This window comes from Streptomyces sp. NPDC002676 (assembly GCF_053592455.1).
Window position 1 is genome coordinate 115,344 of the sequence record NZ_JBSFVT010000011.1, and the last position, 57,671, is coordinate 173,014.

47 protein-coding genes and 3 pseudogenes (2 of these 50 cut by a window edge) are annotated in these 57,671 nt (G+C 69.6%); 29 read left to right on the forward strand and 21 right to left on the reverse strand.

Going from position 1 to position 57,671, the window contains the following annotated elements; translation table 11 throughout:
- The 4 genes and pseudogenes from rfbB to ACWD3E_RS27460 form a co-directional block, all read left to right on the forward strand.
- A protein-coding gene (gene rfbB / locus ACWD3E_RS27445; RefSeq protein WP_451390236.1) for a dTDP-glucose 4,6-dehydratase crosses the window boundary here: on the forward strand, positions 1-272 show its 3' portion. The gene continues 706 nt to the left of window position 1, outside the view; 272 of the gene's 978 nt are visible here — the last part of the coding sequence; its start codon lies beyond the left edge, outside the window; it ends in the stop codon at positions 270-272.
- Positions 273-690: 418 nt separating this feature from the next.
- A complete protein-coding gene (locus ACWD3E_RS27450; protein WP_451390237.1) occupies positions 691-2,394 on the forward strand; it encodes a carbohydrate-binding module family 20 domain-containing protein in 1,704 nt (567 codons plus the stop codon).
- A 147-nt stretch (positions 2,395-2,541) separates the two neighbouring features.
- A pseudogene (locus tag ACWD3E_RS27455) lies at positions 2,542-5,640 on the forward strand (alpha-amylase family glycosyl hydrolase); the annotation flags it as partial.
- 197 nt (positions 5,641-5,837) lie between these two features.
- Positions 5,838-8,897: pseudogene (locus ACWD3E_RS27460) on the forward strand (alpha-amylase family glycosyl hydrolase); the annotation flags it as partial.
- A 104-nt stretch (positions 8,898-9,001) separates the two neighbouring features.
- Here the strand turns inward: ACWD3E_RS27460 and ACWD3E_RS27465 are convergent.
- A complete protein-coding gene (locus ACWD3E_RS27465; RefSeq protein ID WP_451390238.1) occupies positions 9,002-9,781 on the reverse strand; it encodes an NAD(P)H-dependent oxidoreductase in 780 nt (259 codons plus the stop codon).
- Positions 9,782-9,919: 138 nt separating this feature from the next.
- Here ACWD3E_RS27465 and ACWD3E_RS27470 point away from each other — a divergent pair, with 138 nt between their 5' ends.
- The 3 genes and pseudogenes from ACWD3E_RS27470 (at position 9,920) to ACWD3E_RS27480 (ending at position 13,651) form a co-directional block, all read left to right on the forward strand.
- Positions 9,920-10,768, forward strand: coding sequence for a helix-turn-helix transcriptional regulator (locus tag ACWD3E_RS27470; protein ID WP_451390239.1), 849 nt, complete (start codon positions 9,920-9,922; stop codon positions 10,766-10,768).
- A gap of 270 nt (positions 10,769-11,038) precedes the next feature.
- Positions 11,039-12,187, forward strand: a pseudogene (locus tag ACWD3E_RS27475) (S28 family serine protease); the annotation flags it as partial.
- 210 nt (positions 12,188-12,397) lie between these two features.
- Entirely contained in the window at positions 12,398-13,651 is a 1,254-nt protein-coding gene (locus tag ACWD3E_RS27480; RefSeq protein WP_451390240.1) for a cytochrome P450 family protein, read from the forward strand.
- Between the two features lie 232 nt (positions 13,652-13,883).
- Here ACWD3E_RS27480 and ACWD3E_RS27485 read toward each other — a convergent pair whose 3' ends face one another.
- Complete coding sequence (locus ACWD3E_RS27485; protein ID WP_451390241.1) at positions 13,884-14,786, reverse strand: aminoglycoside phosphotransferase family protein; 903 nt, start codon at positions 14,784-14,786, stop codon at positions 13,884-13,886.
- Between the two features lie 114 nt (positions 14,787-14,900).
- Here ACWD3E_RS27485 and ACWD3E_RS27490 point away from each other — a divergent pair, with 114 nt between their 5' ends.
- Entirely contained in the window at positions 14,901-15,146 is a 246-nt protein-coding gene (locus ACWD3E_RS27490; RefSeq protein WP_451390242.1) for a hypothetical protein, read from the forward strand.
- Here ACWD3E_RS27490 and ACWD3E_RS27495 read toward each other — a convergent pair.
- Positions 15,092-15,670 carry a TetR/AcrR family transcriptional regulator gene (locus ACWD3E_RS27495; RefSeq protein ID WP_451390243.1) on the reverse strand — a complete coding sequence of 193 codons (579 nt, stop codon included), beginning with the start codon at positions 15,668-15,670 and terminating at the stop codon, positions 15,092-15,094. The genes ACWD3E_RS27490 and ACWD3E_RS27495 overlap by 55 nt on opposite strands.
- Before the next feature lie 87 nt (positions 15,671-15,757).
- Between ACWD3E_RS27495 and ACWD3E_RS27500 the strand changes: the two genes are divergently transcribed.
- On the forward strand, positions 15,758-16,639 hold the full coding sequence (locus ACWD3E_RS27500; protein WP_451390244.1) for an SDR family oxidoreductase: 882 nt from the start codon (positions 15,758-15,760) through the stop codon (positions 16,637-16,639).
- Between the two features lie 21 nt (positions 16,640-16,660).
- Positions 16,661-17,068, forward strand: coding sequence for a hypothetical protein (locus ACWD3E_RS27505; RefSeq protein ID WP_451390245.1), 408 nt, complete (start codon positions 16,661-16,663; stop codon positions 17,066-17,068).
- Between the two features lie 106 nt (positions 17,069-17,174).
- On the opposite strand, the gene ACWD3E_RS27510 is transcribed toward ACWD3E_RS27505, so the two are convergent.
- Entirely contained in the window at positions 17,175-18,311 is a 1,137-nt protein-coding gene (locus tag ACWD3E_RS27510; protein ID WP_451390246.1) for an LUD domain-containing protein, read from the reverse strand.
- Between the two features lie 150 nt (positions 18,312-18,461).
- Here ACWD3E_RS27510 and sigJ point away from each other — a divergent pair, with 150 nt between their 5' ends.
- Entirely contained in the window at positions 18,462-19,406 is a 945-nt protein-coding gene (sigJ, locus tag ACWD3E_RS27515; protein ID WP_451390247.1) for an RNA polymerase sigma factor SigJ, read from the forward strand.
- Between the two features lie 325 nt (positions 19,407-19,731).
- Here sigJ and ACWD3E_RS27520 read toward each other — a convergent pair whose 3' ends face one another.
- From ACWD3E_RS27520 to ACWD3E_RS27530, 3 genes are all read right to left on the reverse strand, one after another.
- Entirely contained in the window at positions 19,732-20,604 is an 873-nt protein-coding gene (locus ACWD3E_RS27520; protein WP_451390248.1) for a DUF817 domain-containing protein, read from the reverse strand.
- 348 nt (positions 20,605-20,952) lie between these two features.
- The gene (locus ACWD3E_RS27525) at positions 20,953-21,774 is read right to left on the reverse strand and encodes an SCO6745 family protein (protein ID WP_451390249.1); all 822 of its coding nucleotides are present in this window, start codon (positions 21,772-21,774) and stop codon (positions 20,953-20,955) included.
- Between the two features lie 3 nt (positions 21,775-21,777).
- Entirely contained in the window at positions 21,778-22,662 is an 885-nt protein-coding gene (locus ACWD3E_RS27530) for an alpha/beta fold hydrolase (RefSeq protein WP_451390370.1), read from the reverse strand.
- A 209-nt stretch (positions 22,663-22,871) separates the two neighbouring features.
- Between ACWD3E_RS27530 and ACWD3E_RS27535 the strand changes: the two genes are divergently transcribed.
- From ACWD3E_RS27535 to ACWD3E_RS27550, 4 genes are all read left to right on the forward strand, one after another.
- The gene (locus ACWD3E_RS27535) at positions 22,872-23,273 is read left to right on the forward strand and encodes a thiolase family protein (RefSeq protein ID WP_451390250.1); all 402 of its coding nucleotides are present in this window, start codon (positions 22,872-22,874) and stop codon (positions 23,271-23,273) included.
- Between the two features lie 62 nt (positions 23,274-23,335).
- Positions 23,336-23,965: an HAD family hydrolase gene (locus ACWD3E_RS27540; RefSeq protein ID WP_451390251.1), complete on the forward strand. Its 630-nt coding sequence runs from the start codon at positions 23,336-23,338 to the stop codon at positions 23,963-23,965.
- 83 nt (positions 23,966-24,048) lie between these two features.
- A complete protein-coding gene (locus ACWD3E_RS27545; protein WP_451390252.1) occupies positions 24,049-25,572 on the forward strand; it encodes a class I adenylate-forming enzyme family protein in 1,524 nt (507 codons plus the stop codon).
- Positions 25,573-25,635: 63 nt separating this feature from the next.
- Positions 25,636-26,328 carry a TetR/AcrR family transcriptional regulator gene (locus ACWD3E_RS27550; protein WP_451390253.1) on the forward strand — a complete coding sequence of 231 codons (693 nt, stop codon included), beginning with the start codon at positions 25,636-25,638 and terminating at the stop codon, positions 26,326-26,328.
- Between the two features lie 216 nt (positions 26,329-26,544).
- Here the strand turns inward: ACWD3E_RS27550 and ACWD3E_RS27555 are convergent, their stop codons facing one another.
- Together ACWD3E_RS27555 and ACWD3E_RS27560 are read right to left on the reverse strand one after the other, a co-directional pair.
- Entirely contained in the window at positions 26,545-26,724 is a 180-nt protein-coding gene (locus ACWD3E_RS27555; protein ID WP_451390254.1) for a hypothetical protein, read from the reverse strand.
- Between the two features lie 31 nt (positions 26,725-26,755).
- Positions 26,756-26,932 (reverse strand): hypothetical protein, encoded by a 177-nt coding sequence (locus ACWD3E_RS27560; protein ID WP_451390255.1) that lies wholly within the window; start codon positions 26,930-26,932, stop codon positions 26,756-26,758.
- A gap of 159 nt (positions 26,933-27,091) precedes the next feature.
- Between ACWD3E_RS27560 and ACWD3E_RS27565 the strand changes: the two genes are divergently transcribed.
- Complete coding sequence (locus tag ACWD3E_RS27565; RefSeq protein ID WP_451390256.1) at positions 27,092-27,370, forward strand: hypothetical protein; 279 nt, start codon at positions 27,092-27,094, stop codon at positions 27,368-27,370.
- A gap of 5 nt (positions 27,371-27,375) precedes the next feature.
- Here the strand turns inward: ACWD3E_RS27565 and ACWD3E_RS27570 are convergent, their stop codons facing one another.
- Together ACWD3E_RS27570 and ACWD3E_RS27575 are read right to left on the reverse strand one after the other, a co-directional pair.
- The gene (locus tag ACWD3E_RS27570) at positions 27,376-28,992 is read right to left on the reverse strand and encodes a sodium/solute symporter (protein ID WP_451390257.1); all 1,617 of its coding nucleotides are present in this window, start codon (positions 28,990-28,992) and stop codon (positions 27,376-27,378) included.
- Positions 28,989-29,537, reverse strand: coding sequence for a DUF485 domain-containing protein (locus ACWD3E_RS27575; protein ID WP_451390258.1), 549 nt, complete (start codon positions 29,535-29,537; stop codon positions 28,989-28,991). The genes ACWD3E_RS27570 and ACWD3E_RS27575 overlap by 4 nt, the downstream gene beginning before the upstream one ends.
- A gap of 274 nt (positions 29,538-29,811) precedes the next feature.
- Here ACWD3E_RS27575 and ACWD3E_RS27580 point away from each other — a divergent pair, with 274 nt between their 5' ends.
- The 5 genes from ACWD3E_RS27580 to ACWD3E_RS27600 all read left to right on the forward strand — a co-directional run bounded on the left by ACWD3E_RS27580 (position 29,812) and on the right by ACWD3E_RS27600 (position 35,033).
- Positions 29,812-30,819, forward strand: coding sequence for an NADP-dependent oxidoreductase (locus ACWD3E_RS27580; RefSeq protein ID WP_451390259.1), 1,008 nt, complete (start codon positions 29,812-29,814; stop codon positions 30,817-30,819).
- Positions 30,816-31,622, forward strand: coding sequence for an SDR family oxidoreductase (locus ACWD3E_RS27585; RefSeq protein WP_451390260.1), 807 nt, complete (start codon positions 30,816-30,818; stop codon positions 31,620-31,622). The genes ACWD3E_RS27580 and ACWD3E_RS27585 overlap by 4 nt, the downstream gene beginning before the upstream one ends.
- Positions 31,623-32,001: 379 nt before the next feature.
- On the forward strand, positions 32,002-34,005 hold the full coding sequence (locus ACWD3E_RS27590; protein WP_451390261.1) for a sensor histidine kinase: 2,004 nt from the start codon (positions 32,002-32,004) through the stop codon (positions 34,003-34,005).
- Positions 34,002-34,421, forward strand: a complete 420-nt coding sequence (locus ACWD3E_RS27595; RefSeq protein ID WP_451390262.1) for a roadblock/LC7 domain-containing protein — start codon at positions 34,002-34,004, stop codon at positions 34,419-34,421. The genes ACWD3E_RS27590 and ACWD3E_RS27595 overlap by 4 nt, the downstream gene beginning before the upstream one ends.
- Before the next feature lie 315 nt (positions 34,422-34,736).
- Positions 34,737-35,033: a hypothetical protein gene (locus ACWD3E_RS27600; RefSeq protein ID WP_451390263.1), complete on the forward strand. Its 297-nt coding sequence runs from the start codon at positions 34,737-34,739 to the stop codon at positions 35,031-35,033.
- A gap of 85 nt (positions 35,034-35,118) precedes the next feature.
- Here ACWD3E_RS27600 and ACWD3E_RS27605 read toward each other — a convergent pair whose 3' ends face one another.
- Positions 35,119-37,248, reverse strand: a complete 2,130-nt coding sequence (locus ACWD3E_RS27605; RefSeq protein ID WP_451390264.1) for a SpoIIE family protein phosphatase — start codon at positions 37,246-37,248, stop codon at positions 35,119-35,121.
- Between the two features lie 784 nt (positions 37,249-38,032).
- Here ACWD3E_RS27605 and ACWD3E_RS27610 point away from each other — a divergent pair.
- Both ACWD3E_RS27610 and ACWD3E_RS27615 read left to right on the forward strand, forming a co-directional pair.
- Positions 38,033-38,344 carry a hypothetical protein gene (locus ACWD3E_RS27610; RefSeq protein WP_451390265.1) on the forward strand — a complete coding sequence of 104 codons (312 nt, stop codon included), beginning with the start codon at positions 38,033-38,035 and terminating at the stop codon, positions 38,342-38,344.
- 194 nt (positions 38,345-38,538) lie between these two features.
- On the forward strand, positions 38,539-39,075 hold the full coding sequence (locus ACWD3E_RS27615) for a hypothetical protein (protein ID WP_451390266.1): 537 nt from the start codon (positions 38,539-38,541) through the stop codon (positions 39,073-39,075).
- Positions 39,076-39,402: 327 nt separating this feature from the next.
- On the opposite strand, the gene ACWD3E_RS27620 is transcribed toward ACWD3E_RS27615, so the two are convergent.
- The 3 genes from ACWD3E_RS27620 to ACWD3E_RS27630 form a co-directional block, all read right to left on the reverse strand.
- Positions 39,403-39,732 (reverse strand): transposase, encoded by a 330-nt coding sequence (locus ACWD3E_RS27620; RefSeq protein ID WP_451390267.1) that lies wholly within the window; start codon positions 39,730-39,732, stop codon positions 39,403-39,405.
- A 78-nt stretch (positions 39,733-39,810) separates the two neighbouring features.
- Positions 39,811-40,068, reverse strand: a complete 258-nt coding sequence (locus ACWD3E_RS27625) for a hypothetical protein (RefSeq protein ID WP_451390268.1) — start codon at positions 40,066-40,068, stop codon at positions 39,811-39,813.
- 95 nt (positions 40,069-40,163) lie between these two features.
- A complete protein-coding gene (locus ACWD3E_RS27630) occupies positions 40,164-40,571 on the reverse strand; it encodes a hypothetical protein (protein ID WP_451390269.1) in 408 nt (135 codons plus the stop codon).
- 472 nt (positions 40,572-41,043) lie between these two features.
- On the opposite strand from ACWD3E_RS27630, the gene ACWD3E_RS27635 reads away from it, so the two are divergent.
- Positions 41,044-45,210, forward strand: a complete 4,167-nt coding sequence (locus ACWD3E_RS27635; RefSeq protein ID WP_451390270.1) for a Tc toxin subunit A-related protein — start codon at positions 41,044-41,046, stop codon at positions 45,208-45,210.
- Positions 45,211-45,259: 49 nt separating this feature from the next.
- The gene (locus ACWD3E_RS27640) at positions 45,260-45,436 is read left to right on the forward strand and encodes a hypothetical protein (RefSeq protein ID WP_451390271.1); all 177 of its coding nucleotides are present in this window, start codon (positions 45,260-45,262) and stop codon (positions 45,434-45,436) included.
- On the opposite strand, the gene ACWD3E_RS27645 is transcribed toward ACWD3E_RS27640, so the two are convergent.
- Genes ACWD3E_RS27645 through ACWD3E_RS27660 form a run of 4 tightly spaced genes read right to left on the reverse strand, consistent with a single transcriptional unit; the run spans position 45,414 to position 49,469 of the window.
- Positions 45,414-46,712 carry an FAD-dependent oxidoreductase gene (locus ACWD3E_RS27645; protein WP_451390272.1) on the reverse strand — a complete coding sequence of 433 codons (1,299 nt, stop codon included), beginning with the start codon at positions 46,710-46,712 and terminating at the stop codon, positions 45,414-45,416. The two genes, ACWD3E_RS27640 and ACWD3E_RS27645, sit on opposite strands and share 23 nt — an antisense overlap.
- A 32-nt stretch (positions 46,713-46,744) precedes the next feature.
- Positions 46,745-47,455: a maleylpyruvate isomerase family mycothiol-dependent enzyme gene (locus tag ACWD3E_RS27650; RefSeq protein WP_451390273.1), complete on the reverse strand. Its 711-nt coding sequence runs from the start codon at positions 47,453-47,455 to the stop codon at positions 46,745-46,747.
- The gene (locus tag ACWD3E_RS27655; protein ID WP_451390274.1) at positions 47,455-48,303 is read right to left on the reverse strand and encodes a fumarylacetoacetate hydrolase family protein; all 849 of its coding nucleotides are present in this window, start codon (positions 48,301-48,303) and stop codon (positions 47,455-47,457) included. The genes ACWD3E_RS27650 and ACWD3E_RS27655 overlap by 1 nt, the downstream gene beginning before the upstream one ends.
- Positions 48,300-49,469 carry a cupin domain-containing protein gene (locus ACWD3E_RS27660; RefSeq protein ID WP_451390275.1) on the reverse strand — a complete coding sequence of 390 codons (1,170 nt, stop codon included), beginning with the start codon at positions 49,467-49,469 and terminating at the stop codon, positions 48,300-48,302. The genes ACWD3E_RS27655 and ACWD3E_RS27660 overlap by 4 nt, the downstream gene beginning before the upstream one ends.
- 70 nt (positions 49,470-49,539) lie before the next feature.
- Between ACWD3E_RS27660 and ACWD3E_RS27665 the strand changes: the two genes are divergently transcribed.
- The 4 genes from ACWD3E_RS27665 to ACWD3E_RS27680 all read left to right on the forward strand — a co-directional run bounded on the left by ACWD3E_RS27665 (position 49,540) and on the right by ACWD3E_RS27680 (position 54,921).
- Positions 49,540-50,319, forward strand: a complete 780-nt coding sequence (locus ACWD3E_RS27665; protein ID WP_451390276.1) for an IclR family transcriptional regulator — start codon at positions 49,540-49,542, stop codon at positions 50,317-50,319.
- Positions 50,320-50,889: 570 nt separating this feature from the next.
- Positions 50,890-51,642, forward strand: coding sequence for an SDR family oxidoreductase (locus ACWD3E_RS27670; RefSeq protein ID WP_451390277.1), 753 nt, complete (start codon positions 50,890-50,892; stop codon positions 51,640-51,642).
- A gap of 213 nt (positions 51,643-51,855) precedes the next feature.
- Positions 51,856-52,812 (forward strand): hypothetical protein, encoded by a 957-nt coding sequence (locus ACWD3E_RS27675; protein WP_451390278.1) that lies wholly within the window; start codon positions 51,856-51,858, stop codon positions 52,810-52,812.
- Positions 52,813-53,655: 843 nt separating this feature from the next.
- Positions 53,656-54,921, forward strand: coding sequence for an FAD-dependent oxidoreductase (locus ACWD3E_RS27680; protein ID WP_451390279.1), 1,266 nt, complete (start codon positions 53,656-53,658; stop codon positions 54,919-54,921).
- A gap of 32 nt (positions 54,922-54,953) precedes the next feature.
- Here the strand turns inward: ACWD3E_RS27680 and ACWD3E_RS27685 are convergent, their stop codons facing one another.
- Positions 54,954-56,390 carry a cellulase family glycosylhydrolase gene (locus ACWD3E_RS27685; protein ID WP_451390280.1) on the reverse strand — a complete coding sequence of 479 codons (1,437 nt, stop codon included), beginning with the start codon at positions 56,388-56,390 and terminating at the stop codon, positions 54,954-54,956.
- Positions 56,391-56,542: 152 nt separating this feature from the next.
- On the reverse strand, positions 56,543-57,671 hold the 3' portion of the coding sequence (gene glpK, locus ACWD3E_RS27690; RefSeq protein WP_451390281.1) for a glycerol kinase GlpK. 386 nt of this gene lie beyond the right edge of the window; only the last 1,129 of its 1,515 coding nucleotides appear in the window; its start codon lies off the right edge, out of view; the stop codon is at positions 56,543-56,545.

Here is a 57,671-nt window from a genome sequence, read left to right on the forward strand (position 1 = left end):
CGGGGGAGACGTACAACATCGGTGGCGGCACCTCGCTGACCAATCTCGAACTCGCGCACCGCCTGCTCACTCGGTGTGGCGCGGGTCCCGAACGGATCGCGCACGTCATGGACCGCAAGGGCCACGACCGCCGTTACGCGGTGGACGACAGCAAGATCACCACGGAACTCGGATACCGGCCGCGGGCCGACTTCGAGCAGGAGCTGGCCGCGACGGTGGACTGGTACCGCAGTCACCGATCCTGGTGGGAGCCGTTGCTCGTGGCGGTCTGAGCGATGACGGGACGCGTCGGGAGCGGCTGTGGCGCCCGCCGGACGTGCGGCCCGGACCCGGTCCTGCGCCCGGTCCGGGCGTGAAGTGAGTCCTCGCGGAGTGGGGTTGGGCACTCCGGCCCGCCGGCCGGGCGCGTCGGGGAGGGCGTCGTTCGCGAACCCCGCGGCCGGGGGCCGGAGTGCGTTGAAGGTAACACTCCTGAAATCCCTTGCGAAAGAGATTTCGCCCCCTCAATTCAACTATTGCCTCGTCAACTTGGGTTGCTGCGCGAGGGGTTGACCTTCGTTGGGTGGCGCCGTACGGTCTCGACCGCAATTTCTTGCAGAAAGAACCAACGAACGGCCTTCCCAGGCATGGCGCGTTGCCCGACCGAGGCTGGACTCCGGTTACCACCCCACTCCCCGAACTGGAGACACCATGGCCAGAAAGACCGTGGCCGCTGCACTCGCCTGCCTGGCGGGAGCCGCTGTGGCCGTCACGGCACCGACGCCGGCGCAGGCGACCGCGCCCGGCGGCAAGGACGTCACCGCGGTGATGTTCGAGTGGAACTTCAACTCCGTGGCGAAGGCCTGCACGGGCGAGCTGGGCCCCGACGGGTACGGCTACGTCCAGGTCTCCCCGCCGAACGAGCACATCCAGGGCACCTCCTGGTGGACTGCCTACCAGCCGGTCAGCTACAAGATCGGCACGAGGCTCGGCGACCGCACCGCCTTCAAGAACATGGTGGACACGTGTCACGCCGCGGGCGTCAAGGTGGTCGCCGACACGGTGATCAACCACATGGCGAACGCCTCCGGCACGGGCACCGCCGGGTCGTCCTTCAGCAAGTACGACTACCCCGGCACCTACTCCGCAGCCGACATGGACGACTGCACCAGCACGATCACCGACTACACGAACCGCTGGCAGGTCCAGCACTGCGAGATGGGCGGCCTGCCCGACCTCGACACCGGCGAGGAGTACGTCCGCAAGACCATCGCGGGCTACATGAACGACCTGCTCTCCCTCGGCGTCGACGGCTTCCGCATAGACGCCGCCAAGCACATCGACGAGGCCGACCTCGCCAACATCAAGTCCCGGCTCACCAACCCTGGCGTCTACTGGAAGCAGGAGACCATCGGGGCCGCCGGGGAGGCGGTCCAGCCGACCGAGTACTACAACACGGGCGACGTCCAGGAGTTCCACTACGCCTACGACCTCAAGCGGGTCTTCAGCAGCGAGAAGCTCGCGTACCTGAAGAACTTCGGCGAGGCCTGGGGTTACGTCTCCAGCGGCAAGGCCTCCGTGTTCGTGACCAACCACGACACCGAGCGCAACGGCGCCACCCTCACCTACAAGGACGGCGCCAACTACACGCTGACGCACGTCTTCATGCTGGCCTGGCCCTACGGCTCGCCCGACGTCCACTCCGGCTACGAGTTCAGCGACAACAACGCCGGCGGGCCCAACAACGGCCAGGTGAACGCCTGTTACACCGACGGCTGGAAGTGCCAGCACGCCTGGCGCGAGATCGCCAGCATGGTCAGGTTCCGCAACACCGCCGCCGGGACGGCGGTGACCAACTGGTGGGACAACGGCAACAACCAGATCGCCTTCGGCCGTGGCGACAAGGCGTACGTCGTCATCAACCATGAGGGCTCCACGCTGACCCGCACCTTCCAGACCTCCCTGCCCGCCGGCAGTTACTGCGACGTGCAGAGCGGCAAGGGAGTCACGGTCGACTCCTCCGGGCAGTTCACCGCGACCCTGGGCGCCAACTCGGCCCTCGCCCTGCACGTCGGGGCGAAGAACTGCGACACCAGCACCACCCCGACCGACCCCGCCCCGGCCACCGGCGCCTCCTTCAACGTCAACGCCACCACCCAGTGGGGCGAGAACATCTACGTCGTCGGCAACAACTCCGCCCTCGGCAACTGGAACACCTCCAGCGCCCCGAAGCTGGATCCCGCGAGCTACCCCGTCTGGAAGCTGGATGTGTCCATGCCCGCAGGGACGTCTTTCGAGTACAAGTACATCCGCAAGGACGCAAGCGGCAACGTCACCTGGGAGAGCGGCTCCAACCGCACGGCCACCGTCCCGTCCAGCGGCATGATCACGCTGAACGACACCTGGCGCAGCTGACCTCCATCCCCGCGACGCGACCCTGACCGCCGTCGACAGACGGCGGTCACCGATCAGGACCGCCCGGCACGTCACCTGTACCGGGCGGTCCCACGCTCCGCCTCACGGCGGTGCCCGTCCTTGCCCACAACCACCATTCCCGAGGAGATGTGTCACGTGGTCGGCAGACCCAGACACCACGCAACCGCCCTGGCCGTCGCGCTGTTGACCGCGGCCCTGCCACCGCTGGCGCCCCGGGCGGCGGCCGAGGGGGCGCCCCCGCCGCCGTCGGACACCCGGCTCGCGCAGGAGCCGGCCCGCCCGGCCGCGAGCAGGGAACAGTTCTACCTGCTGCTGCCCGACCGGTTCGCCGACGGATCCCCGGCCAACGACCGAGGAGGCCTCACCGGCGACCGTATGGCCACGGGATACGACCCCACCGACAAGAACTTCTTCCAGGGCGGCGACCTCAGAGGCGTCATCGACCACCTCGACTACATCAAGGGCCTCGGCACCACCGCCATCTGGCTCGCGCCCGTGTTCAAGAACAAGCCCGTGACGATCCGCGACGGCAAGGCGACCGGCAACTACCACGGTTACGCCATCACCGACTTCACCCGGGTCGACCCCCACTTCGGCACCGAGGCCGACCTGTCGGAGCTGATCGACAAGGCCCACACCAAGGGCATGAAGGTCTTCTTCGACGTCATCACCAACCACACCGCGGACACCATCGAATACGCCGAGAAGCGGTACGGGTACCGCAGCAAGGGCGCCTACCCCTATCTGGACACCGAAGGCCGCCCCTTCGACGACAGCACGGGCATGCACACGACGGACCCGGCCGGCGCCCCCTACACCCCGCAGGTCTCCACCGGCCGGCAGGACCGCAAGGTGCCCGACTGGCTGAACGACCCGGCCATGTACCACAACCGCGGCAACTCCACCTTCGCCGGAGAGAGTGCCCTGTACGGCGACTTCATGGGCATGGACGACCTGTGGACCGAGCGGCCCGAGGTCGTCCACGGCATGGAGCGGATCTACGAGAAGTGGGTCGACGACTTCGGCGTGGACGGTTTCCGCGTCGACACGGCCAAGAACGTCGACATGCCCTTCTGGACCCAGTGGGCCACCGCTCTGGACCGGCACGCGGCACAGCACGGCCGCCGGCACTTCTTCCTCTTCGCCGAGGCGTTCTCGGCGGACGCGTCCATCACGGCCCCGTACGTCACCCAGGGCCGGCTCGACGCGACGCTCGACTTCCCGTTCCAGGCCGCCGCCCGCAACTTCGCCTCCCGCGGCGGACCCGCCGACGACCTCGCCCACGTCTTCGCGCAGGACTACCGCTACAGCACGGACAAGACCAACGCCTACAGCGAGGTCACCTTTCTCGGCAGTCACGACATGGGACGCATCGGCACCTTCGTCGCCCAGGACAACCCCGGCGCGGACGACGCCGAACTGCTGCGGCGGGACCGCCTGGCGCACGAGCTGCTGTTCCTCTCACGCGGCAACCCGGTGATCTACTCCGGTGACGAGCAGGGCTTCACGGGCCCCGGCGGGGACGTGGACGCCCGCCAGACGATGTTCGCCTCCAAGGTCCCCGACTACCTGGACGACGACGAGATCGGCACCGACCGCACCGCGGCCTCCGACGCCTACGACACCACGCATCCCCTCTACCGGGCGATCGCCGCCCTCTCCCGGCTGACCCGGCAACACCCCGCCCTGCGCGACGGCGTCCAGACCGAGCGCTACTCCCAGGGTTCCGTCTACGCCTTCACCCGCACCGACGTCCGCCGGGGGCGCGACTACCTGATCGCGTTCAACAACGCGACCGAAGACCGGACCGTCACCCTGCCGTCCGGTTCGGCGGACACGGCGTACCAGGCGCTGTACGGCACCACGGGCAGGGTGCGCAGCGACGCGGACGGGAAGATCACCGTGTCCGTCCCCGCCCTGTCCTCGGTCGTGTACGAGTCGACACGGCCACTCGCGCCGCCGACGGCCGAGCCCTCCCTCAGGCTCAACGTCCCGGACGCGGGCGCCGACGGAACCGTGGAGATCTCCGCCGACGTCGGCGGCGGCGGATACGACCGGGTCGTCTTCGCCGCCCAGGTCGGCGACGGCGCCTGGCAGCCCCTCGGCACCGCCGACCACGCCCCCTACCGGGTCACGCAGAACATCGCCGCGGACGTCCCGGCCGGCACGCCGCTCAGGTACAAGGCGGTCGTCGTCGACAGCGCGGGCCGGACCGCGAGCGACCTCGCCACGACGACCGCGGGCCAGGCGCCGGCGGCGCCGAAACCGACGGCGCGACGCCACTGGGCCGTCGTCCACTACCGGCGGCCCGACGGTGACTACACAGGTCTGCGGCTGCGGACGGCCGACGGCCGGACCGCCGACTTCAGCGGCCGGGACGCCTACGGAGCCTTCGCCTGGTTCGCCCCGGCCGAGGGCGCCACCGAGATCCCCTTCACCGTGGAGAAGGACGGCGCCGCCGACGGCCCCGAGCGCACACTCGACTTCGCCGCGGCGCCGGAGGCATGGACCGAACAGGGCAGTGACGCGGTGACACAGACCCGGCCCGCGGACGCGTACCCGGCGCCGGACCCGACAAAGGCGATCATCCACTACCACCGTCCTGACGGGGACTACGACGGCTGGGGCCTGCACGCCTGGACCGGCGCGGCGCACCCACCGGAGTGGAACGACCCCATCCGGCCAGTGGGCCGGGACTCCTTCGGCCTGGTCTTCGAGGTCCCGCTGACCGACCACGCGGACTCTCTCAGCTACATCCTGCACAAGAGGGAGGAGAAGGACGTCACCACGGACGAGGCCCTCGACTTCTCCCTCTACGGGCACGAGGTGTGGCGCGTGGCCGGCGACCCCGCCTACCTCACGCCGTCCCTCGGCGGCGCGTTCGGCCTCGACCTCGGGTCGTCGGCCGCGACCTGGCTGGACGACACCACCGTCGTATGGCGGGGGACCGGCGCCGGAGTCGCCAGTCAGCAGCTCGTGTATGCGCCGGACGGCGGCATCACCCTCCGGCAGGGGGCCCTGTCGGACGAGGGCCGCTGGCTGCGCCTCAACCCCGCGCAACTGAGCGACGCGCAGCGGGCCGCCCACCCGCAGTTCTCGGACTACCAGGCCTTCACCGTCGACCCACGTGACCGCGGCCGGATCGCCGAGGCGCGGGCGAGCCGCCAGGTGATCGCCACCCAACGAGGGGAGGACGGCGCCCTGCTCGGCGCGACCACCGTGCAGCCGCTGACCACCGATCCGAAAGCGCACTGACCGACTGAAGCGCACTGACCTGAAGCGCGCTGACCGACTGAAGCGCACCGACCAAAGGAAAGAGCCGCACAGTGACCGCACAACCCACCGCCCGTGGCAACCCGGGCGAACGCCCGGCCGGACTCCGCCACCGGAGCCGCCCGGGCACCGTCACCCGTTCCGCCACCCTGGCCGTCACCGCCGCGCTCCTGGCCACGGCCCTGCACACCGCCCAGCCGGCGAGTGCGACGGAAAGGCCGCCCGCTCCACCGTCGGACGCCCGACTGGCCGCGTCGGCATCCCGCCACGACATGACCCGTGAGCAGTTCTACTTCCTCCTTCCCGACCGGTTCGCCAACGGCTCCACGGCCAACGACCGGGGCGGTCTGACCGGCGACCGCACGGTCACCGGATACGACCCCACGGACAAGGGCTTCTACCAGGGCGGGGACCTCAAGGGGCTGATCGACAAGCTGGACTACATCAAAGGCCTCGGCACCACCGCGATCTGGCTGGCCCCGATCTTCAAGAACAAGCCGGTGCAGGGCAACGGGGAGAGCGCCGCCTACCACGGCTACTGGATCAGCGACTTCACCCGCGTCGATCCGCACTTCGGCACCAACGCGGACCTCGCGGAACTCATCCGCAAGGCCCACGCCAAGGGCATGAAGGTCTTCTTCGACGTCATCACCAACCACACGGCCGACACCATCACCTATGCCGAGAAGACCTTCGGATACCGCAGCAAGGGCGCCTATCCCTACCTCGACACCGAAGGCCGCCCCTTCGACGACAGCAAGGGGATGCGGAAGGTGGACGCGCGCGGCCTTCCCTACACACCCCAGGTCAACCCGGCCGAACAGAACGTCAAAGCCCCGGCATGGCTGAACGACCCGACGATGTACCACAACCGCGGGGACTCCACCTTCGTCGGTGAGAGCGGCCTCTACGGCGACCACACCGGCCTGGACGACCTGTGGACCGAACGCCCCGAAGTCGTACACGGCATGGAGCAGATCTACGAGAAGTGGGTCAAGGACTTCCGCATCGACGGCTTCCGCGTCGACACCGTCCGCAACGTCGACATGCCGTTCTGGACCCAGTGGGCGACGGCCCTCGACGCGTACGCGGCGAAGAAGGGCCGGAAGAACTTCTTCATCTTCGGCGAGACACTGTCCTCCGACCCTGCCGTCACCTCGCCGTACGTACGGCAGGGCCGCCTCGACGCCACGCTCGACTTCCCGCTGCAGGACGGGATCCGCCAGTACGCCTCCCAGGGCAGGGCGGCCGGCCGGCTCGCCGATGTCTTCGCGCAGGACTACCGCTACACCACCGACAAAGCGAACGCCTACGAGGAGGTGACCTTTCTCGGCAACCACGACATGGGCCGCATCGGCGGTTTCCTGCTCAAGGACAACCCGAAGGCGGACGACACCGAACTCCTGCGACGGGACCGCTTCGCCCACGAACTGATGTTCCTCTCGCGGGGCAACCCGGTCATCTACGCCGGAGACGAACAGGGCTTCACCGGCGCCGGCGGCGACAAGGACGCCCGCCAGACGATGTTCGCCTCCAAGGTCCCCGACTACCTCGCCGACGACGAGATCGGCACCGACCGTACGGCCGCCTCGGACGCGTACGACACCTCCCACCCGCTGTACCGCGCGATATCCGCGCTGTCCCGGCTCACCCGGCAGAACCCGGGGCTGCGCGACGGCGTCCAGACCGAGCGCTACGCCAAGGACTCGGTGTACGCGTTCTCCCGCACCGACACCCGCCGGGGCGGCGACTACCTGGTCGCGTTCAACAACGCCCCCGAGGCGAGGACCGTTGAGATCCCTACGAGTTCGGCCGGCATGACCTACCAGGGCCTGTACGGCACGACCGCCACAGTGACCAGCGGGACGGACACCAAGGTGACCGTCACCGTCCCCGCGCTGTCGGCCGTGGTCCTGAAGGCGACGCAGCGGCTCGGCACCCCGGCCACGCCGCCCTCCCTCACGCTCCGGGCCCCGGCACCGGGCGCGACCGGGGACGCCGACGTCTGCGCGGAGGTGAGCGGTGGCGGCCTGAACCGCGTCGTCTTCGCCGCCCAGGTCGGCAACGGCCCCTGGCACACTCTCGGCACCGCCGACCACGCCCCCTACAAGGTCACACAGCACCTGCCCGACTCGGTGAAGCAGGGCACCCCGCTGCGCTACAAGGCCGTGGCGGTCGACCTCGCGGGCCGCACGGCGAGCGCCCTCGCCACGACCACGGCAGGTCAGCCACCGGTGGCGCAGCCGCCGAGCGCCGTGCACCGCGACTACGCCGTCGTGCACTACCTGCGCACGGACGGCGACTACACCGACTGGCGCCTCGAATCCTCCGGCCTCTCGGCCGAGTTCACCGGGCGCGACGCCTACGGCGCCTTCGCCTGGGTCAAGCCGGAGGACGGCGCGAAGAGCGTGACGTACACGGTCACCGGCAACGGCACCGCGGACGGCCCGCAGCGCACCGTCGACCTGACGAAGACGGGCGAGGTCTGGATCCGGCAGGGTGACGACGGCCAGGCGGACACGGCGCCGCAAGGGGCGTACCCGGCCCCCGACGCGACGAAGGCCGTGATCCACTACCACCGGGCCGACGGCGACTATGACGGCTGGGGCCTGCACACCTGGACCGGCGCCAAGAACCCCACCGACTGGTCCGGCCCGCTCACGCCGGTGAGGAAGGACGCGTTCGGTGTGACCTTCGAGGTGCCGCTCGCCGAAGGCGCGACGTCCCTCAGCTACATCATCCACAAGGGCGACCAGAAGGACATCGCCGCCGACCGGTCGCTGGACTTCGGAACCTACGGCAAGGAGGCCTGGCTGATCAGCGGTGACAGCAACTACCTGCTGCCGACCGTGGGAGGCGCGCCGGACCTGGACCTGGACACGGCGAAGGCGCGTTGGATCGACTCGGACACGGTCGTGTGGAAGGTGAAGGTCACCGACTCCACCAGCCAGCAACTCGTGTACGCCCCGCACGGAGGCATCACCGTCAAGGACGGCGCGTTGTCCGACGAAGGCTACTGGCTGCGGCTGATCCCGACGCAGCTGACGGACGCACAGAAGTCGGCACACCCGGAGCTGGCGGACGACCCGGCGTTCACGATCGACCCCCGCGACCGCGACCGGATCCCCGCGGCACTGCGCGCCCAGCTGATCGCGACGCAACGGGCGGCCGACGGAGCCCTGCTGGCCGCCAACGGAGTCCGCACCTCCTGACCGTACCGTCCACCAAGGGAGGAGGTGACGGCTGAGTACCCGGCCCGGCCGCAGACGGCGCACGAGCCCGGCGAGGCTCGGCGCCGTACGGCGGCGTGCGATCAGGCGCGCACGTGCAGCCCGAATCCCGTGCGGCCCGCGGGCTCCAGTCCCTCCTTCAGGTGCAGCGAGGGGATCTCGTAGTCGCCGAAGTTCTGCCGCCGGAACGCGATCGGCTCGGTCGACTCCAGGGTGAGCAGGCGCTGCTCCCAAGCCTTCGCGACGTCCGAGTAGTCCTCGTCGGTCATCCGGTCGGTGCCGTACAGCACGAACGGCGGCAGCACCTCGATGCCGGGGTAGTAGAGGATGCCGTGGTGGATCGGGAACAGCAGATCGTCGATGGGGCCGTTGATCCCCCGAGCGGCGTAGTGCGACTCCGGGCCGCCGGCGGTCACCGACAGCAGCGCCTTCCTGCCCGCGAGGGTCCCTTCGCCGAAGCGCTCGCCGTACCTGGTGTCGCTGTGCTCGCCGACGCCGTAGGCGAAGTGGTAGGTGAACACCCGGTCCACCCAGCCTTTGAGGATCGCGGGCATCGTGTACCACCACAGCGGAAACTGAAAGATGATCGTCTCAGCCCACAGCAGCTTCTCCTGCTCGGCGAGGACGTCCGGGGTGAGCGTCCCGGTGTCGAAGGCCCGGCCCGAGTCCAGGGCTACCTTCAGCGGGCTTGAGGCGTTGGGGCCGTAGTCCGCGGCGTCCACGACCGCCTTCCAGTTCATCGCGTACAGATCGCTCACCCGTACCTCGTGCCCGGCGGCTTCCAACGTGGACACCGCGAGGTCCTTCAGCGAGCTGTTGAGCGACTTCGGCTCCGGGTGGGCGTAGACGATCAGCGTCTTCATGGGAACTCCTTCGGATCGGGTGCCTTCGATCCTGGGCGCCGCGGCGCCCGGCGTTCAGGGGCGCCTCTTCCGTCGGACGGGACTTCCTGGTATCGGCAGGACCACCTTCGCGGGCACCACCGAGGCCATACTGGGGCCATGGACGATCTTGCGGGCTTCCTGCGGACCCGGCGTTCCCGGATCGACCCGGCGGCCGTCGGCATCCCTACCGACAGCCGTCGTCGGGTCGAAGGCCTGCGCCGCGAAGAGGTCGCGCACCTGTCGGGAGTCAGCGTCGACTACTACGTACGCCTGGAGCAGGGCCGCGCGACCCAGCCCTCCGAGCAGGTCCTCGACGCGCTCGCCCGCGTCCTCGGCCTCGACGAGACCGAACGCGGGCACCTCTACCGGCTCGCCCGGCAGCGCCGCCGGCGCGCGAAGGCGCCGGGCGGGCGGGTCCGGCCGGAGCTGCTGCGCGTCCTCGACCTGGTCACCGACGCACCCGCGCTGATCATGGACCACCGCCTGGACGTGCTCGCCGGTAACCGCCTCGCCGGGCTCCTCTACGGCCGGCCGATCCCGGGCCTGAACACGGCCCGGCACATCTTCCTCGAGGAGGCCGAGCGCGGCCTGTACGCGGACTGGGAGACATGCACCCTCGACGTGGTCGGGCACCTGCGCCTGGCCGCGGGCAAGTACCCCGAGGACCCCCGTCTGGCCTCGCTCATCGGCGAGTTGGCGATGGGCAGCGAACGCTTCCGCCGCCTGTGGGCCCGCGCGGACGTGCGCGCCCGCACACATGGATGCAAGGCGTACCGGCACCCGATGGTCGGACTGCTGGAACTGCACCACGAGAACTTCGCGCTACCTGACGAATCAGGCATGGAGCTGCTGGTGCTGTCCGCGGCCCCCGGCAGCCCCGCCGAGGACGGGCTGCGCTTGCTCGCGGGCCTGGGCGCGGACAGCAGTGACGCGCATCCCACAGTGAACGCTCAGGTCCGCGAGTAACTCAACGAGATGTCAGGCGGTGGACCCTCGGGTTCGTGCTGAAGTCGTGGGGGTGGTCTCCATGGGACGTTCCAGGAGAGCGGTCTTTGGGGCGTGTTGCAGCAAGATGTCCGGTGTCTGGTGAACCACCCGCAGAAGGTGGTGACTTGGGGCACGTGGTGAGGCAAGGTCAGCAGGACCCCCCGCGCTGTCCAGAGATACCGGAGGCCAGAGTGCGTACCCGCACCATCCCGACCCTGCTCCGGCGTCACCGACAAGGGCGGCTACCCGCTCTACTCGCTCACCATCACCCAGCCGATCGACCACAGCAGGCCCGAACTCGGTACCTTCGGGCAGCGCTTCACCCTCTGGCACAAGTCGGTCACCAAGCCCGTCGTCTTCTACACCGGTGGCTACGGTCTCTCCAGCTCCACCCGTGAGCCCACCGCGATTGTCGACGCCAACCAGCTCAGCGTCGAGCACCGCTTCTTCGGCCCCTCCCGGCCGGCCGACGTCGACTGGTCGAAGATGACCGTCTGGCAGGAGGCGAGCGACGAGCACGCCATCGTCGAGGCGATCCGCCCGCTGTACGACAAGAGCTCCAAGTGGCTCGGCACCGGTGGCAGCAAGGGCGGTATGACGCAGACGTACCACCGCCGCTACTACCCCGAGGACCTCGACGCGGTCATCGCCTACGTCGCTCCCGACGACGCCAACAACCATGACGACAACGGCTACGAGCGGTTCTTCGAGACCGTTGGCACGAAGGAGTGCCGTGACGCGCTGAACGCGGTCCAGCGCGCGATGCTCGAACGCCGCGACACCCTGCTTCCCAAGTTCGAGGCGACGGCGAAGGAGAAGGGCTACACCTTCACCAACACCCTCGGCACCACCGATCGTGCCTACGAGTTCGCCGTCCTGGACCAGGTCTGGAACTTCTGGCAGTCCGGCACCGCCGCCGACTGCCCGACCGTCCCGGACGCCGGGACCGTGTCCGACGACGACCTCTACACCTGGGCGCTCGGCCACGGCCTGTCCATCTACGAGGACAGCTCACTCGGCGCCAACGGCTCCGGCCCCTACTACCGGCAGGCCGCCGCTCAGCTGGGCTGGGCCGACCTGAAGTTCAAGCACCTCAAGGGCGTCCGCCACTACCCGGACATCTACCAGCCCAACTCGGTGCTGCCTGCCGACATGCGCACCGACTACAACGGCAAGGCCATCTCCGACGTCGACAAGTGGGTGCGGAGCGACTCCGAACGCATGATGTTCGTCTACGGGCAGAACGACCCGTGGAGCGCCGAGCAGTTCGAGCCCAGCTCCCACGACTCGTACAAGTACATCGTTCCCGGTTCCAACCACGGCGCTCGGATCTCCTCTCTGCCCGCCGACCAGCGGGACGAGGCCATCGCCACGATCAAGCGCTGGGCCGGACAGTGAGAGTCCGCCCGGTGGCCGGCTGACATGAGTTCCCGTGGCCCGCCGGCCCGACTACGGGCCCGCCACTCTCGGTCAAGGTCCTCCTTTCGGCGTAAGTCACAGAGTCGCCATACTGGGATACATGCACTCAAAGTCTGGTGAATCCGCCATGCGGTCCGTGGCGGACCCAGACGTTCTGTGCAGCAATTCGACGTACTTCGGGAGACGACGATGAGCGAGCAGCCGCTCCTCCTGCCCTATGCCGATCCGACCTTCGTGACCAACCCGTTCCCGTTCTATCGACAGCTGTGCGAGGAGGGCCCGGTGCGGCGCGCGGTCATCGTCGGCGGCCTGGAGGCCTGGCTGGTCACACGCTATGAGGACGCCCTCGCCGCGCTCAGCGACCCGCGCCTGAGCAGCGATGTCCGCGACGCCTCGGACCCCCGGATCCTGGAACAGCTGCCGGCGACGGAGCGCGAGTCCATGCTGCGCAACATGCTCCGGGCGGACCCGCCCGACCACACCCGCCTGCGTCGCCTGGTCTCGAAGGCGTTCACCGCGCGCCGGGTGGCCGAACTGCGGCCCCGTGTCCAGGCCATCACCGACGGGCTGCTCGACGCGATCGTGCAGTCCGGCCGCGCGGACCTGGTCGCCGACTTCGCGCTGCCGCTTCCGGTCACGGTGATCAGCGAGCTGCTCGGGGTGCCCACGATGGACCGGTACGACTTCCAGCGGTGGACCGACGACATGATCCTCCGGGGACCCGAGCCGCCGGACCCGACCGTGGTCGACGCTGCCTGGCAGCAGATGCGCGCGTACCTGATCAAGCTTCTGGAAGCCAAACGGGCCAACGCCGGAGACGACCTGCTCAGCGCTTTGATCACCGCTCGGGACGAGGAGCAGCGGCTGGACGAGGACGAGCTGATCGCCATGGCGTTCCTGTTGCTGGTGGCCGGATACGTCACCACGGTCAACCTGATCAGCGGCGGCATCGCCGCACTGCTCGCTCACCCTGACCAGCTTCAGCTGCTGCGGGACGATCCGGCGCTGCTGCCTGACGCGATCGAGGAGTTCCTGCGCTACGACGGACCGGTGAACCCCGGCATCGCCCGCTTCGCGCGCGAGAACGTCGAGATCGCAGGCGTGCGGATCCCGCGCGGCGCCACCGTGCTGGTGGCCTCCGCCATCGCCGACCGGGATCCGGCGCGGTTCCCGGACCCCGATCGTCTGGACATCACCCGCCGGGACAACGCCCACCTCGCGTTCGGGCACGGAATCCACTACTGCCTGGGCGCCCCGCTGGCCCGGCTGGAGGGGCAGGTCGCCATCGGGACTGCCCTGCGCCGTCTGCCCGCTCTGGCCCTGGCCGTGCCGCCGGGCGAGCTGCAGTGGAGGCCGAGCGGCCTGCGCGGCCCCGAGCACCTGCCCGTCACATTCACGCCCGGGTTCGTGCCCGACGGCACGGGCCCGGCCGTCCCGGCTTGATCCGGACACGGTCCCTTCGGCGGACTGCCGTGGCTGGTGCGGGTGGACCGCGGCAAGGAGTTCCTGCGCCGAGCGGTCACCCGGGCGTTGGGTGCGTTCGCGGTGCCGGTGGACGACCTTCCCGCCTACACGCCGTACCGCAACCGACCCAGCCCGGCACCTGGGATAGACACGAGCAGGCAGAGGTCTGTTCGTCTCCGCGGGGAGAACTATCGTGAGCCAGGCTCCGCGTCTACGTCAGACCGCCTCTCAGGACACGATCGAGCGCTGCCCGGCCTGGGGGTCCCCATGTCGGCTTGCCGCCAGGAAGGCCCCGATCTCCGTTCTGGCCCATCAGCATGAGGAACAGGCTTTTCAGAGCAGCCAGCCCGCGGGCGCGCCGGATCGTCGCCCCGTCCGCATGCGCGTACACGTCGAAGAAGCGTGAGGCGGCGCCCGCGGGAAGGATCACCCATGCGGCCGCGAGGTCCCACGCCGGATCGCCGGCGAACAGGTCACCGAAGTCGATCACGCCCGAGAGCGTCCCGTCCGAGACGACGACATTTGCGGGATGAAGGTCACCGTGCACCCATACCGGCGGGCCCTCCCACTCGGGGGCCGCTACGGCATCGTCCCAGACGGCCCGGACCTCGTCGGCAATGCCGCCGGGTGCAACGGCTTGAAAGAAGTGGTCGAAGCCGTCCGTGCACTTCTTGGGGTGAGCGCCGCGGTCCGAACTGGTCGGCGCCTCGGCGGGCGCCTCCGCGTGGAGCGCCCTGAGGAAGCCAGCCAGAGTGTCGGCCGAGTGGTCGCCGCGGCTGATGGAGGTGAAGTCCAGTGGCTCGCCGGGAACCCACGTCACGATGGTCCAGGGCTTCGGGAAGCGCGCGGACGGTTCACCGGTCCGCACAGGGTTCGGGACCGGGAGCGGCAGGCGCGGGGCCAGGACGGGCAGCCATCGGCACTCCTTGCGCTGGAGGTCCGGGGCACGTTCTGTACGCGGCATGCGCACGGCCAACTCGTCCCCAAGGCGCCACATTTGGTTGTCCCACCCGCCCGTCACCTCGCGGATGGCCAGCCCTGCAAGGTCCGGATGCTGCTCCCGCAGCAGGTCGTGGACCAGATCTGCGGTGATCTCGATCTCGGCGTCGGTCATGCGAAGCCACAGTACTGGGGCAGGCGGAGCGGCTCTCACTCTCCGGAAGCCGGACTCGCCTTCTCGGGCTGTTCACGGTGCCAGCAGGGCCGGACCGCGCCGCGGCTGCTGGGGGTGGATGAGTTCGCCTTCCGCAAGGGCTGCCCCTACGGCACCGTGCTGGTCGACGCCGAGGCCGGCCGGGGCATGGACGTCCTGCCCGACCGCACCTCCGACCTGTTCGCGGCCTGGCTGACCGGGCACCCCGGAGCCGAGGGTCCGGGCGCCCGGCCGTGCTCCGTAGGCGAACAGCCAGGTGGCATCGATCAGCCCAACGACGCAGTTGCCGCGCGCAGGTCCTCCAGGGCTGCCAGTGCGTGAGGCGCGAGCCCTTCCGTGTCGTCACGATCGCCTTCGGACCACTGGGCGTAGCCCCGCTTGAACGCGAGGACTCCCAGCTCGCCCGCGAGATGCGCAGTCGGGTCGGGGACACCGCGGGCGATGAGCGCGGCTGTCATGGAGGCCGCGAGACCGACGCTCTTGAGGGCGTCGCGCTCCTGAAGTTCGGTGCTGGCTGCCACGGCCGCTTTGAGGCGGGGGCCGAGTTCGCGGTTGGCCGGCCCCATGGCGCTGGATGCGCGCTCGAGACCGGCTGCCACCGCCTGGAGCGGGCTGGCGCTCGCAGGCGCCTCGGCGATGCCGTCGGCGAGCAGCCTGCTGAGCGTCTCCTGGCCGGCGACCAATAGCTCTCGCTTGTCGGAGAAGTGTCGGAAGAAGGTGCTCTTGGTGACGCCGGCGCGCTCGGCGATCTGCGTCACCGTGGTGGCGTCGTACCCCTGCTCGGTGAACAGGTCGACGGCCGCAACGACGAGTCGCTGGGTCGCCCCCGGTTGCCATCTAGCCATGAGACCAGAATAGGTGATGGGACACCTGTCCCGTCACCGTGTAAGGTCAGTGATGGGACAATGGTCCCATCACTTGAGGGAGGGCTCATGCGCGTCTTCATCACCGGCGGTACCGGCACCATCGGCTCCGCCGTCGTCGCTGAACTGCTCGGCAAAGGCCACACGGTTCTCGCACTGGCTCGCTCGGACGGCTCCGCGCAGGCCCTCGAGAGCGCGGGTGCCAAGGTGCTGCGAGGAGACCTGGCGGATCTCGACCTCCTGCGGTCCGGCGCTGCACAGTGCGACGGCGTGATCAGTCTGGCGTTCGGACGCGACTACAGCAGTCCGAATTCGCTCGCGCAGGCCATCGCCGAGGAGAGCGCCGCTCTCGCTGCGATGGGGCAGGAACTCATCGGGAGCGACCGCCCGATCGTCACGGTCTCGGGTACGCCCTGGGTGCCGGGGCGCGCCTCCACCGAAGCCGATCCGCTGCCGACCGACGGACCGGTGGGCGGTCGAGGCCGTTCGGTCACAGCACTGCTCGATCTCGCCTCGCGCGGTCTGCGCAGCATGGCTGTCCGCATGCCGCGCACGGTCCACAACGAGGGTCAGGGCGGATTCGCCGGCCTGTTGGTCGATGCAGCGCGCCGCACCGGGGTGTCCGGTTACCCGGGCGACGGCACCCAGCGCTGGCCGGCCGTGCACGCGCTCGACGCAGCGGTCCTGTTCCGTCTGGTCCTTGAGTCTGCACCGGCGGGGACGTCCTGGCACGCCGTCGGCGACGAGGGCGACGCGGTGCGGGACATTGCGACAGTCATCGGCCGACGACTGGGCCTGCCGGTCCAGGAGGTTCCGCAAGAAGACTTCGGCCCGTTCGGCCCGATCTTCGCCATGGACCAGCCGGCGTCCAGCGCCCACACCCGCGATGCCCTCGGGTGGCAGCCGACGCACTCCGGCCTCCTCGAGGACTTGGAGAACATTCAGCCCTGACGGGTTTCGACAGAACACGGCGTGACTATGTCCGGCCGCTCCGTTCCAACTGTCGGCCTGCCGCACGCTGCCGAGCTCACGGCCGCCGCAGACCACGTCCGCACCTTCGCGACCGTCATGACCAACCGCGAAGGAGGCCGGCTGCGGCACTGGATCGCCGACGTCTCCGCGGACGAGCAGGCCGGCCTGGTCGGCTTCGCCGCCGGACTGCTCCCCGACCTCGACGCCGTCGTCCACGGCATGAGCACCGACTGGTCATCCGGCCCGGTCGAGGGCCGCGTCAACGACCTGAAGGCGCTCGAACGCAGAATGTTCGGCCGTGCGAAGCCCCCGCTGCTGCGTAAAAGGCTCCTCCTGACCGCCGCCAGCCGCCGCCGGCACGGCCAGACCCCGGACGATGCGCGCGGATCCGGTTGTCGTCATGCATGATCGGCCGGACGCGCTCCAGGCGCGGCAGCACCCGCACAAGTCGGGTGGTCGGATGCCGAGCCCCGATACGGTTCGCCTCCCGGCGTCCTCACCGCCGCGCGGGATGTCAGAATCCGATGGCCTCACGCAGCAGCAGGACAGTGCCGCGCCCGGGCTGCGGCTCGGCGTTGAGGACGAGCAGACGGTTGACCGCGCTCGGATGCCCGTAGACCGCCTGGGCACGCGCGTTTTCCAGCGGGAGAGCGTGCTCCTCGACCCGGCGCAGTGCGGTGCTCAGGTCGGGCACCACCTTCTGCGCCCCGACGATCCAGATGGCCTTTGCGGCGCCGCCTGCGGAGGCGGGCAGCTGGCTGCCGCTGCCCGAGGCTGTGACGAGCGAGCCGGTCTCGGTCACGGCCGCGACGCTGGCGACGAAGACGTCCGGGGTGGCCATCAGCCGGCGGATCTGGTCGGACTCGGTGGCGCGGTCCATCTTCAGCACGCGCGGCCGGATGGCCTGGTAGCGGTCGCCCTCCTCGATGTCCCGCGCGATGCCGGAGAGCCGAAGCGTCTCGCTGGCCCCGGTGAACACGCCCGCGCCCTCCGGTATCAGTTCCTTGATGCGGGCGCGGGCCGCCGCGGCGTCCTCGAGCAGTTCGGCGGTGAAGCCGTTCGCCCGCAGCGCCGCGACCGCCCGGTCCAGCCGCTCGGCGGACGCCGGTGCACCGAAGTCGTCGGCCGCACCCGTGGCCGACGCATCCGCCACAGCGGCATCCGAGGCCAGGCCGGCGTCCCAGGCCTCACCGGAGTTGTGCGACTGAGCGTCGGGGCCGGGCGCGGAACCCCGCAGCGGGGTCGTGTCGACGTACCTGACCTCGTAGACCCGCTCGGCGAACTTCCAACCCTCCGGCGTCCGCTGGTAGCTGTCGTGGTACACGGCGAAGTTCAGGCCCGAGCGGCCGTCGCGCACCCGCGCGATCTCCTGCATGTAGGTGCGGCCCGTGGCCGTGTCGCCGTCGAGACGGATCGTTCCCGGGTGGCTGTTCTGCACGAAGAAGTCCCACTGGGCCTGCAGGCGTTCGCCTCCGGTCCGGATCTCCTCGCGGCCGACGAACTCGACCGGGATGTTGGGCATGCGCAACACGCCGTCGTAGGTGAACAGCGCGGCGAGGCGGGCGCGGTCGCGCATCATCGCCGCGTCGGTGAACTCGCCGCGCAGCGCCTCGATCTCGACGCGGTCGGCGATCTCCTGGAAGTCGTTCATGTTCGGCGTCCTGTCCTGTGGCTGGTGTTCCTCTTCACCCAGTCCGACAACGCAGCCCCGCCGAATGTGAGGCGAACCGCCGACCTCACATTCCGTCGCTCTGATTTGTCGTAATGGAGAGGGACCGCGAACGAGGGAGCCGGCGAGCGTATGACCACCCCGTGGGAACAGTCACAGCGGCAGGCGGAGAAGCAACGCGCCCCGGACCTGGGCACGATCACGAGCGAGCGGCGACAGCTGCTCAATCTCGCCTACCGGCTGCTCGGGTCTCTGGCCGACGCGGAGGACGTCGTCCAGGAGACCTACATCCGTTGGTACGCGATGTCCCGGGCGCAGCAGGAGGCCGTCGAGTCCCCGGGCGCCTGGCTGACGACGGTGGCCAGCCGTATCTGTCTGAACCTGCTCGGCTCCGCGCGCAGTCGACGGGAGACCTACGTCGGGGAGTGGATCCCGGAGCCGCTGCCCGATCCGGCCGAGTGGATCGCCGGGGCGGCGGGCGGCGGGGACCCGGCCGACCGGATCACCCTCGACGAGTCGGTGACCATGGCCTTCCTGGTCGTGTTCGAGTCGTTGACCCCGGCCGAGCGCGTCGCGTTCGTGCTGCACGACATCTTCCGCTACCCGTTCGCCGAGGTGGCCGAGATCGTCGGCCGCAGCCCGGCGGCGTGCCGTCAGCTTGCGTCCTCGGCCCGCCGTCGCATCGCTGCGCGGGCGGAGGCGAGCCCGGACGTGACCCGGCAGGCGAGCGTCGTCCGGCGGTTCAAGGCGGCCTGGGAGGCGCAGGACATCAAGGCCCTGCTCGGCCTGCTCGACCCGGGCGCCACCGCGATCTCCGACGGTGGTGGCCGCGCCATCGCCCACCTGCTGCCGATCGAGGGTGCGGAGCGGATCGCCCACCTCTATCTCACGATCGCCCGGCTTGCGCCGGCCCGAACGATCCTCGAGCGCACCGTCAACGGGCTGCCGGGCCTGGTGATCGAGTCGGAGGGCCGGATCGAGACGGTGTTCGCGTTCGAGGTCGCCGAGGACGACAGAATCACGCACATCTGGGCGGTGCGCAATCCGGACAAGCTCCAGCCGTGGCAGCTGTCCTGACCGTCCCCCGCCGCGAGTGCCGCCCCGGCGGCCCCGGCGATCTCCTGCCTTCGCCGAAGGACGAAGTCCCTGAGGATGTCCGCGCTGGCGGTGTCGGGGGCGGCCGCTCGAAGCCACCGAGGAAGCCGAGTTGGCAGACCCGGCCGCGGGGGCGGACCGTGGCCAGGGAGTCGCGCAGGACGTTGTTGCCGACGAGATGGAACACCGCGTCAACGGTGTGGTTGCTTCTGCCGACCGTTCATGCGGCAGGCACACCAAGGAGGGTGACGTCGTCCGACATCGCCCTCAAGGCCTTCCGATCACAGGAAGCAGCAGTGCGGAGAGCTCATGAATGCCACGCCATGAGTTTACTGTCTCTTTGGTCAGCGTCGTGCCCAGATGAGGATGGCCTCGAGGTGGAGTGCGGTCTGGTAGGCGATGGCGTCCGCGGCCGGCCGAGTGCCGCGAGCACGAACGTGACGCTGATGAGCAGGGCCCAGGCGCCGAACTTGCCGACGCCGACGGGCTGCCAGCCGTGCAGCTGGTACGGGTAACGCCAGGCGCCCACATAGGTGGCGAGGTTCTCGGCCACCCACAGGAAGAACCCGATCAGGACGAACGACAGCGCCAGCGGCATGCTTCGCCGTACCCCGCGCACCGTGAAGCTTACGGAGGTGCCCGCGGTGACGGCCACGAGGAGGGCCGCGAGGAGCCAGCGGGCGTCGGGCAGCCAGTGGTGGCTGAAGAAGTTGACGTAGACGCCGGCGGCCACCAGTGCCGTAGCCCGTGGCCGGTAGCGGCACAGCTCCAGTTCGAACAGGTACCAGGCTCGGCAGACGTAGCTGCCCACGGCCGCGTAGAGGAAGCCCCCGTACAGGGGAACGCCCGCGAACTTCAGCACGGCTGGTTCCGGGTAGCTCCACGAGCCCTGTGACACCTTCACCAGCTCGAACGCGAGGCCGATGACGTGGCAGGCGCTGATGACAGCGACGTCCCGTCCGCTCTCCCAGCCACGCCGCCAGAACAGCAGCGTGAGCAGCACGCCGTAGCCGACGAGCAGGTCGTAACGGGCCACTGGTAGCCGTGGCAGCAGTGTCGACGCTGCCACTCCGGACAGCAGGGCGATGGCGAAGGCGCAGGCGCGGGTCTGGGTCCAGGTGAATTCGAGCAGCTGACCGATCAGGGACGCCGGGGGGCCGGCCGGTTTTGTAGTGAGCATGGTGAGAAGAAGGACGGTGCGCGGCCCTCTTCCGGTTGCCGCGGGCGCGCTGGTCACCGCACCGTGCCAACGGACGTGAGGCCGTCCTCGAAAGCAGCGGCGAGCACCCTGGGTCGGTGGTGACCGGTACTTCCGGGCACGTGCCGGCGTACTGGGCGAGTTCTGAGGCTGAGCCGGGAGATCAAACGGCGTACTGACCTGCGGCACCCTCGGGACCGGGAGGGGGGCACGACTCATCGACCCCTTCAGGGTCATTGTGCGTTCGCTGTCGTGGACACGGTCGTCTCCCCAGGCACGGCCGCCAGTTGCAGCAGATCGAGCGCGAGGCGGAGGGTGTGAAAGGCCCGGTCAGCCGAGCTTGAGGAGGCCGGCTTCGACGACGGCGTGACCGAAGGGGCTCGCGAGTTCGGCGAGACGGTCACAGCCGGCATCACCCAGGGCGGCGTAGGCGGGAAGGGCCAGGCGGTCGGTGCGGTCCTCGATGTGCCGGCGCAGGATGACGCCTTCTGAACTGAGGGAGTCGCCGTCGAGGAGACCTCGCTCACGTAGGCGCTCCTGGGTGTCGGCCCACTCCTCCTCGGGCCATGCGCGGCTCGCCTTGAGGAAGTCGACGGGAACCTCACCCGTGGCGGCATGCAGAATCAGGGCTTCCAAGCCCCCGACGCCCTCGCTCAGCAGGCACGCGACATGGCCGTCTCCACGGAATTCCCGGAGCAGCGTCTGGGCGTGCCACAGCTGCAGCACCGGCTCCTCCGGCCAGGGCAGGGCGGCATGCGCGGCGAACAGCGGGCGGCCCTGTGCTTGTTCGCACGCCGCCTCGGCGGCCCGGCGGGTCAGCGCCAGGACCTCGTCCAGGGCGGGCAGCTCGTGGATTCCCGCCCGCCGCAGGGCTTCGCCCGCCGCGGCGTACCGGGCATCCAGCACCTGTTGCGGCGTCGCCGCGTCCCAGGCCCCGTCGACCGCCTGCCGCACGAAATCGGGGTTGAAGTTGTAGAAGGTCGAGATGACCAGCTCGGCGGATGCTCGGCCGAACGCGGCGCTCCGGGAGGTGAAGTACCCTGCGCGTCCGCTCAGTCTGAGGTCCGCGTACCGTCGCCGTGCCTCAGGGACGAAGTAGATCATGCCGTGTACGGGCTCGAGTCGGCGCCAGGCCGCGCGCGCTGTCTTCATGGGTCACCTCTTCGGAGAGTGAGTGAGCGGGGCATTCGCTGAGGTTCCGAACTCGCCGTGCGCTCGCAGGTGTTCGAGCAGCAGGCGGCTCAGCGTTTCGGGCGCCTCCTCGGGGACCCAGTGGCTGACGCCCCGCAGGGTCTCGAACCGGTACGGCCCGTTGACCCACCGCCCGGTCTCCTGCGCCGCCACCGAGCCGAACGCGCTGTCCTTGGTGCTCCAGATGTACAACGTGGGTACGTCGATGATGCCGATCGCGCCGTCGGGGCGGCCTGCGCGGTACCAGTTCAGCGCAGCGGTGAGAGCGCCTGGCTGGGACAGGTGCCGTACATAGGCCTCGGCGCTGTCCTGCGGGACCTTTCCGGCGTAGAGGGCGCGAAGCTCTTGGGCATCGTGGGCCAGCATGCGCTCTTCGGTCGCGGGCGTTTCGCGCCAGTCGATCATGTAGTGCGAGCGCTTGCGCTGGTCGTTGTCGGTGCGCAGGGCGGTGGCCAGAGCGCCGGGGTGAGGTGTCGAGACAATCGCCAGGCTGCGTACGCGGCCGGGGTGGGCGTCAGCGGTCCACCAGGCCACCGCGCCTCCCCAGTCGTGGCCGACCAGGTCGAACGTTGCCCAGCCCAGTTCCTCCGTGATCGCGACCACGTCGTCGACGAGAAGGCTGATGCGATAGTCCTCGGGCCGCTGGGGGCGGGCGCCGGGGGAGTACCCACGCTGGTCGGGTGCCACCACCCGGTAGCCGTGCGCGGCCAGCGCCTCGATCTGTCGTTGCCACACCAGCGCCGTCTGCGGGAAGCCGTGCAGCAGTAGCACCGGGCGGCCGTCGGGCGGACCTGCCGCGATCGCGTCGAACACGCCCGCACCGGTGGAGATGCTCAGCTCGGTCACGATCCACCTCTTCATACCGACTGGTCGGTAGCTTCCATGCGGAGAGAGGCGCTGTCAAGGCTGCGAGCATCCGGGGAGTTGGTTGAACATGACGCCGAATTCAACTATAACCGCATCGGGAGGCCGACTCCCGTCTCTCTGCGGCCATGGCTCATGTCATCGGTCACCCGGGGAGACGGTCAACGAGCCCTCACCGCACCGCAGGAGGTGACATGAGGGAAGCAGTCATCGTTTCGACGGCACGGACGCCGATCGGAAGGGCTTACCGCGGCGCGTTCAACGACACCCAGGCGCAGGAACTTGCCGCCCATGCCCTGTCGCACGCCGTACAGCGCACCGGGCTCGAGGGAGGTGAGGTCCTGGTCGAGCACAAGCCGAGCATCTACATGCCGATGTTGCAGTCGGACGGCGCTCCGGCGCCGGTGTTGATGGAGTCGAAGGAGGCCGAGCGCCGCGGCCTGGAACCGCTGGGCGTCTACTCGGGTATGACAGTTGCCGGCTGCGGGCCGGACGAGAGGGGCATCGGCCCGGTGTTCGCCATTCCGAAACTGTTGAAGCAGCACAACCTCACCATCGACGACATCGGCCTGTGGGGACTGTTCGAGGTCGCCTGAGCTCGGCATCCGTGCCGGCTGCAAGTCAATCACGAGAGAGAGGCGTGGATGCCGTGTCGAACGTGGTGGAAAAGACCCGAACCGCGGTCCTGGTGGACTTCGGCGGTGTCATCACCTCCAGTGTGTTGCGGGCTTTCACCGACTTCGGCGCCTCGCTCGGCTGCGACCCGCGCCTGCCGTTGGACCTCCTCGGCCGGGACCAGTCATCACGCACCCTCCTGGCCGACCATGAGTGCGGCCGTATCGACGCCGAAGCCTTCGAGCGAGGATTCGCCGAACGTCTCCGCGTCCACGGCGCCGACGTACCGGCCGAGGGGCTCACGGCCCGAATGCAAGCGGGAATCACGATCGACCAGGACATGCTCGCGCTGCTCGGTGATCTTCGTGCCGCCGGCCATCCTGTGGCGCTCGTATCCAATTCGTTCGGTACCGGCGCCTACGACGGCGTCGACCTCGCCGCTGTTGCCGATGTGGTCGTCATCTCCGCCGAGGTCGGGATCCGCAAGCCCTCCCGGCGGATTTACGCGTTCGCATGTGAACGTCTCGGAGTGGACCCCGAGGAGGCGGTGATGATCGACGATCTGCAGCAGAACCTCGATGGAGCGGCACGGATCGGAATCGGGGGCGTCCTGCACACCAGCGCCGCAGACACTCGCCGCCAACTCGCCGAGCACTTCGGGATCACCGCCTGACCGATCAAGGCCGGGCCAAGTCAACTGATCGGCGAGCAGGAGACCCGCACCGCCACCTGCTCACGTCCCGGAAGGTACTGCCCATGACCAGCGTTTTCGATCCTGTGAGCCGCCATGCGGCCGCCACTCCCGACAACATCGCGCTGCGCGGCGCCAGCGATCAGTGGACCTACCTTCAGCTGCGTGACGCGAGTCTCCGGTACGCGGGCGCTCTGGCCGCCGCGGGCCTGTCCCCCGGGGACCGGGTGCTGCTCGCAGCGCCGTCGGTGCCCGAGTTCGTGGTGGCATACCTCGGGATTCAGGCCGCGGGCTGCGTCGTGGTGCCGGTCAACACGATGTCCACCCGGGCCGAGGTCGAGTACGTTCTCGGCGACGCCGGATGCTCATTGGCGATCGCATGGCACACCCTCGGCCCCGCTGTCGCGGAGGCGGCCTCAGTGCTCAAGGTGTCCTTCTGGACGTTGTCCCCGGGCGCGTCGGCCATCGGTGCGGACCCTGCCCGCGTGGTCGACCGGGACCGCGACGAGACCGCGGCCATCCTGTACACCTCGGGCACCACGGGGCGGCCGAAGGGGGCCCAACTCAGTGTCGGGAACCTGTTGTCCGCCGGGGAGATCGGTGCCGAGTGCAGTCGCGCCACGAGTGCCGACCGAACCGGCACCGGACTGCCGCTGTTCCACGTGTTCGGCCAGGCATCGATCATGATGGCGACCTTGACCGTGGGCGGCTCGATGTCACTGCTGGCCCGATTCGATCCGGCGTCGATGCTGGAGATGCTGCGTCGCGACGGGCTCACCATCATGGCCGGCGTACCGACCATGTGGAACGCTCTGCTGCACGCGGCGGGCGATGCGAACCCGGCGGACTTCGCTGGGCTCCGCGTCGCAGTCTCCGGCGGCGCCTCGCTGCCCGGGGAGATCGCCCGGGCCTTCGAGGCCCGCTTCGGCTGCACCATCCTCGAAGGGTACGGGCTCACCGAGACCACCGCGTTCGGCACCTTCAACGACATCGAACGCGGCGGCAAGACCGGGTACACCGGCAGGGCAGCCCCGCGGCTGAAGGTTCAGGTGCGCGACGCCGACGGCAACGAGTGTCCGCCGGGTACCGTCGGCGAGGTCCACATCAAGGGACCCACAGTGATGCGCGGCTACTGGAACCGCCCCGCGGACACCGCCGCGGCCATCTCGTCCGACGGCTGGTTCCGGACCGGCGACCTCGGTGAAATCGACTCGGACGGCGACCTGCGCATCGTCGACCGTATCAAGGACCTGATCATCCGCGGCGGTTACAACGTCTACCCCGGTGAGGTCGAGGAAGTTCTCTACGAGCATCCGGACATCGTCGAGGCAGCAGTGATCGGGGTGCCCGACGAGCACTACGGCGAGGAGGTCGCCGCGCTCATCGCCGCCCGGCCCGGTTCGGAGCTCGGTGCCGCCGAAGTGTCGGCCTGGGCACGAGAGCGGCTGTCCGCCTACAAGATCCCGCGCATCGTCCGGTTCGTCGACGCGTTGCCCAAGGGCCCGACCGGGAAGATCCTCAAGCGGTCCATCGACCGTACAGCTCTGACCCGCGACACCCCTCCCGGCAATGTTGCCACCCCCCACTGAACCTGCTTTCTTCTGCGCAGGCGGCTTATGACCATGGCGTCGGATTCAAGTACTGTTTCCGGGATGGACACCACTGGGCCCGAGGAGACCGACGGCGAGAAGGCGCCACCCATGGCGCCCCTCTCGCACCTTCGCGAGCCGCCTACGACGAAGCGCGGAGCGCGGACACGGGCCGCTTTGGTGACGGCCGCGCGGAAGGTGTTCGAACGGGACGGCTACCTCGACACCCGCCTGACCGACATCACCAAAGAGGCTCAGTGCGCGGCGGGATCCTTCTACACCTACTTCGCCAACAAGGAAGAGGTGCTTGCCGCCGTCCTCCTGGAGGCGCAGGAGGACATGATGCACCCCGGCATGGCCCGGGTGGAGGGCACCGACGATCCCTATGCGGTACTCGAGGCGAGCAATCGGGCGTATCTCGAGGCATACAAGCGCAATGCGAAGCTGATGGCACTGCTTGAGCAGGTCGCGCAAGTCGAGCCGGAGTTCCGTACGTTCCGAAGCCGGCGCGCTGACGCGTTCATCCGCCGCAATGCCCGCGGCATCGCCGACCTGCAGGTGCGAGGCGTCGCGGACCGTGAGCTCGATCCGATGATGGCCTCCCGTGCGCTGTCGGGCATGGTCAGCGTCATGGCCTACAACGCATTCGTGCTCGGCGAACTGCAAGAAGAAGGTACGCCGGTGGACTTCGAGGAGCTCGTGTCCACGGTCACCAGGCTCTGGGCGAACGCCCTGCGGTTCCCCGGCCACCGCTGATCCGGCGACATCCAGCTGCACGGAGCAGCAGACGGCCGAGGACTTCCCGTCGGCGATGGTGTACGCGCAGCTGCGCCACTGCCTGTCGTTTGAGCCGGGCGGGGCCGACAGATGGACCAGGATGCCGCACACCTCGTCCACGATCTCCCGGGCCTCCGTCTCGTCCCCGCAGTCGCCCAGCTCGCGCCGCCCCTCCGATGACGGTGGTCAGCACGCTCATCGGACCCGGCGGGCGCGTCGCCGCTCGTCCACCTCCAGCAGCCGGGCGTTGCGTCGTACCCAGGCGCGGTCCCACTGGCGGCGCAGCGCGTCGAAGCCCGCGGGGCCGTCGTCCTCCACGAGGAGTCTGCCGAGCCTCCGGTTGTCGGTGTAACCGCGCTCGGTGAACATCGCCACGCCTCGGTCCCGGCGGACTCCACGATGCCGCTCACTGGAAATCCTCACCTTCCCCGGCGCCGTCGCGGATGGCGAGGGCGACCAGTAGTTCCAGGAGGTCGCCGATCCGGCGCGGATTGCGGCCGGTGCGTAGCTGATGCGGTTCAAGGGCGAGCGGTGGCAGCTGTTCGGCAAGCTGGTGGACACCCTGCGAGGCGGACGATCTCACCCTCGCCCAGGAACTCGCTCGCCTGCCTCGACCTGGAGCCGGACGAGGTCCTCTCCCGACTGGACGACCTGGTCAACCTGTTGGCGGCCGAAATGTGCAGCACTCACCCGCCCTGCCGACGCGTTGGAACCGACCTGCCAAGCGGTGGTCGACTCGCTCGTGCCATCGCGCCCCAGCGACGACGTCGCACTCCTGATCGCCCGCACCCGCACCACCGAGCTGATCGCCGGCGCACTGGTCACCGACGTCTACCGGTACGCCGGCGGCCCTGTGGCCCTGCGGCTGATCCATGAACAGAGTCACCACATCTGCGCCGCGCCCGTACCACCGACGAGGGCGGGCGCAGCCCTGGTGGCCCGGATGGCCGAACGGGACTTGGGCCCCTGGGCGGACTACAGCTGCGGCACCGAGGCCGCTCGTGCAGCCCGCCTCCGGTGACGTGGTCATTCGGCTGCGGCGAGCAGCCGTGCCTCGCTCTCCTCGTACAGCCGCCGGTTCTCGCGGCTGTCGGCGGGGCGGCGCCGGTGGTCCCAGCGGCTGCCCAGCCACCCCGCCAGGTAGCCGAACGGGACGGAGACCAGTCCGGTGGACTGCATGGGGAACAGGTCGAAGTCGGCGTTCGGGAAGACGGCGGACGGTGTGCCCGAAACGGCCTTGGAGAGTGCCATGAGCAGCAGCGCGCAGGCCGCGCCGCCGTACAGGGTGGCGAGCAGGCCGGTGCGCGTGAATCCTCGCCAGAACAGGGAGTACGTGAGCGCGGGTGCCACCGCCGATGCCCCTATGCAGATGGCCAGAGTGGTCAGCACGCCGACGTCCCAGTTCTGGACCAGGGTGGAGAGCCCGATGGCAAGGATGCCCACGGCCACGCTCGTCCACGCCGCCACCGTCATCTCCGTACGCGGCTCGGCCCGTCCCCGCAGCGCGGCATGGGCGAACAGGTCGTGGGCCAGCGACGAGGCCGCGGCCAGGGTCATCCCCGCGACCGACGACAGCAGGGTGATGAACACCATGCCCGCCACGGCCGAGTAGAGAATCGTCGCGCCCACGGAAGCGGGGGCTCCGCCGAGCACCTGCGAGAGCATGAGCACCGAGGTCCTGCCGCGCGGGTCGGCCGCGGTGATGTACCGCGATCCCACCAGCGCTGCCGCGCCTGTACCCATGATGATCACGAGCAGGCAGAACGCGGTGACCGTGCCGACTGCCCACGACATGGAGCGACGCACGGCCGGCACGTCCTGCGCGGAGTACAGACGCATCGTGATGTGGGGCAGGCAGGCGACACCGAGGACCACGGTGATCTGGAGACTGGCGAAGTCCAGCCGGTCCATGGCCGAGGTGCCCAGCTGGAGGCCCTGGTGGAGGAAGGCGGGGCCCGCGCCGCTGCCGTGCTGGGCCGCTCTGAGGACGCCTCCGGGGCTCCAGTCGAAGCGGTTCAGCACCAGAGCGGCGACGACGACGCTGGTGCCGAGCAGGAGCACGATCTTGATCATCTGAATGAGCGCGGTGCCTCGCATGCCGCCGAGCGCCGCGTAAAGGATCATCAGGCTGCCGACGATGACGATGCACGCCGTCCTGGCGCCCGCCACGTGCGGGATGTTCAGGATGAAGGTGAGCAGCGACCCGGCCCCGGAGAGCTGGACGACCAGGAACGGCAGGGTCGCCGAAAGCGTCACCACGCAGGCTGCGACACGCACGGCCCGTCCGGGCATGTTGCGGGCCAGGACGTCGCCCATGGTGAACCGGCCGGCGTTGCGCAGGGGTTCGGCCAGCAGGAACATCAGCAGCACCAGGGACAAGGCCGTGCTGACCGCGAGGACGTAGCCGTCGTATCCGGCGAGCGCGATGATGCCCGTGGTGCTCAGCACCGTGGCCGCGGAGATGTAGTCGCCGGCGATCGCCAGGCCGTTCTTGAGCGGGGTGAGCGAGCGGTAGCCGGTGTAGAAGTTCGTCAGGTCGTCGCGGTCCGGTCCCGCCATCACGCACATCAGCAGCGTGACGGTGACCAGCGTGGTGAACAGAATCAGGACGGTCGCCTGCGTCCCGGAGCTGAAGTCGTTCATCTCGCGATCCCCGCGTTCCGGCCGGTGGGGACCGCCCGCTCTCTGACGGCACGGGCCAATGGATCCACTGAGCGTTGTGCGCTGCGTCCGTACCAGAAGACCGCAGCGAAGGTGACGACGAGTTGCAGGACCCCCAGGGCCATTCCCAGGCTCAGCTCTCCGGCGATCTTGGCCCCCATCAGGCCGGGCGCGTAGCAGGACAGCACGACATACACCACGAAGGAGCCGAGCGCGGTGAGCGTGGAGATCCGGCGGAGCAGGCGGTAGGCCGAGCGCAGGGCGGCGAGGTTGCCACCGTGCCGATCGGTCTCGGGTGCGTACGGTGCGTGCCGCGGTGCCCGCCCATAGGGGTCGTACGAAGAGGTGTCGTATCCATACGAGTTGTTCTGCGGGACGTAGTGTCCGTACGACTCCTGCCATGGATCCCGCTCGGGTGACGTGCGCCGAGGGGCGTGGGCATAGGGCTCGGCCTGCGGCTGCGGCTGCGGCCAGCCCGGCAGTGCTGGTGGCGGGTGCGGGTACGGGTTGTCGTCGGGGCGTGTCATCGCATGGCCTTCCGGGGCGGCTTGGACGCGTGGGAGGTGGGCGGCAAAGCTCGGTGTGGCCGCGCACGATACCGACTGGTTGGAATGCCTGATAAGCCTGCCGAGTGTCACGTTTCGGGTTCGATGCGGCAGCCGCAAGACAGTGATCGCTCGACGAGCGACGCCCCGGACCTTAGCCCTCTGAACCCACGGATGATGTGTGGGGAATATCACGCCCACAGACCTACCTACTGGTCGGTATGGTCGCGGGCAGCCGCGAACGACAGGAGGCGCGATGTCCGCGACCAACCGCCAGATCCGTCTGGCAGCCCGCCCTGTGGGCGAAGTGAAACCCGAAGACTGGGAGCACCGCAGCGAACCCCTCGAAGAACCGGGCCCGGGCCGGTTCACGGGCCGGACGCGCGTCATCTCCCTGGATCCGGCCATGCGGGGCTGGCTGGACGACCGCCCCTCCTACCTGCCGCCCGTGGGCATCGGGGAGGTGATGCGCGCCGGGTCCGTCATCGAGGTCACCGCATCCAACCACCCCGGCTTTCAACCGGGTGATCACGTGGTCGGCACGTTCGGCGTCCAGGAGTACGTGGTCTCCGACGGCCGGGGTGCGATGAAGATCGACACCTCGCTCGCCCCGCCCTCGACGTATCTGGGAGCGCTGGGCATGCCCGGCATGACCGCCTACTTCGGCCTGCTGGACGTCGGCGCACTGAAGGACGGCGAGACCGTCGTGGTGTCCGGGGCCGCCGGCGCGGTCGGCACCATCGCGGGTCAGATCGCGAAGGCCAAGGGCTGCCGGGTCGTGGGCATCGCCGGAGGGCCGGAGAAGTGCGCGCTGCTCACCGACGAACTCGGATTCGACGCGGCGATCGACTACCGGGCCGACGACGTCAAGAAGGCGCTGCGCGAGCACGCCCCCGACGGCATAGACGTCTACTTCGACAACGTCGGAGGGGACATCCTCGACACCGCGCTGACCCGGCTGGCGATGCACGCGCGCGTCGTGGTCTGCGGCGCGATCAGCCAGTACAACAACACAACCCCGGTCAAGGGCCCCTCGAACTACCTCTCGCTGCTGGTGCGCCGCGCCCGGATGGAGGGCTTCGTCGTCTTCGACTACGCCAAGCGCTACACGGAGGCAGCTCAGGAGATATCCGCCTGGATCGGTGGCGGCCACATCAAGGTCAAGGAACACGTGGTGAGGGGCACCGTGGACGACTTCCCCGAGACGTTGCAGATGCTCTTCCGCGGCGAGAACGTCGGCAAGCTCGTGCTGGAGCTGGCATGACCGCCGCCGAGAGCGGGGCCGCCGCCCTGCGGGAAGAACAGAGAGAAGGCGCTGCGCTGCAGGGAAAGGTGGCGATCGTCACCGGCGCCGCCAGCGGGCTGGGCCGGGCCACGGCGGTGGCACTGGCGAGGGCGGGGGCGCGCGTGGTCGTCGCGGACCTCGACGCGCGGGGCGGCCGGGAAGTGGCCGACATGGTCGGCGGCCATTTCCGCGCCTGCGACGTGTCCGACCTCGACGCCAACCGCGCGCTGGTGGAGTTCACCCAGGAGCAGTACGGCGGCGTCGACATCGCGCTCCTCAATGCGGGGGTGGCGACCGGATGCGGCGTCGGCGAGGACTTCTCCCCGGCGCGCTACCGCCGGGCGATGGGGGCCAACCTCGACGGAGTGGTCTTCGGCACCCACGCTGTGCTGCCCGCGCTGCGGGCTCGCGGCGGAGGATCGATCGTGGCGACCGCGTCCCTGGCGGGCCTGGCGGCGGTGCCGCTCGATCCGCTGTACGCGGCCAACAAGCATGCGGTCGTGGGACTCGCGCGCTCCCTGGGGCCGGCTCTCGCGCCGGAGAACGTGCGCTTCAACGCGGTCTGCCCAGGGTTCGCGGAGTCGCGGATCATCGACCACCTGCGTGGCATGCTCTCCGAGCAGGGTCTGCCGGTCATCCCGGCCGAGGCCGTCGCGGACACGGTGCTGCGGATCCTCACTGGTGAGGGCACCGGGGAGTGCTGGTTCATCCAGGCCGGCCGCGAACCCGAGCCGTTCCGCTTCCGCCGCGTTCCCGGCCCGGGCAAGCCCGTCGGCGTCTGAGATTTTTCCGGGGTGGGTCCTGAGAACGACCGGGCCCACCCCACCGCCGTGAGGAACCGGCTCGAACGGATGGGGTGCCGGTCTGCCTCGGGTGCCGGACGTGCGCTGTTCGAGCTCGTTGATGCGGAGCCTCTCGATTCGAGCATCGCTGTCACAGTCTCCTGGCCCGCGGTGTGAGGGGGGGCGCAACTGAACTTCCCACGCGGCTAACAGGTAGGAAACCGGCCGCTACGGTCGTCGGACTAGCTTCGTGACTATGAGGGTGTGGACGCCGCTACAGTCGGCGCTCGGCAGGCTTGGCACAGTCGGCAAAGGCGGTTTAGGCCTGGGCAGTTCGGGGCGCCGCCACCGTGGCCGAGCGTCTCCCGGCCGTCGGCCGATGCCTGGCTGGCGCAGCATCAGGGGCCGGGTGGCGGTGGTCATCACGGTCCCGATCTGCCTGCTGCTGACAGTGGCCGGTCTCGTTGTGCACGGCCGCGCCGAGGCCCTCAAAGACGCCCGGGCGACCCGGACCGAGGTCGGCCTCAGCTTGCGGATCCAGGACCTGGTACACCAACTGCAACGCGAACGCGGCCTGACCAACGGTCTGTTGGGAGGCGATGAGGATTTCCGCTCTCCGCTCGCCGCTACGCGCAAGCGCGTGGACACGGCGCTGCGCGCAATGCGCCGCGAAAGCACCGTCGAGGTTGTCATCCACCGGCGCTTGCAGCACCTCGGCGACATCCGGTCCGCTGCCGACGCGGACACCGCAGACCGGGCCGCGACCCTGAAGTTCTACACCACCGCCGTCGACGCCCTCGACGCCGTCGACCCGGTGGCGGAGACCGCGACTGGCACCGACCGCCAACTGCGCGACGGGCTGGGGGCGTTGCGGGAGCTGGCCGCAGCGAAGGAGTCAGTCGCTCTCGAACGCGGACTTCTCAACGGCGTGTTCGCCGCCGGTGGCTTTCACGGCCGCGAGTACCTCACGTTCACCGAGGTGCGTGCCACGCGTGTCGCCGACCTTGCCCGCTTCCGGCAGGTCGCCACCGCCTCGCAGCGCGCGGCCTTGAAGAACGCCTTCGGCACCGAGGACGCCGAACGCGCCACCGCCTACGAGAACCAGGCGGAAGGCGCCGCCGACGGCTCCACGCTGCGCGCCGATGCCGGCGCCTGGTGGGATGCGATGACCGTACTCGTCGACGATCTGTACGCCGTCCAGCAGTCGGTCGGTGACGACATACGGGACCGGGCCGACCGGCTCAGCCACGACGCCGAGGTGGGTCTCGCCGCCTCTCTCGGCGCAGGAATGCTCATGGCCGCCCTCGTCGCGGGCCTCGCCGCTTTTGCCTCCCGTTCCCTCACGCGCCCGCTCGGCGCGCTCGCCGAGGCCGCCCACGACGTGGCGCGGCACCGACTGCCTGCAACAGTCGCCCGTATCCAGCAGGCCCCGCAGGACCATGCGGAGCTCCTCCTGCCGGCCGACGTCCCGGACGACCCCGATTCACAACCGCTGGGCGGCGCGACGGAGATCGCCGAGGTCGCCGCGTCCCTGCACCAGGTGGAACGCACCGCCGTCCACCTGGCTGCCCAGCAGGCCGGCCTGCGCCGCAACACCACCGAATCACTCGCCAATCTCGGCCGCCGCAACCAGAACCTCGTGCGTCGTCAGCTCAGCCTCATCACCCGTCTGGAACGGCAGGAACTCGACCCGGATGCCCTCGCCGAGCTCTTCGAGCTCGACCACCTCGCCACCCGTATGCGGCGCAACGCCGAGAGCCTTCTGGTCCTGGCCGGGCAGAATCCGCCGCAGCCCACGGCAGCACCCGCCGACGGCCTGGAAGTCGTCCAGTCCGCCGTCGCCGAGGTCGAGCAGTACCGGCGGGTGCTGATCGCGGCCGTGGAGCCGGTGCGGGTGCGTGGGCACGCCGTCGCCGATGTCGCCCACCTCCTTGCCGAACTCATCGAGAACGGGCTGACTTTCTCCCCACCGACCGAACCGGTCGAGGTGCACGGCTGGTACGACACCGAGGACGACACGTACTGCTTCGCCGTCGTCGACCACGGCATCGGCATGTCCGAAGCCGACAAGGAACGTGCCCACGCCCGCTTCTCCGACACCGGCGAACAAGCCTTCCTCGCCGCGCCCACGCGGTTCCTCGGCCACCTCGTCGTCGGCCGACTCGTCCGTCGCCTCGGCGAAGGCGCCCAAGTCCACCTCTTCGACACCACCGGCGGCGGCCTGTCCGCACTCCTTGCCCTCCCCGGGCGCCTGCTTGCCCCTGTGGAGGGCCCCTCCGCCTCACCCCCGCCCACCCGGCCCGCTGTCTCCTCCCTGCTCAACGGCTTCAGGGCAGGTGTCGCCCGCGCCGAGGCCCGAAACACACAAGGAGCGTCATCGTGACCACCGCCGTTAAGAGTTTCGGCTGGCTCATCTCGGAGTTCGTACGCACCGCCGACGGCGTCACCGATGCCGTCGCCGTCTCCTCCGACGGCCTGCTCATGGCCGCCTCGGACAGCCTCGGCCGAGAACGCGCCGACCATCTCGCCGCCGTCGTCTCCGGCATCACCAGCCTCGCCCAGAACGCGGCGACGGCGCACGGCTTCCGCGGCATGAAGCTCGTCATGATCGAGATGCTCGGGGGCTTCCTCATGGTGGGTCGCATCCGCGACGGCAGCTGCCTCGGCGTCCTGGCCGCAGAGGGGTGCGACGTCGGTCTGGTCGGCTACGAAATGGCCGTCCTCGCCGACCGCGCCGGAGAACTGCTCACCCCGCAGTTGGTACGCGAACTCCACTCCGCCCCCCTGGCCGCGAGGTAGGAACGGCGCACTCCGGCTGCCTGCGTCTCAGAACCCTGCCGATGGCGCCGAGCAGCAGGCCGGAGAGCGGCCCGCCGACGGCGACCGTGAACGCGGTCCGTGACGTCGCCGCCGGTCCATCCGGGTCATTCCACCGATAGCGTCCACAGCATCACGTCCCGCACGGGTATCCCGCCCTGCAGGCGGTCAGCGCATGCGCCACCACAGGGATCCCCGGCAGCACAGGGATCGCCACGCGGGCAGAAGCGGTGCTGTGCACCTACGGTGGTCTGAGAAGCGGTGGCAGGTGGAACCAGCGTTGCCGAGGAGGCTGCGATGGAGGAGCACTTCGTCTGGGTGACGACGCGTCGCCTTCAGCCGGACACTCTGGAGGAGTTCGAGCGGGCATGGCGCCCCGCCCCCTACCCGCAAGGGCTGCGACGTGCCTTCGCGTACTGGTCCGAGGACGGCCAGGAGATCACCGGGGTGTCGTTCTGGGATTCCAAGACGGCATGCGACTCCTATCGGGCCTCCGAGCCGGAGGCTCAGCGCCGTGCCCATATGGCCTCGTATGTCGTCGAGGAGCGGGAAGCCTTCTACCGCGGCCGTGAACTCACCATTCCCCGGCCCTAGCCATGGGTGAGGGGGGTCGGCCCTGCGCGGTTGCGGACCGGGCGATCGGCTGCGCCGGTTTCGACGACTGCGCCCCACCTTTGCCTCACCCGGCCACCGTCGTTGAAGCTGTGCTCGGCTGAGGTGTGACGGGACCTGCGCGGGCGATGAGCAGGGCGACGTCGTCGTGGTTGTCAGGGCGCCGGAGCCCGTCCAGGAGCCGGTCGCAGGTTTCCTCCAAGGTGCAGTCGGGCGCGTCGAGGAGACGGAGGAGGCTGTCGAGGCGTCCGTCGATGGAGTCGTGGCGGGTCTCGACCAGTCCGTCGGTGTAGAGAACCAGCTGGTCGCCGTGGCCGAAGACCACAGTGGTCGTTTCGAACGGGACACCGCCGACTCCGAGTGGGACGCCGCTGGGCAGGTCGAGGAGTCGAGGGTGCTCGCCGCAGCGGACGAGGACGGGCGGCAGGTGTCCGGCGTTGGCGATGCGGCACACGCCGCGGTGGGGATCGTAGACGGCGTACACGCAGGTGGCGATGTACCGCTCCAGCCTGGAGGTGATCGAGTCGAGCTGTTCGAGGATTCGTGCGGGGTCGAGGTTGAGGTCGGCGAAGGCGGCCGTGGCGGTGCGCAGGCGCCCCATGGCGGCGGCGGCATCGATTCCGCTGCCCATGACGTCGCCCACGACGAGCGCCGTCCTGTCACCGCCGAGCGGGAGCACGTCGTACCAGTCGCCGCCGACCTCGTAGGCCGCCTGCGCAGGCCGGTACCGGCAGGCGACCTGCAGGCCGGGCAGGCCGGGCGGGGCGGTCGGGAGCAGGCTGCGTTGCAGGGTCTCGGCCGCGTTGCGCACGCTCTGGTGCGCGCGGGCGTTGTCGATGCATACCGCGGCGCGGGAGGCCAGCTCGACGGCGATGGCGAGGTCGTCCTCGTCGAAGGGTCGCGGATCCCGGGCGCGGGTCAGCCCCAGGAAGCCGAGGACAGTGCCGCGCGCGGTGAGGGGGACGGCCATGTAGGAGTGCACCCCGGCACGGGCGAGCAGCAGGGCCGCGTACTCGTCGCGGGCGATGCATGACAGGTCATTCCCGTCGGCGTGGGGGATCAGGATGGGCCGGCCGGTGCGCACGCAACGGGTGGCCAGACGGTCGGCCTCGTAGGCGGCGATCCGGCCGGGCGAATCGGCTGCCTTCACCGCTTCGGTGGGGTAGGCGGCTTTCACCGCGAGGGCGCGGAAGAGGGCGGGGCCGCGGTCGGAGGCGGGGCGGTGTTCGTCGAGGACGGAGTCGAGCACGTCGACGGCGGCCAGGTCGGCGAACTCGGGAACGGTGACCTCCGCCAGCTCCCGGGCCGTCTCGTCGACCTCCAGGGTGGTGCCGATGCGGGCGGAGCCGTCGGCGATCAGCGCCAGGCGCCGCCGCGTCTGGCTGGCCTGCATGGCCGACCGGTAACGGTCAGTGACGTCCAGCACCAGTTCGGCCACTCCAAGAACCTTCCCCCGGGTGTCCTCCAACCGGTACACCGAGATCGACCAGGCATGCGGCTGCTCCGGATCAGCCGCGGTGCGGCCCAGGATGGTGGACTGGTCCACCAGGGAGATCCCGGTCTCCAGGACGTGCCGCATCGCGGCCTCGGGTACCTCGAATCTCGCGTCCTTCATGATCTCGCGGTAGTGACGGCCGAGGTGCTCTTGTGCGGGAATGCCGTGGATACGCTCGAGGGCGGGGTTGACGGCCACGTACCGAAGCGCGGTGTCGAGAATCGCGATCCCGATGGGGGACTGGGAGATCAGCCGCGTGGAGAATGCGACATCGCGCTCCACCTGGCGCAATCGGAGCGAGTCGGTACCGAGCCCGAGGGCGAAGAAGTCACCGTGGTCGTCCAGCAGCCGCATGTTGCGCAGCTCCACCAGCCGCGTGCCGCCGTCCTTGCACCGGACAGGAAACGTGCCGCCCCAGCTCTGGCCGGTCTGCATGACCTCGGCGAACTTGTGGATCACCCACTCCCATTGCTCTTCGCGAATGAGTAGCTGTGCGGCGTACTGCCCGAGCGCCTCCTCGGCGGAGTAGCCGTACAGCTCTTCGGCCTGTGGACTCCACAGAACGATCCGCCCCTCGGCGTCCAGCAGCACCGCCGCGACACCGAGCAGGTCCATCAGCCCGCTCGGCTGTGACGGCTCACCTGCCGGCCGGCGGATCTCCGCCCAGCCGTGGTCCGCGGAAGACCATCCGGCTTCGCTCATCGCTGGCACCCCTTCCGCCGGCCGCCGCCACACATAGTCGTCCGCCGGCCTGGGAGCCGCGCCTGTCTGCGTCTGCAGGCGCTTCGACTTCCATGGTCCCCCTGCACCACCGGACCACAGACACGGGGCCATCGCACTGTCGCGGGCCATCACCGGAGCCGCCCGGGCCCGGCTCACCCAGATCGTCGGCAGCCGGGAGGACCGCGGACCGACCGCGACGTGGGCCCACACCGTTCAGGCCTACATCACCTGCCACGCCGCCGACGAGGGCGAGGCGGCGTATCTGGCGGCCGTGGTCGCCGCTCGCGTCGGCACCGCCCCGCTGGCCGTCGATCTGTCCTTTGGCCGGTACCAGCGGCGCGGCCTGCACGTGGTCAAGGTGATCGCCCCGGTGCGATCGTCCCCGAAGCCGTGTGGCACCCGCCGGTCAGCCATGGTGACCTTCTGGTGCTCGGCGCCGCCGAGGGCCCTGCGCGTCGCCGAGCTGTGCGGTCGCCGTTCGGCGCACTCCGGAGGGCCGCCAGCTCACCGAGGCGAGGCCCTACACCCGGCCCCACAGCTGCCCCTCGGAGCGCTCATCTCGTACTCGCGGCTCTACGGCCCGGGCGTTCCCCCAGCGGTGGCGTACGCGAGGTGAAGGCAGCCGTCGACTACGGCGCGCACGCTGGCGCGCTCGACTCCGGTCAGCTCGCATTCTGGCTCATCGACCAGGAGCTTCAGGCGCTGGACTGTGCCGAGATGCTGCGGCGGGTCATAGTCGGCCGGCTGGGACAGCGCGTGGAACGTGTGGCCCGCCATCCGCGAGGACGTGGGCGGGCTGCTGGCCGACCCCGCCGCCACGGCCTCAACCGTGGCAGCCTCGCTGGAGCTGAACGCCGCCGTCGCCGCCGAACACCCGCAGTACGGCGTCCCCCGGCTCGCGGTGGACCGGCTCGCCCGGCACGTCGCCGCGCGTTGGTGCCTCGTCGATGCGGGCGCCAGGGAGTGCGATGCCGCCGCCCGGGACCGGGGCTTTCGCAACTGGTTGGGCGCGGTGAACGCGGCCCGCCCGTACCACCTGCTCCAGCGTGACCGCGAGTGCCAGCTGACCGGGTGAATGGCTCAGGCGAGGACGGTCCGCAACTCGTCCTCGATCTGGTCGAGTTCGGTGCGCGTCCGGCTGGAGGTGAGGCGGTCGACGATGGCTGCGCAGAGCCTCCGGGAACATCGCGATTCGCCAGACCCTCGCATCATCGGCGGGCTACTGTACGTACACGTCGCGTTGCTCACGGTTAGCTGAGGAGGAATCCTGTGTCATCGCCCTGCGACCCCCAGCACGCTCCCGCCGGCGATGTGGGCTCAGCACTCATGATGGTCGACTCTCGGCTCAAGGCCATCTACGACGACAAAGTCCAGACCGACGCCGAACAACAAGCGCTGACCGCGCAGTTCGTTGCGTCCTTGGGCCCCGGCGGAGTCGATGACATGCTGGATGGCGCGTGCACGCTCGTCTACATGTTCATGCAGTGGCTGCGGATGGCCTACGAGGACCACGGCAAGGACGTCATCGAGTGCGTGGTACCCAACCTCGTGGCCACGATGCGCATGATGCCCAAGAGCGTCCGTCCCGAAGCCATCCCCACCATGGCCGGCCTGGTCGTCGCTGCAGGCACCGGCCTGAGCCCCAGTCTGTGGCGCAAGCAGTACGGATACTGGACCAAGGACGAGATGAACCCCCTGGAAGCCACCGCCTTCCTGCTCGCGGAACACATCAACCGACTCACCGACGACCGCGACTTCGCCACCCGCATGATCACCGAAGCCCTGTCCAGGGCAGACGAAGGCTGACGCGCAGCCTCCCCAGGTGATCACGCCCGCGCTGACGCCGGCGACGCCGGCTCGCACGCGTTGCCGTCAAGGCCCCGGGCACCTCCCCGTCGGCCAGCAGTCGGCAGACCTCGTCCGCCTCCGCGTAGCCCTGGATAACCCCAGGAAGCTCACGAACGGGTGCCACATCTCCTTTCCGCGGGTCACGGCTTGATGAGATGCGGTTGCGATCTGGTTTACCGTTCGGTTGGGCGTCGATGGACAGGCAGCCGAACGGCAGTGGCGGGATCTTCAGCCGACTGCCGCGAGGGCGGCCGGCCCGCATCGTCCACGAGTTTGACCGTTCCACTACCCACCTCTTGGGCAGCACGACGAAGCGAACTCGTCTCCGCCGTAGGCGTTGTCGGCCCAAGGCAGGCCGATTCCGGGATGTTCGGCATGCAGCCGGGTGAGCAGGACACGGGCGGCGGCGCGCTCCTGGACGTCGGCGGGAAGCGCGCGCCATTTCGCCCCGTTGCCGACGATGTAGCGGATCGCATCGACCGCTCGACGCCGAGGCCACTTTTCGGGAGCGCCGCCCTTCGGGGTCTGGCATGCGGGCGTCGGGAGGAGGCGTTCGAGCAGGGCCCATTCGAGGTCGCTTGTGGCGGATGGGTAGCGGTAGCGGGGCAGCAGCATGACGACGCTGGGCCGCGACCTGGGGGGGAGAGGGCCAACTGCGGGTCGGTTGCGGCCCGTTGCCTGCATTTCTTCGGTTCACTCCAGGTTGGCCAGCAGCTGAAGGGTGGACTCGATCGCACCCATCTGCGCCATGCCCGTGCGAATGTAGGGGGCGTTTGGGGTCTTCTTCCAGTGCGGGAGGAGGGTCCCGGCGATGAAGTTCTCGTCGTCCAGCAATCGATATCCCCACTCGCGGTCCCAGGTCACCGGCGGCAGGCCGCGTGCGGCTGCGACCTGGCGCAGGTACGCGAGCCAGGTGTGGATCTGCGCGTGGGTGCGTTCGGTGGTGGCCATCAGCTGGGTGATGGTCAGTCCGGCGGGGGCGGGCCTCCTGCAGGGCGCTGAGGATCGCTTCGGCGTGGACGTGAGCGGGGAGCACGCGGCGGCCGTCAGCGTGCGCGGCGGTGCCGTTGGGGCCAGAGGGCGCCGGCGCCGAGGACGAAGATCGCCGCCGCGCCGAGGGCCAGGCCCGTCAGCGGCAGTCCGGAGTCATCGAAGGAGCCGGCGGTCGGCTTGGCACCCGTCGTCGAGGGTCTGAGGGCGGGGCCGTGGCTGGGCGACCCCGATAGCGGCTGGACGTCCCACGGATTGGTGTTCCGGTCGGCTGGGCCGGGCCGTCCCCGGACACAGGTCAGGATCTGCCGGGCACGGGCGAACCCGTAGCCGAGGTAGATGCTGGGCTTGCTGGCCGACCAGGTGCGGCCCGCGGTGTCCTCCAGGACTCGCCAGACCTGCGCGGCCGTCCGATCGCGGTGCCGCCGCCGTCCGCGCAGTACCGGCGGAAGGAGGTGTTGCACCAGCGGGGTATGTCCCCAGGGGCGGAGAGCTAGACCTCCTGGCCGTGCCGGGAGGTTGGGGCGACCGTGCCGGTGCGGTCGACACGGAGGACCGCGGCACCGGGCTTTCTTGATGCTCCATGGATTCGACACCCACGAGCTGTTCAGGAGGCACCGTCTTGATCGAAAAGTCAGCAGCTTCTCACACCGGTCCTGTCCCCGGTCCGAGGTGCCGATGAGCCCCACAAGCATGAGGATGGTGGGAGAAGGCGCGAGGTTCTGCGGACCCTCAAAACAGGGCGTCCCGACCATGTGGGGTGGGAAACTCGTTGAAGCTCCAACAGGTTCCTGCGGCCCACGGTGAATTCGACAATGGCCGTTTGCGGAGATGATCGGCATGGGAACCAGCCGAGCAGCCGAGTCCCTCACCATCAACGTACTTGTCCGACATGGCACAACCGAACAGCTGCTTTCGGAAGTCGGCGTGGAGGCGGTGGCTCACGACCGCGTCGTCGGCCAGGCCCGGACGGATGAAGAGGGCGTCGCCGTGCTGGAGATCGGCGAGCACCTGTGGCGGGAGCCACTGGTCGTGCGGATCGACCATGACGGCCAGGGCATCCCGGTCCCCAGAGAGGCGCTGTTCGATGACGAACCGATCCGGTTCTCCGTACGGGCACGCGACTACGTCGATCCGCTCCACTTGGCGATGCTGGCCGACTACCTGGTCGCCACTCGCCGCGTCCTCGCCAGCGACCTGGCCAATGATCTGACGCGCCCGGCCCTCGACAGCATGGTCCGCCTCCTGACACCTGGCGAGCGGGTACGCCTGCTCGACGAGCTCGGCTCGGGCGACGAACGCAGCGGTGTACGTCTCGTGGATCCCGACGCGCTGCGGGACGGCATCATGAGCTACCTTCCGCCGCCCCGCATCGACACTCGCGTCGACTTCGACAATTTCGACCCGGACAAGTTCACCTGGCCCAAGCCGATCTGGGGTCTGTTCCCTTGGGCACTGTCGGACGACCAGTCCTACCGCGACTACCTGCGTGGCGTGTTCGTGCTGTTCGCGCACCAGCAGAAGCTCGAGGTCACGGCTGACCCCACAGCTTTTCCGAACGTCGTGGAGCAGCAGTTGCAGCGCCGCTTCTTCCAGGACTTCCGCACCACCGACGGTACCGAGAGGCCTCTCAACAAGCTGCTGATCCCCATCGTCACGGCGATCCTGACCGCGCCGACGGGGAGCGGATTCGGGTTCGCTGTGCCCGCGGCCAGCATCCCTGCCCAGGGCAGCAGAACCGACCGCGCGTACCTGGATGCGCTTCTCGCGCTGGCACCGGTAAGCGTGGACGAGGTCGCCAACCGATACCGACTCCCACTTCGCGAGCCCGACACCACCGTGACCACGCCGCTGCTTCTGAACGCTCATACGCTCTCGCGAGTCTTGAGCGACACCGCGCAGGGTCCGGTCGAACCGACCGAGAACGTCGTCGATCCGCAGCTGCCCGACGCGCAGGGAAAGCCGATCCTGTGGCCCGAAGTGGTCGGCTCTGCGCCGTTCTTCCTGCGCTTCGACGAGTGGCTCGGGCGGCAGCAGCCCTTCTTCCCGGAAAACCTCTTCGCGCCACGCACCCAAGTCGACGGCGTCGCGCGCGGCCTGTGGCTCGATGACGACCGCAAGAAGTTCCTCCAGTTCCACGAGTCGGTCCCCGCCACACAGTCGATCGAGCCGTACAAGCCCTATTTCGGCTCGATCGGCGAAGTTCACCGGTCAGCGACGTTCCTGCTGAGGTACGGCGCGGCGGACGCGAAGCTCGTCGAACTCGTCCAGGCAATCGACGAAGGCCAGTTCACCACCGCGGCACGTCTGGCCGATGAGGCCGAGCAGCTGCTTGACGACGCGGCTCCCAGCCCGGCCACGGGCGAGAACTGGGAGCCGGAGTTCAGCGCCGGAAACTTCCCGCGCCCGGCCAGCTTCGCCCGCCGACGGGCCGTTGAGGTCGCGACCATCGATGAACTGACCGGTTCACCCAAGACGTTCTTGCCCGACGGCTTCGAGCGGTTCCTTGAGCTGGGCCGGCCGACGGAAGTCTGGGTCGACGTCGTGCACTTCCGGATAGCCCGGGACTTCGCCACCCGGCTGCGCGTCTACCAGCAGCGGTTCCTGCTGCCGATGCTGCGCGCGATGGCCCGCTCCGGAGCAGGCGATATTCCGGGCGCCATAGAAGTCCTGTCGACAGTGACGGGGCTCTACGTCGGCATAGGGATGCTGGGCACGCCGAGCGGGATGGTAAGGCACCCCGATGCTCTAGAGGCCAAGCGAGTGGTGGCCGGCCGGCTGCGCTGGGACGACCCACTGGGCGACCGCCCCTACACGGCGCGACTGATGTATACCAACGACCGCCGTCTGGACGGCCCGTATCCGCTCACGCCGCAAGTGCGCGACTTCCACGACGTGACGAAGCCTGATCCGTCGATCCTGCACCCGCTCGAAGAACATTACGCCCGACTGGTACAGGCCGACGCCCTGCTCGACTGGGGGGAGATGCTGTACCGCACAGACGACCCAGCGAGTCTCGAGCGGGCTCGCGAGCTCTACAAGGCCGTCGTGTTCCTGCACGGCGAGGACCCCGGGACCATGGCTTACAGACCGCCTGACACCGGGTTCTTCCCGTTCGATCCGGTCGAGAACCCGCGCCGACGCAACCAGCTCGACCGTGCCCGGCTCGCGCTGCAGCAACTGGAGGCAGGGCTGAACTTCTACGGCTACAACGACGAGACGGTGCCGACACTGCGCTACCAGACGCTCGTCGGCGCTGCCCAGCGCTGGACGACCGGCGCCAAGTCGGCCCAGAACGACTATCTCGCCTACCTCGGCCGAGTCGAGCAGCTCGACCTGGACCTGCTCGCCGCCCAGGCACAGCAGCGCAAAGCGCAGGCGACTGTCGCGATCGCCGCCGAGCAGGTCGAGGTTGCGAAAGCGGGCGTGGTCGTCGCACAGAAGCTCGTGACCGACGTCGGGAAGCTGATCGAGAAGAAGCAGCAGGAGATCGACGACTCCAAGTCCATCTTCAACCAGTTCAAGGACTACTTCAGCGGTATGAAATCCAGCGTCACCTCCATCGTCGACGTCGGTAAAGACGCTTCGTCGGTCTCGACGTCGCTGGGGGTGACCACCGACGCCGAGATCAAGGCAACGGCCAAGACCGTCGGCAGCGAGGCGTGGACCGGCAGCGGGGTTGCCGGCGGTGTGGCCGTCGTCGGAGGCTTCGCCGCGTTCTCCGTGCTCAGCACGATGACACTGCAGGGCATGGCGAAGGCGGCCACCAAGCGCGAGGACGAGCTGAAGACGCTGAGCAACGAGACGCTGCCCGCCGCCCAGGCCGCGGTGCGTGTGCAGGAGCGGCAGGTGGCCATCGCGAACCTCCAGGCCCAGATCGCCGCCACTGACCTCGCCTACGCCCGCGACCTGGTCGTCTACCAGAACGAACGGTTCCTCAACCGCGACTTCTGGGACGCGCTGGCGGGCGTCGCCCGGCGCTCGCTGCACCGCTACCTCGACCTCGCCGGTCAGGCGGCGTGGTTCGCCGAGCGCGCGCTCGCGTACCAGCTGGCGACACCGCTCAAGGTGATCCGGCTCGGATACTTCGACCCCCGCATGCGCGACATCGGCGGCGTCGACCAGCTGTCCCTCGACCTCGCCGAGCTTGAGGCGGTGCGTCTCGGCTCCGCCCGGCTGAGCCTGCCCCTCACCCGCACCTACTCCCTCGCGCGCGACCTGCCGCTCGCGTTCGGGCAGCTCAAGCAGACCGGCCGCTGCACGTTCACCCTCACCGACGACGACCTCCTGGCCAGCCATCCGGGCACCTACGCACACCGCGTCCGCACGGTCGACGTCCTGGTAGATGCCCCGGGCACCGTCGAGCAACCGCGCGGAATCCTCACCAACCTGGGGTTCTCACTCCTGCGCCGCTCTGCCGGAGCCGAGCGCGTCCCGCTGCTGCGGTTCGCCGACGCCTACCCGATCAGCGAGTTCCGGATCCGACGCGACCTGGAGTTGTACGGCCTGCCCGGCGAGCAGCTGCTTCCGTTCGAGGGCACGGCGTTCACGACGACATGGACGCTGGAACTGCCCTCGGGTGTGAACCCGGTGGGACTCGGCCGCATCACCGACGTACTGCTCACCTTCGACCTGGAAGCGGCCTACGACGCCAGCCGGACCGGCACCCACCTGGCAGCCGCGCCGAGTTCGCGGTCGCTGTTCGTCTCGGCGCTCTCGGTCGACACCGCCGGGCTCTCCGCGATGCGGGTACCCCCACCCACCGCGAAACTGCACTTCGCCCTCGACAAGCTCCCGCTTCCCCACAACGGCAAGGTCACCAACCTCGCCGTACTCATCCCCGGCGTCGACGGCGGGAGGTTCGACGCCAAGCTCCGCATCGGTACCACCACCACAGCGTTCCAGATCGAGAACGGCGTCGCGATGTCCAACCTCGGTGTGCTCAGCGACGGCAACCCCGCCAACGCGCTGCCGCTCAACGCAGCCACCGGCGGCTCCCCCGACCGGGCCATCGATCTCGAGATCAACAAGGGCAACGATGCCGACAGGATTGCTGCCGCGCGGGACGTACTGCTGTGGGTGGAGTACGACGTCGTGGAATAGGGACTGATCATGTAGCTGACGCGGCCGGTGACGCGCCGTCAGCCGGTGGGTGCGGGAGGTCGTCGGCCTGCTGGCCGCCCGCGCCCAGTACTCCGGTCACACCGGTCAGCGCGATGGTCGCGAGGTCGTCGGGCCGCACCCCGGCCATGGCACCGTCGAACGGCCGAAGGGGGCGCGGGTGGCCGCGCACGGCCAGGCGTCGCTCATGACGCGCCGCCCCTGGTGAGCGGGTCCTCGACAGCCGCCGAGGAGAGCGGGATCGGCGTGAACATGGGTGGCTCCTCGTCGGGCGTCAGCGCGGTCGGGCCGTAGACCCAGTCGGTGAAGGAGTAGTCGTACGTGTCCCGGGCCCGCATGATCGCGTTGCGCCGGAGCCGCTCGGCGCCGTCGAGGTGCCACAGCTCGCCCCAGGCGCGCGCCGTCGTCTGGATGCGGCGGCAGTGCTCCACGCGGACGGCCTCGTACGCCACGAGCACGGCGTCCCAGTCGGGCAGGCGGCCCTCGGGGGCGGCCTTGGCCAGGCGGGCGTAGTGCTCGGCGAGGACCCAGCCGTCCTCGATCGCCATGATCGCGCCCTGCGCCATGTACTGGAGCGGCGGGTGTGCGGCGTCGCCGAGCAGGGCGATGCGGCCGTGCACCCATGTCTCGACGGGGTCGCGGTCGAGCATCTGCCACCAGCGGTCGCGCCACATCAGCGGAATGCCCTTGCGCACGGTGTCGCAGGTGGCGTCGAAGGCCGCGTCGAGTTCGTCGGGCGTGCCCCAGTCCTCCTGCCCCGCGAGGGCCTTGGGCGACTCGAAGACGGCGACCTGGTTGAACATCTCGCCGCCGCGCAGCGCGTACTGGACGAAGTGGCAGCGCGGGCCGATGTACACGGTGACGTCCCTTTCCGCGATGCCGTTGTCCCTGACCTGCTCGATCGGGACGGCGGCGCGGTAGGCGACGTAGTCGGAGCTGACGGTCTCGTCGCCGATCAGCTTGCGGCGGGCCACGGAGTGCAGCCCGTCGGCCGCGATCACCAGCGGCGCCTCCTGGGTGGTGCCGTCCTCCAGCCGGACCAGGGCGCCGTCGTCCGTGTGCGCGTAGTCGATGACCGTTTGATCGGTCAGCAGATCGACCCCGGCTCGCCGGCAGGCCCGCAGGAAGATGCCGTGCAGGTCGCTGCGGTGAATGACCATGTACGGGCAGCCGTAGCGCCGTTCGAGGTCGCGCAGGTCCAGGCGGGTCAGCTCCCGGGCGTCGAGGGCGTCCCGCATCACCATGTTCTCCGGGACGACTCCGAGGCTCCTGGCTTCGTCGAGCAGTCCGTACTGGGCGAGGATACGAGTGCAGTTGGGGGCGATCTGCAAGCCCGCTCCCGCCTCGCCGAACTCCTTGGCCCGTTCGAGAACACGGACGCGCACTCCCTGACGGGCCAGGGCGAAGGCGGTGCTGAGGCCGCCGATACCGCCGCCGACCACGAGGACGTCGGGCCGCCCGGCAGGGCTGGATTCAGGGTTCATGATCTGTTCCTTCGGTCGCGGGCGGGCCCCGGTCAGAGCCACGCGTCCAGCGCGGGAAGGGGCGCGCCGTCGGCGGTGAGCGGGCCGGCGTCCCGTCCGGTGAGGTAGGCGGCGATGTCGTGGAGCTCGCCCGTGATCGGGACGGCTTCGCCGTCGCCGGGCAGGTCCCAGGCGGCTCCTACGCCGGGGGCCCGCAGGGTCAGTGCCGGGCCGGGGACCGCAGCGCGCCTGGTGACGACGTCGTCGCAGAGGGCGGTGAGGAAGTCGGCCGGCAGGTCGGCGAAGGTGACGCCGGTCGCCAGGTCGACGGCGTGCACGCACACCTCTCGGGAGCGGAGCCAGGGCACCTCGGTGGCCGGTACGGTCCGGCCCTGCGCGGTGACGACGTGCGTGCGCCACTGCTCTTCGCCGAGCGCGGCCATGCCGTTCTCCAGGGCGTCGGCGGTGCGGCGCAGCCACGCGTTCAGATCGGCGGCGGGCAGGAACCGGCCCTGCTCGATCCCGGCGGCTCGGTCCTCGGGGGAGGGGTACATCGGGGTGCACTCGCCCGTGGCGGCCCAGTGCACCAGACGGGACAGCGCCTCGGCGTTGGCGGCGACGTGTGCCGTCACGTGCGCCCTGCTCCAGCCGGGCAGGAGGCTCGGCGTGGCGAAGGCGTCGTCGTCGAGACCGTCGACGGCTCGGATCATCAGCTCGGTGCCGAAACGGGTCCAGCGGCTGGCGGCGTCGAAGGTACGGGACATCAGACGGTTCCCTCCTTCACGACCCGGTTCTCCAGACGGCCGATGCCGTCGATCTCGGCGACGACGGTCTCGCCGCCGAGGAGGTAGCGCTCGGGCCTGCGGGCGTGGCCGACACCGCCGGGGGTGCCGGTGGCGATGATGTCACCGGGGTTGAGGCGGATGACGGTGGAGACGTACTCGACCAGGGCAACCGGGTCGAAGAGGAGGTCGCCGGTGGAGTCGGCCTGCATCACCTCGCCGTCGACGAGCAGGCGCACGTCCAGCGACGGGCGGACCCCGCCCGGCAGCTCGTCGGGCGTGACGACGTACGGGCCGACGGGCGTGGTGGAGTCCCACGTCTTGCCCTGGAGCCACTCACGGGTGCGGAACTGCCAGTCCCGGCACGTGATGTCGTTCAGTACGGTGAAACCGGCGATGGCCCGCTCGGCATCCTCGCCACGGGCCCGGCGTACCGGGGCGCCGATGACGACAGCGAGTTCGACCTCCCAGTCGAACGCGTCCGTCTCGTCCGGTCGGACGATGTCGTCGCCGGGGCCGATGAGGGAGTCGGCGAACTTTGCGAAGAGGGTGGGGTGTTGCGGCAGATCCCGGCCCATCTCCTGGATGTGGTTACGGTAGTTGAGGCCGACGCACAGCACCTTGGAGGGAGTGGGGACGGCAGGGGCGAAGTCGGCGCCCTCGACCGGGTAGGTGGTCCCGGTCGTCGGGGTCGCCGTCGCGGCGCGCTCGGCCCAGCCGGGCTCGGCGAGGAGGGCGCCCACGTCCGGGGCGCCGAGGTCGACCAGGACGTCGCCGTCGAGCCGTACGGCCCTTGTCGTCCCGTCGGTGCGAATGGTCGCGAGCTTCATCGGGTGGTTCCTTCCACGTGCGTACGGTCGAGCCGGAGGGCCTCGAAGATCGGGGAGTCGCTGAACCGGAAGAGGTCCAGGGCGCCGGATTCCGAGTCGGTGGAGCCGGCCTCGGACCGGAGGGAGAGCGGCTGCCAGGACGGGACGACGAACAGGTCACCGCGCGTGACCGACCAGCTGGTCCCGCCCACCGTGACGGTGCCGGAGCCGTCGAAGACCTGGTAGACAGAGGAGCCCGTCTCGCGTATTGGGGCGGTCTCGGTGCCGCGAGCGATCCGGTGCATCTCGGCGCGGATGGTGGGCAGCACGTCGCCACCGGTCATCGGGTCGGTGAAGCGAACGGCGGCGTGCCCGGGCTCCACGGTGCCCCCGTACCCCTCCGCCTCCAGGGCGAGTTGGTCGTGCAGGGCGCGGTCGGTGTGCTCCCAGCGGTAGGCGAGCAGCGGTGAGCCGGGGCCGGTGTAGCCGGCGGACACCGGGCGGAGACCGGGGTGCCCCCAGAGCCGCTCGGAGCGCGAACGGTCCGGCGTGATCCGCTCGGCGTCGCTGATCGCGTCCCGGCCGAACTCGAAGAACTGGCTCTCAGTGGCGTACTGGAAGGGGATGTCGAGGCCGTCGATCCAGGCCATCGGCTCGGTGGTGGCGTTGTGGTGGGCGTGCATGTTCCAGCCGGCCTGCGGGAGGAAGTCGCCGCGCCGCATGGCCACCGGGTCACGCCCGACGACCGTCCAGACGCCCTCGCCCTCGACGACGAAGCGGAAGGCGTGCTGGGTGTGCCGGTGCTCGGGGGCGTCCTCGCCGGGCATGAGGTACTGGACGGCCGCCCACAGGGTCGGGGTGGCGAACGGCCTCCCGCCCAGGGAGGGATTGGCCAGGGCGATGGCCCGCCGCTCGCCGCCGCGTCCGACGGGGACCAGGTCGCCGGCCTGTGCGGCCAGCGCCCGCAGTCGCTCCCAGCGCCACAGGTGCGGCACGGCGCGCGAGCGTGGATGGGCGGGCATCAGTTCGCCGATCTCGGTCCACAGCGGGACGAGCAGCTCCTGCTCGAATCCCCGGTACAGCTCCTCGAGCGCTGGCGTGACGACGGGTTGCCCCTCCGCGGAGGCGGCCTGGAGGCGGACCGGAGAGCCCGCGGCGGTGTCGGGTGCGAGAGAGGGCTGATGCATGGGGCCAGCGTGCGGCGCGCTCACTGGAAGAACATGTAGATTCTGGAGAGCAGAATCTGGAGCCCGGATCGTGGACAAGCCGCTCAAGACGCCACCGCCCTACCCCATCACCAGCGTGGACCATGCGCTGCGGGCAGCAACCATCCTGCAGATGGAAGGCGGCGCGACCGTGTCGCAGCTGGCCGAGCGGCTCGGTGTCGCCAGGTCGACCGCGCACCGCGTCCTGGCGATGCTGGTCTACCGGGACTTCGCCGTCCAAGGCGAGGACCGCGTCTACCGCGCGGGGCCTGTGCTCGAACTCGCCGCGCACTCCCAGTCCCTCGTGTCGAGGCTGCGCGCGGCGGCCCTTCCCCATCTGCACCGGGCCGTCGATGTTCTGGACGAGACCACGAACCTGATCGTGCGCACGGGGGACACGGCACGCTTCATCGCCAGCGTGGAGTGCCGACAGGCGCTGCGGGTCGGGTCCAGGGAGGGCATGGTGTTCCCGGCGCACCGCACGACGGCGGGGCTGCTCCTGCTCGCGGACCTTTCCGACGAGGAGCTGGAGGAGGTATACGCCGCCGAGCGCTACCGGGACCGGTCGGCCGATCGGCCGGATCTCGTCCGGCTGCGCACCGAACTGAGGCGGCTGCGCCGCAACGGGTTCGCCGTGAACAGGGAGCGGTCCGAGCGCGGTCTCGTCGCCGTCGGCGTGCCGGTGCGGGGCGGGGATGGCGCTGCGCTGGCAGGTCTGTCGGTGTCGATGCCCAGCGTGCGCTACAACCCGCACCGGCTCCAGTCCCTGGTGGCAGCGCTCGAGGTCACGGCGCACGCGGTGGAGAGGGACCTGACCCCGGAGCGGCACTGAGGCACCGTGCTGGGCGTGGACGCCGATCCCGGGGCGCCATGACTCGCATGCCATAGCGCTCGCATCATTGACGTGACGTAAAGCGAGTGTCATTCCTCCACGGAATCGCGCTCGAACCGCCTCGCGCTTCCCCTCCCCACCGCGTACGCGGCGCCGAGCCCCAACCGCCGCGGCTCCCGCACCGCGACGCGTGCCGGCATCGCCGAGGCCGTGCGCCGTGGTGTGCGGGTGACGGTCGGCGTCGTCGACCTGGGCGGCGGCCGGCGCGCTGAGCAGGCCCGAGCCGAGATGCGGGCGAGCTGACGTGTCGGCAGGTATGCGATGCCCCATCGCGTGGGGCGGCGATGGCCGTGGCGCTGTGCGTTTCCGTCGGTTGGCCGATACGACTTCTTACCGATGAAATCCCCCGGCGGCATTCGCTGGATCAGGGGCGGGGCGCCCAGAGGGCGCGTTACTCAGGCAGTTGCATGATTTCGGCTATCCAAGATCTTCCCGATCTCTTTAGTTCGAGATGTCTTATATGTTCCATATAGCGTAGGTGGCCGTACGAGTGACAGAGGAGAGATCACCATGCGCACGATGCGAATCGCTGTCGCCGGAGCAACCGGGAACATCGGGGCCCGCACCGTCGCCGCCCTGGAACAGGCCGGACACGAAGTCGTGCGCATCAGCCGCTCACTCGGCGTGGACCTGACCACCGGCGACGGCCTCGACGCCGCCCTGACCGGCGTCGAGGCCGTCGTGGACGCCACGAGCTACGAGGCAGCCGACCGGGACGACGCGGTGGCGTACTTCGGCACCACCACCCGGAACCTGCTCGCCGCCGAGGAACGGGCCGGCGTCCGCCACCACGTGCTGCTTTCGATCGCCGGCGCCGATCGTATTGAAGGCAACCCGCACTACGCCGGCAAGCGCGAGCAGGAGCGCCTGGTGACCGAGGGCCCCGTGCCGTGGACGATTGTTCCTGCCACGCAGTTCCACGACTTCGCCGCGACGGTGACGAGCTGGACCGAGCAGGACGGCGTCGCCGCGATCGCACCGCTGCTGGTCCAGCCGATCGCGCCCGCGGACGTGGCCGACATCCTCGCCGAGATCGCCACGGGCGAACCGCAGGGGCGCTACCGCGATGTCGCCGGCCCGGAGCCACAAGACCTGGTGGACATGGCCCGGCGCACCAACGACGCGCGCGGACACGCGGTCAAGCTCGTGCCGACGTGGTCATCGCTGCTCGGCCCGGAGATGGCCGGCGACGTACTCCTGCCCGGCGAGGGCGCCCGCATCGCGCCAACCACCTTCGACGAGTGGCTCGCAAAGCAGCAATAGCGTTACCCCCGCCAGCACCCTGCGCTGCTCCGATCGCGGCAGGTGGTAAGGCGGCAGAGTCTGTCGTACTACAACCGCCGATGCTTCACCCTTCCCTTGAGGCCCGGTGCCGCGGGCAGCCGGAATGCCCGGACTTGTCCGGGTGAGGCGTATAGTCGATAACGATCTTGACTCAGCCCTTGTGTGCAGTGTGATCCGTTTTAGCCTCCGGTCATGGGATTTCTTTCAAGCCGCCGCAGACGGGCCCGTTTGGCCCCTGAACTCGACGACCAGGAGCTGGGCAGGCTGCTGAAGTCCCTGGTGGCGACAACCAGGACGGGAAGTATCGCCACCATCGATCTGTGTGCGGCGCAGATCTCCCGGCTCCTGGACCAGGATCCGGGCGACTGGGACCGCCGGACCCACCGCGTCGGCGTTCTGGCGGACTTCCTCGCCGGAACACATCTGCCGAGATCCTGGGCTGCGCGCGAGCCCCGCAATGCGAACGCACTGGTGCTGGATGCCTGGACCCAGGTCGTGCAGGCCCGGGCCCAGGACGGTCCGGGCGACGCGTCTGACGCCGTAGAGAGCTGTCTGCGCGCCGCCGAACTCGCGCCGGAGGATCCCACTCCCTGGGTGGTACTGCTCGGAGCGGCGCGCTGCGAACGCTGGAAGCAGCCCCAGGTGTTCGGGGTGTGGAACGAGGTGCTCGCGCGTGACCGCTGGAACCGCGAGGCGTATACCAGCATGCTGGCCTACCTCTCTCCGGAAGAAGCAGGATCCCGGTTGCAGGTCCTGGAGTTCGTGGACGCCCTGGGTGCCCGCATGCCCGCCAACGCACCTTGCGTGGCCACCGAACTCACCGCCCAGGTCTTCCAGTACCACGCCATCCTCGGCCGGGGCGGATACGAAGCACTGGTGGCGCGCAACCACTGGTCCCAGGGGATCGCCGCGCAGGCGCTCGACCGTGTGGTGCACACCTGGGGGCAGCCGGGATTCCTCCGTCACGCCAAGGCTCTTGCCGACTTGAACCTCCTCGCCTACGCGCTGATGGCCGGTGACCGGCGCGCTGAGGCCCGTGCGGTGTTCGAGGCGGTCGGCGGCATCGTCACCGCCTGGCCCTGGCAGATCGGTGGCGACCCTCTCATGGAGTTCGAACAGGCGCAGCGCAGAGCCGCTGTCGGTCTGTGAGCGGACGGCGGGGGTACGCGGTGCGGACCACAACGCCCCGCACCCGCCGTTTCTGCCCGGCTGCCTCTGGCTGTGAACACCGAAGCCGAACGCGCCGAGATGCATCGGGCTGCCAAGGTCGTTCGCCGGATGGGGCAGAACTTCCACCGCATGCCGCGCATCCGCCAGCCCCTGCCCGACCCCCGGCCGGAGCGACCCGCATGACCGCACCCGGCACCACCGTCGCGGCGATGATCGAGGGCAGCCGGGCCGACACCGGTTCGCGTCGTCAGCGCGTGCTCGCGGCGTTGGCCGACGCTGCGAAGAGTGGCTCCGAGGCCAGCGTCACCGCGATCGCGCGCCGCGCCGGCGTCGACCGCACCTTCCTCCATCGCCACCGCGACCTACTCGGTCAGGTCCACGCCCAGGAGGCCGAGCCGACCGCCCTCCCCGGCGGCCGTGGTCCGGCCGTCAGCCGGGCCCCCCTCCAGGCCGACCTGCCGGCGGCCGATGCCCGCACGCTCGCCTCGCCGGCCAGGTCAGGCGCCTCGAAGCATGGGTCAGCGAAGTGTTGGGCGACCATGTCCGCCGCGAGTCCGGCATCGGCGGTCCCGGGGACGGCGAACAGCTCAGGGCGCGGATCACCACCCTCGAACAGCAGGTCGTCGACTTGGTCGACTTGGAACTCAAGCTCCTCGTCGTCCGGACCGCACAGTGCGGGAGCGGCAGCGTGCCCTTCTCGACCCCGACGGCGCGAAGACGACGACCCTCCGGACGGTGTGGGAGCGCGCTGTGCGGGCCGCGGTGGGGGTAAAATATTCATCGGGTGATGAATTACTGCTCTCGCGAAGGGCAGAGGGTGCAATGGAACAGACCACGTGCTGCGTAGTTGGGGGCGGCCCCGCGGGCATGGTGCTCGCCCTGCTGTTGGCCCGGGCCGGCATCGCGGTGACGGTGCTGGAAAAGCACGCAGACTTCCTGCGCGACTTCCGCGGCGACACCGTCCATCCCTCCACCCTGGCGCTGCTGGACGACCTGGGGCTGGCCGAGCGCTTCGCCCGGCTGCCGCAGCGTCGCGTACGCACCGTCCAGCTACCGGTCGGAGCCGGACGCTCGGCGGTCACGGTCGCGGACCTCACGGTGCTGCACGGTCCCTACAACTACGTGGCCATGGTGCCCCAGTGGGACCTGCTGGACCTGCTCGCGGACGAGGCACGGCGCGAGCCGTCCTTCCATCTGCGGATGAGTACGGAAGCAACCTCCTTCCTGACCGAATCCGGACGCGTCACCGGGGTGCGCTACCGCACCGCCGACGGCGGCACCGGCGAATTGCGCGCTGTTCTCACCGTCGCGTGCGACGGCCGCGGATCATTGGCCCGTTCCCGCCCGGAACTGGGACTGCGCCGCTTCACCTGCCCCATGGACGTCTGGTGGTTCCGTCTGCCACGACACGAAGACGATCCTTGCGGACTCTTCGGCGCCGCCGGCGACCGCTTCCTGACCGCGATGATCGACCGCGGCGATTACTGGCAGTGCGCCGCACTCATCCCCAAGGGCACCGATACGCAGCGCCGCGCCGCCGGCCTCGACCGCTTCCTGGCCGACTTCACCGAGGCCGCCCCCTTTGTCGTCGGCCGCACGCACGCCCTGCGCTCCTGGGACGACGTCAAGCTTCTCGACGTACGCCTGGACCGCCTGCGCCGCTGGCATCGCCCGGGTCTGCTGTGCATCGGCGACGCCGCGCACGCCATGTCGCCCGTGTTCGGCATCGGCATCAACCTCGCGGTCCAGGACGCCGTGGCCGCCGCCCGTTACCTCACCGGGCCGTTGCGCTGCGGCATCGCGCGCCCGCGCGACGTTCGCCGTGTGCAGCGCCGCCGGCGACCCACCACGGTCGCCACACAGAGGCTCCAGCGGATGGCCCACGCCCGCTTCATCGCTCCTGTGCTGCAGGGCCGGCCGCCCCTCGGAAGCGCGGAGAGGGCCCAGCGTGTCGCACGCCTGTTCACCGGGTCGCGATGGATACGACGCCTCCCCGCGTACTTCATCGGATACGGCGCCCTTCGAGAACGTCCCCCCGAAGCGGCCGTCCGAAGAGCCCCGCGCACACCACACGCATGCGGACACTGACCCACTGACCGGCCACCCCCGAAGCCCCTCAGTCAGACCGGTACTCGATGGCCAGGCAGCCGGGAGCAGTCCGTTACGGTGACGGTGACCTGGCTGCCCGGGGCGGCGACCACCCACGCCGTGCCCGATGTCCTGCGCACGATTCTCGCCCCGCCGTCGGCCGTGATACGCCACGTGCCCGGGGGCAGGGACAGCTCGGTCACCCCGGAGCCGTGGGGTGCCGCGCTGTACGCCAGCCGGTACACGCCGTCCGTTGCGTTGTAAGAGGCGGATCGGATCGTGCCGGTAACCGTCTCCGCGTACGGTTCCGCGGTCAGCTCCTTGTTGCTACGGAAAGCGCCGCTGTCGTCGACCGCGCAGTACCCGCCGCCGTAGCACCATTCATAGCCGGCCCAGCCGGAGGTGTAGCGGCCCAGGGAGGTCATCGCCTCGCGGTAGAAGCGGTTCATGTTCGGCAGGGAGCTGTTGGGCGGGCCCCATTCGCCCACCACAATCGGGACTTTGTACTCCTTCGGGTACTTGGTGACGGCCTGCTCGTACGTCTCGATCCAGCCGGCACCGGGATCGTAGTCGGCGCCCGCCTCCATGGCGGTGTTGTAGAAGTGCGGCGCGTACACGACCTTCGGATCATCGATGCGTCCGAGGCCGGTCGGTACGCCCTCGCCCACGATCGGGGTGGGTTCGACGAAGACCCAGGCATCCCGGTCGGCCGAACGGACCGAGTCGGCAAGGCGGTTGTACATGGGGGTCAGCTGATCGCGTTCGATCCGGCGGGCGGCAGCCGGCAGGTCTTCCCCCTCGTGCAGCTCGCCCATCGGCTCGTTCATCAGGTCGTAGCCGACAACCGCCGGGTGGTGGGCGAAGCGGCCGGCGAGTGCCCGCCACATCCGGGCCTGGGCGCGCTGAAGATCGTCGTCCTCGTAGAGATGAGTGAAAGCGCGCTGGACGGCAGGCTCGAAGTACTCGGCGAACCAGTCGTCCGGATGCGGTGTGAACGCCAGTCCGTCCGTTCTGGTCGCCCACTCGGGTACGCCACGGTGGCCGAAAGCGGGTCCGAAGACGTCTTGGTGGGCATCGATCAGCACCTTCACGTCGTGCCGCGCGGCCCAGTCCAGGATGTGTCCGATCTTCCGCAGGTACGCCTGGCTGTACTGGCCGGGCCGCGGTTCCAGGTCGTCCCAGAAGACCAGCAGCCGGGCGAAGTTGAAGCCCTGGGACCGCATGTCGCGGAAGTCGCGTTCGGTGATGGACGACAGGGCCTGGTCGCCTCGGTGTGCCTTGTCCTCAATGTTCCAGCCGCGCAGGGTCAGGACACGCCCCTGGCGGTCCGTCAGCCGGGGTATGTCCTGCTGGGATTGCCGGGCGTATGCGCTCGTGGGGGCAAGCAGCGCGACGACAACCGCGCTCGCCGTCAAAGTCGCTGGCCGCACAGGAACCTCCGGGCTGTGGGTGTTCTTGGTGCCAGGCATCCCACCAGCGCCCGGACTGTGCTTCAAGGACCTGTCCCGGCCGTTTTGCCGACCCGCCCGCGGGAAGACGGCAGCATCCCGGCTTTCCCCATTGCCCTACCGAACGTGGTCCGAACTCCGGGAGGCTGAGGCGGTACAGGTCCGGACCCGGGTCAGGGGGACTGGGGCGGTCTGACCCACCCGAGGGACCGTTCGACGGCCCGCTGCCAGTTGTCGTACTCCGACTTCCGTAGCTCGGGGTCCATGCCGGGCAGCCATTGAGCTGCGCGGTGCCAGTTGCGGCGCAGCACTTCCAGGTCCGGCCAGTAGCCGGCGGCGAGCCCTGCCGCATAGGCGGCGCCGAGGGAGACCGTCTCGGCGACCATGGGCCGCACCACGGGCACGTCGAGCACGTCGGCCACGAACTGCATGAGCAGGTTGTCCGCGGTCATGCCCCCGTCCACCTTGAGCTGCTGGAGGGAGACCGAGAAGTCGGCGTTCATGGCGTCGACGACCTCTCGTGTCTGCCATCCGGTGGCCTCCAGGACGGCACGCGCCAGGTGTCCCTTGGTGATGTAGGAGGTGAGGCCGACGATGACCCCGCGTGCGTCGCTGCGCCAGCGGGGTGCGAACAGACCTGAGAAGGCGGGGACGATGTAGCAGCCGCCATTGTCCTCGACGGTCCGCGCGAGGGTCTCGATCTCCGGGGCGCTGCTGATCAGTCCCAGGCGGTCACGGAACCACTGGACGAGTGCGCCGGTGACGGCTATCGACCCTTCCAGGGCGTAGACCGGCTGCTGGTCCCCGATCTTGTAGGCGACCGTCGTCAGCAATCCGTGCCGGGACCGCACGAGGTCGCGACCGGTGTTGAGCAGCAGGAAGCTGCCCGTTCCGTACGTGCACTTCGCCTCGCCCGGGGAGAAGCAGGTCTGACCGAAGAGGGCTGCCTGCTGGTCGCCGAGGGCGGCCGTGAGAGCGACGCCCGGGAGCAGCGTGCGGGCGTCGCCGTACGTCTCGGCGGAAGACCTGATCTCGGGCAGCATCGAGGGGGGCACCCCGAAGAAGGCCAGCAGCTCCTCGTCCCAGGTGAGCGTGCGGATGTTCATCAGCATCGTGCGGCTGGCGTTGGTGACGTCGGTGATGTGCAGGCCGCCGTCGGCGCCTCCGGTGAGGTTCCAGATCAGCCAGCTCTCCATCGTTCCGAACAGCACCTCGCCGTCCTTCGCGCGCTGCTCGAGACCCTTGACGTGGTCGAAGAGCCAGCGGATCCGCAGCGCTGAGAAGTAGGTCGAGGGTGGCAGA

What these genes read in the sequence shown, in the direction of transcription:
- ACWD3E_RS27600 (WP_451390263.1), top strand. Translation starts at nt 34,737, where the DNA reads ATGGAGGAGCACTTCGTCTGGGTGACGACGCGTCGCCTTCAGCCGGAC.
- ACWD3E_RS27660 (WP_451390275.1), bottom strand. Translation starts at nt 49,469, where the DNA reads ATGCATCAGCCCTCTCTCGCACCCGACACCGCCGCGGGCTCTCCGGTC.
- ACWD3E_RS27525 (WP_451390249.1), bottom strand. Translation starts at nt 21,774, where the DNA reads ATGAAGACAGCGCGCGCGGCCTGGCGCCGACTCGAGCCCGTACACGGC.
- ACWD3E_RS27535 (WP_451390250.1), top strand. Translation starts at nt 22,872, where the DNA reads ATGAGGGAAGCAGTCATCGTTTCGACGGCACGGACGCCGATCGGAAGG.
- ACWD3E_RS27585 (WP_451390260.1), top strand. Translation starts at nt 30,816, where the DNA reads ATGACCGCCGCCGAGAGCGGGGCCGCCGCCCTGCGGGAAGAACAGAGA.
- ACWD3E_RS27570 (WP_451390257.1), bottom strand. Translation starts at nt 28,992, where the DNA reads ATGAACGACTTCAGCTCCGGGACGCAGGCGACCGTCCTGATTCTGTTC.
- ACWD3E_RS27685 (WP_451390280.1), bottom strand. Translation starts at nt 56,390, where the DNA reads ATGCCTGGCACCAAGAACACCCACAGCCCGGAGGTTCCTGTGCGGCCA.
- ACWD3E_RS27625 (WP_451390268.1), bottom strand. Translation starts at nt 40,068, where the DNA reads ATGGCCACCACCGAACGCACCCACGCGCAGATCCACACCTGGCTCGCG.
- ACWD3E_RS27575 (WP_451390258.1), bottom strand. Translation starts at nt 29,537, where the DNA reads ATGACACGCCCCGACGACAACCCGTACCCGCACCCGCCACCAGCACTG.
- ACWD3E_RS27450 (WP_451390237.1), top strand. Translation starts at nt 691, where the DNA reads ATGGCCAGAAAGACCGTGGCCGCTGCACTCGCCTGCCTGGCGGGAGCC.
- ACWD3E_RS27550 (WP_451390253.1), top strand. Translation starts at nt 25,636, where the DNA reads ATGGACACCACTGGGCCCGAGGAGACCGACGGCGAGAAGGCGCCACCC.
- ACWD3E_RS27645 (WP_451390272.1), bottom strand. Translation starts at nt 46,712, where the DNA reads ATGAACCCTGAATCCAGCCCTGCCGGGCGGCCCGACGTCCTCGTGGTC.
- ACWD3E_RS27510 (WP_451390246.1), bottom strand. Translation starts at nt 18,311, where the DNA reads ATGAACGACTTCCAGGAGATCGCCGACCGCGTCGAGATCGAGGCGCTG.
- ACWD3E_RS27605 (WP_451390264.1), bottom strand. Translation starts at nt 37,248, where the DNA reads ATGAGCGAAGCCGGATGGTCTTCCGCGGACCACGGCTGGGCGGAGATC.
- ACWD3E_RS27485 (WP_451390241.1), bottom strand. Translation starts at nt 14,786, where the DNA reads ATGACCGACGCCGAGATCGAGATCACCGCAGATCTGGTCCACGACCTG.
- ACWD3E_RS27650 (WP_451390273.1), bottom strand. Translation starts at nt 47,455, where the DNA reads ATGTCCCGTACCTTCGACGCCGCCAGCCGCTGGACCCGTTTCGGCACC.
- ACWD3E_RS27480 (WP_451390240.1), top strand. Translation starts at nt 12,398, where the DNA reads ATGAGCGAGCAGCCGCTCCTCCTGCCCTATGCCGATCCGACCTTCGTG.
- sigJ (WP_451390247.1), top strand. Translation starts at nt 18,462, where the DNA reads ATGACCACCCCGTGGGAACAGTCACAGCGGCAGGCGGAGAAGCAACGC.
- ACWD3E_RS27590 (WP_451390261.1), top strand. Translation starts at nt 32,002, where the DNA reads ATGCCTGGCTGGCGCAGCATCAGGGGCCGGGTGGCGGTGGTCATCACG.
- ACWD3E_RS27680 (WP_451390279.1), top strand. Translation starts at nt 53,656, where the DNA reads ATGGAACAGACCACGTGCTGCGTAGTTGGGGGCGGCCCCGCGGGCATG.
- ACWD3E_RS27580 (WP_451390259.1), top strand. Translation starts at nt 29,812, where the DNA reads ATGTCCGCGACCAACCGCCAGATCCGTCTGGCAGCCCGCCCTGTGGGC.
- ACWD3E_RS27495 (WP_451390243.1), bottom strand. Translation starts at nt 15,670, where the DNA reads ATGGCTAGATGGCAACCGGGGGCGACCCAGCGACTCGTCGTTGCGGCC.
- ACWD3E_RS27655 (WP_451390274.1), bottom strand. Translation starts at nt 48,303, where the DNA reads ATGAAGCTCGCGACCATTCGCACCGACGGGACGACAAGGGCCGTACGG.
- ACWD3E_RS27520 (WP_451390248.1), bottom strand. Translation starts at nt 20,604, where the DNA reads ATGCTCACTACAAAACCGGCCGGCCCCCCGGCGTCCCTGATCGGTCAG.
- ACWD3E_RS27675 (WP_451390278.1), top strand. Translation starts at nt 51,856, where the DNA reads ATGGGATTTCTTTCAAGCCGCCGCAGACGGGCCCGTTTGGCCCCTGAA.
- ACWD3E_RS27670 (WP_451390277.1), top strand. Translation starts at nt 50,890, where the DNA reads ATGCGCACGATGCGAATCGCTGTCGCCGGAGCAACCGGGAACATCGGG.
- ACWD3E_RS27500 (WP_451390244.1), top strand. Translation starts at nt 15,758, where the DNA reads ATGCGCGTCTTCATCACCGGCGGTACCGGCACCATCGGCTCCGCCGTC.
- ACWD3E_RS27620 (WP_451390267.1), bottom strand. Translation starts at nt 39,732, where the DNA reads ATGCTGCTGCCCCGCTACCGCTACCCATCCGCCACAAGCGACCTCGAA.
- ACWD3E_RS27545 (WP_451390252.1), top strand. Translation starts at nt 24,049, where the DNA reads ATGACCAGCGTTTTCGATCCTGTGAGCCGCCATGCGGCCGCCACTCCC.
- ACWD3E_RS27465 (WP_451390238.1), bottom strand. Translation starts at nt 9,781, where the DNA reads ATGAAGACGCTGATCGTCTACGCCCACCCGGAGCCGAAGTCGCTCAAC.
- ACWD3E_RS27470 (WP_451390239.1), top strand. Translation starts at nt 9,920, where the DNA reads ATGGACGATCTTGCGGGCTTCCTGCGGACCCGGCGTTCCCGGATCGAC.